Source organism: Microvirga massiliensis (assembly GCF_001006805.1).
GTDB lineage: Bacteria > Pseudomonadota > Alphaproteobacteria > Rhizobiales > Beijerinckiaceae > Microvirga > Microvirga massiliensis.
Genome location: NZ_LN811355.1, coordinates 376,685 through 432,647, shown reverse-complemented (window position 1 = coordinate 432,647; position 55,963 = coordinate 376,685). Strand labels below are relative to the sequence as shown.

The window sequence follows — 55,963 nt, the reverse complement described above, 5'->3', positions numbered from 1 at the left end:
GCACGATATGTCGGGAGATCCGGCCGACCAGGATCATGGCCATGCACGGTCTCCAGGCCAGTCTCGGTCGGCTCGAACTGAGGTGATCCGTTGGCGCAGGTGCGCCTGAAGGTATCCAGGCGCGGCCTCACGCGGTCGGCATCGTGAAGACCTTCCCCGGATTCATGATGTTCTGAGGATCCAGGGCCGCCTTGATCGCGCGCATCGTTTCAACGGTGTCGCCGAGCTCGCGGATCAGGAAGGCCTGCTTTCCCTCGCCGATGCCGTGCTCGCCCGTGCAGGTTCCGTCCATCCCGATAGCGCGGAGATTCAGCCTGTCGAGGAAGCCTTTGACGCGCGCCATCTCTTCCGGGTCCTCGGGTTCCGCCATGATCGAGACGTGGAAGTTGCCGTCGCCGACATGGCCGACGATGGCTGCCACGAGACCGGTCGCCTCGATATCGGCCTTGGTCTCGACCATGCACTCGGCGAGGCGCGAGATCGGAACGCAGACATCCGTCGCGAGGTATTTCGCTCCCGGGCGAAGCTCCAGGCAGGCCCAGTAGACGTCGTGGCGCGCCTGCCACAATCTCGTACGGTCCTCCGGCTGCGAGGCCCATTCGAACGGGCCGCCGCCCCAATCGTTTGCGATCTCGGCAACGGTGTCCGACTGTTCCTTCACCCCGACCTCGGTGCCGTGAAACTCCAAGAACAGCGTCGGGACCTCCGGCAATGTCAGCTTCGAGTGCAGGTTGCAGGCGCGCACCTGCGCCTCGTCGAGCAGCTCGATCCGGGCGATCGGGATGCCATAGCGGATCGTCGTGATCACGGCGTTGCAGGCCGCCTCCAAGTCCGGAAAGGGGCATACCGCGGCGGCGATGGATTGCGGGATGCCGTAGAGCTTCACGGTCAATTCCGTGATGACGCCGAGGGTGCCTTCGGCTCCGATGAACAGCCGCGTGATGTCGTAGCCGGCGGCCGATTTCCGAGCGCGAGTCCCCGTCTTGCGGATTGAGCCGTCTGGCATGACCACCGTCAGCGCGAGGACGTTGTCCTTCATCGTGCCGTAGCGGACCGCATTCGTGCCGGAGGCCCGCGTCGAGGCCATCCCGCCGATGCTGGCGTCGGCGCCGGGATCGATCGGGAAGAACAGGCCCTGCGAGCGCAGATGGGCGTTCAACTGCTTGCGGGTCACTCCGGCCTGAACCACGCAATCCATGTCGTCTTCATGGATGGCAAGAACGTTGGACATCCGGCCCATATCGATGGAGACGCCCCCGAAGGTGGCGTTCACGCCGGCCTCGAGTGAGCTTCCGACGCCGAATGGGATGATCGGGACGCGATGCTCCACGCAGATCCTGACGATCTCGCTGACCTCTTCGGTCGATTCCGGGAATACGACGCCGTCCGGCACCTTGACGGGATGCCAGCTCGTGATGTTCGCGTGCTGCTCGCGCACCGTCCTGTTCGCGCTGAAGCGTTCGCCGAAGCGGTGCGCCAGCTTCTCGAGGGCGGGCTGGTACGAGCTCCGATCGCGAGCGCTTGCTTGCGTCTGTTCCTGTGTCGTCATGGTCGTCGTCCAATCAATTCGGCTTTACGCCCGTCATGCGCTTCGTCGAGGAGGCCGCCTCCGCAGCACATGAAATGGATCGGCGGCCGAGGGCATCGGCCGCCGAAGAGAGCAGGCTCCGGGCCTTACGAGCGCTGCGAGTAGACGTAGTAGTCGAAAGGCAGCTCGGCGATGCGGAACCAAGTATATTCCTTGTCCCGGAAGGTGCTCCAGGCATCGAAGATCGTCTTGAACCGCGGATTCGTGGCTGCGATCTCCCGGTAGAGGGCGAAGCCCTCCCGATAGGCAGCGTCCATGATCTCCTTCGGGAACGCTTTCAACTGCGCACCGGACCCGACAAGGCGCCGGAGAGCGTCGGGATTCTCGGCGTCGTATTTCGAGACGCACCAGACATTGGCCTCGGCGCAGGCCGCCTCGAGAATGGCTTTGTAATCGGCCGGCAGAGCGTTCCACCGCTCCAGATTCACATAGAGCGAGGTCTGCGCGGAGCCCTCCCAGAAGCCCGGGTAGTAATAATACTGCGCCACCTTCTGGAAGCCGAGCTTCTCGTCGTCGTAGGGGCCGGCCCATTCCACCGCGTCGAGCGTGCCCCGCTCCAGCGCTGGATAGATGTCGCCGCCCGCGATCACCTGCGGGACGACGCCGAGGCGGGAAAGGATCTGGCCGCCCATGCCGGCGATGCGGAACTTGAGGCCCTTCAGATCATCGAGACCCTTAAGTTCCTTCCGGAACCACCCGCCCATCTGGGCGCCGGTATTGCCGGCCGGGAGATTGTAGACGTTGTAGGTCTTCAGGAAGTCGCGGATGAGCTGCATGCCGCCGCCGTGATACATCCATGCATTGTGGTGGCGGACGTTGAAACCGAACGGTACGGACGCCTCGAACATGAAGGTCGGGTCCTTGCCGATGAAGTAGCTCGAGAGCGTATAAGCGCATTCGACCGTATTGTTCTGGACCGCGTCGAGGACCTGGAGGCCGCCGACGATCTCGCCTGCCGCGAAGACCTGGATCTGAAACTTGTTGTTGGTCGCCTCGGCAACGCGCTTCGAGATCTCGACGCCGGCTCCGTAGAGAGTGTCGAGCGACTTCGGATAGCTCGACGCCAGCCGCCAGCGTACCTCCGGCTGCGATTGCGCGATCGCCGGCGCGGCGACCGCCCCGGCAGCCATCGTCGCGCCGGTCAGAAAAGTACGTCTCTTCATCATCCGTTCCCTTGCTCTGGAGGCTCGAATCCCAGACGGCCTTGTTAGACCTTCGGTGGGACCGGGGGAAGGCAGCCCGCCGGCGCGTGGACCGGCTCGCGGCCAGGAGTGGCGGCATCTTTCATCTGCCGAGAGCGGCAGAGCATGGGACTTGCGCCGCAACGGAAGGCCTGATACTGGTCGACTAGTCGACGAGGAGCTGCGCCATGCTTGCCGTGTCAGTCCAGTCGCCCACGATCTTCAGGTTCGCGACGTCGCCCCTCCCGGAGTCCCGGGTGCCGGGGAGGTGCTCGTCCGGGTCGAACGGGCGGGCATCTGTGGCTCCGATCTGCATATCTTTCAGGGGTCGAACCTGTTCGCCCGTTATCCGCGGATCATCGGCCACGAATTCGCCGGATCTGTAGAGGCGGTCGGTCCAGACGTGGAGGGGCTCTCGGCCGGCGATCGGGTCGTGGTCGATCCCGTCGTTTCCTGCGGCCATTGCTATGCCTGCCGGGCAGGCCGCCACAACGTCTGCAGTAATCTCGAAGTCCTCGGCGTCCATCGGGACGGTGGTTTTCGGGACAAGCTCATTGTTCCCGCAACGAATTGCGTGAAGGTGCCGGATTCGATGCCGTTCGAAATTGCGGCTCTCGCGGAGCCATTCTCGATCGCGGCAAATGTCCTGTCTCGAACCGGGATCGAGGCGTCCGATACCGTATTGATCTATGGGGCCGGCACGGTCGGCGTCACGGTGCTGCAGGTCGCCAAGCTGCATGGCGCACGCTGCATCGTGAGCGATGTCGATGCGGCGCGGCTCGACCGGGCGCGCCAGTTCGGGGCCGACGTGACCATCGACTCGCGCGCGGTCTCCGTGCCCGACGCCGTGCGGGAGGAGAACGACGGGCTCGGTCCGACAGTCATCCTCGACGGCGCGGGCGTTCCGGCCTTGCTCGAGGAGGCCTGCCGGGTGGCGAGCCCAGCCGGCCGGATCGGGTTGCTTGGCTTCTCGCCGGCACCCTGCAACATCAGCCAACAGGAGATCGTCAAGAAGGAGCTCACGATCGTCGGGTCGCGGCTCAACAGGCGGCTTCTGCCGCAGGTCGTCACCTGGTTATTCGAGGGCAAGCTCAGGCCAGAGGCAATGATCTCCCATACTTTCTCGTCCCGTGATGCGCGTGACGCTTTCGATCTCATCGAGACACGCCCGCAGGACACTCTCAAGGTCCAGCTCGCCTTCGGCGACTGAGGCTAGTACCCACCGTGGCCCTTCATGAGCGGGCGCGGTCATCTCTCCAGGAGGAAAGGCGATGCCCCTGAATCTAAAGCTCACCCGCCGTGCAATGGCTTGCGGCATCGGCGCCATCGTGGCGCTCTGCGTTGCCGGGCCGGCTCTCGCTCAGGCGAAGATCACCCTCAAGCTGGGCCACCTCGCCAACGAGGAAAACGTCTGGCACAAGGCCTCCCTGAAATTCGCCGAGGAGGTCGCCAAGCGCACGAACGGCGAGATCGAGGTCAAGGTCTTTCCGAACGAGCAGCTCGGCAAAGAAACCGATCTCATCAAGGGGATTCAGCTCGGCACCGTCGACTTCACGATCACCGGCGAGTCCTTGCAGAACTGGGCTCCCTCAGCGGCGCTTCTCGCTGTCCCGTATGCGATCCGCGACCTCGATCATCTCGACAAGGTCGTGGATGGCCCGGTCGGCCAGAAGATCCAGAAAGCGATCGAAGAGAAGACGCAACTCAAGCCTCTGGCCTACTTCGCTCGCGGTCCTCGCGAGCTGACCTCGAACCGTCCGATCAAGACGCCGGACGAGCTCGATGGCTTGAAGCTGCGCGTCCCCAACGTGCCGCTCTTCGTGAAGGTGTGGGAGGCGCTCGGTGCCAAGCCGATCCCGATGGCCTTCTCGGAGGTGTTCACCTCGCTGCAGAGCCATACAATCGACGCGCAGGAGAACCCGCTCGCGCTTATCAAATCGGCCAGCCTGTACGAGGTTCAGAAATACGTGAACCAGACGGACCACGTTCTGAGCTGGATCTATCTCGTCGGAGGCAGCAAGAAGCTCGGACGGCTGACGCCGGAGCAGCAGAAGGCCATCAGCGAATCCGCCAAGGCGGCCCAGGCCTATGAGCGCGAACTCTTCCTCGCGGACGAGAAGCAGCTCGAGGCTGACCTGAAGGCCAAGGGAATGGAGTTCGTGGCCAGCGACAAGGCAGCCTTTGCAGCGAAGGCGCAGCCGGCGGTGGCGGCCGCTCTTCCGGCGGATCTCAAGCCGCTCTACGACGAGATTGTTGCCACGAAATAAGCCGGCGACGAGCTAATAACTCTCTGGGCGTCCCGCTTTTCTCCATGTGGGACGTCCCAACATGCGCCAAGGCGTGGCGGGGCAACTCCAGACAACGGGATCGACAATGCGCAAAGCTTTTGCAGCTCTCCTGTCGGCTGCCCTCGCGATCTGCCGATACGGCACGCTCGCAGCTTTCGGTGTTCTCATCACAGTGGTGACGATCCAGGTCCTTGGGCGCATCCCGGGTTTTCCGTCTCCCGCATGGACTGAGGAGGTCGCACGCTTCGCCCTCGTCTATCTCGTTGCCTTTTCCTGCGGGATCGCCGTGCTGCGTAGCGAACTCGTTAATGTCGACATGTTCGTTGCGCCACTGCCCGATCGGGCCAGAATGATCGTCGATCGCATCGTCGACCTGATCGTCTTCGCGTTCGCCATTCTCATCATCAAGGGAGCCTACGATTACGTAGCAGGCAGCATCGGTGAGCGAGCGCGATCCATCGATATCCCGATGGTAGTCGTTTACGTGGTGACGCTCATCATTCCCATTTCGCTCGCCTTCTTCTCGCTGGCACGGTTCTTCGGATTCGGTCGAGCCGCTCCCGCAGCGCATGGGGAGCTTGTCTGATGCTCGTCGCCCTGCTCTTCGCGACCTTTGCGATTTGCCTGATCCTCGGCGTCCCAATCGGGATCTCGCTGGGACTTGCCGCCGCTGTCTATCTCATCGGCGCAGATATCGACCTGAGCGTCGTGCCACAGTTCATGTTTGCCGGCATGGACTCGTTCGTGCTGCTCTGCATTCCGGGCTTCGTACTGGCCGGCAATCTGATGAACGGGGGCGGCATCACGGACCAGATCGTTCGCTTCGGCAATGCCGTCGTGGGCCATATTCGCGGCGGCCTCGGCTTGGCGAACGTCCTGGGCTCCATGATCTTTGCCGGCATTTCCGGTACGGCCGTTGCGGAGACGGCGTCGATCGGCTCCGTCATGATCCCGGCCATGCGCAAGTCCGGATATGACGCGCCCTTTGCCGCCGCAGTCACGGCGGCCGCCTCGACGGTCGGGCCGATCATTCCGCCGAGCGTACCGATGATCATTGTCGGCACGCTGACAGGCCTGTCGGTCGGCAAGATGTTCCTTGCTGGAGCCGTCCCCGGGATTCTCCTCGGTCTCGGCATGATGTTGACCGTCTTCATTATATCGCGCCGGCGCGGCTACCCTAAGGGAACCTGGGGTGGCTTCCGCCATGTGCTCGCGACCAGCAAGGGAGCGTTCTGGGCGCTCCTGATGACCGCCGTCATTCTCTACGGTATCGTTGGCGGCTTCTTTACTCCGACCGAAGCCTCAATCGTCTCGGCGCTCTATGCCTTCGTGGTCGGTCTCTTCATCTACAAGGGCTTCAGGTTGAAGGAGGTTCCGAGCCTCTTGCTCGAAAGCGCAATCGGCTCGGGTGCCCTGATCCTGCTCGTCGGTCTTGCCAATGTCTTCGGCTGGATCCTGACGAGCGAGCAGATTCCGCAAGCCATCGCCGACGCGATGCTATCGGTGACGACGAACAAATACCTGATCATCATCCTGATCAACATTCTCCTCCTGATCGTCGGCACCTTCATGGAGACGATCGCCGCGCTGATCATCCTGTTTCCGCCATTGCTCGCTGTCGCCGTTAAAGTCGGGATCGATCCCATTCACTTCGCGACCTTCGCAGTGCTCAACCTGATGATCGGTCTCACGACCCCACCGGTCGGCGTATGCCTCTTCGTGGCCGCCAACATCGCGAAGATTTCACTGACCGAGATCTCGAAGGCAATATGGCCGTTCCTCGTTTGCAATATCGTAATCCTCTTCCTAGTCTCCTTCATTCCTGGGATTTCGCTCTGGTTGCCGAATCTCTTCTACCAATGAGCCTCCGATGGCGCGTTCGAACCTGAAGGAGAAGCAAGAGCCGGCTCGCGCGAAGGGCGGATCGGCGCCGCCGATGACGATGCGGAGCATCCATGCAGAAATCCGCGAAGACATCGTAACTCTTCGGCTGAAGCCGGGGGAGCGCTTGTCAGAGAACGAGCTTGCGCTCCGCTTCGGAACCAGCCGTGCTCCCGTGCGCGAGGCGCTGATCCGACTCGTCGAGGAGGGGTTGATCGAGGTACTCCCTCAACGCGGCAGCTTCGTGAGCCGGATCTCGCTCGGCGCCATGCAGCGGGCTCGCTTCGTCAGGGAGGCTCTCGAGGTTGCCATCGTCCGTCTTGCGGCGGAGCGCGGGCTTTCGGATGAGGCCATGAGGAAGATCCGCACGATTCTCGTTGAGCAGGAGCGGGCCTGCGACCATCCGGAGCGGTTTACCCTTGCCGATGACGCCTTTCACCGCACCATTGCCGATGATGTTGGCATCTCCCAGATCTGGTCCGTTCTGGAGCGCGAGAAGGCGCAGCTCGATCGCGTCCGCTTCCTGAGTCTGCCGCGTGTGACACCGGTGGCCGCGCTGATCGCGCAACATAAGGAGATCGTCGCCGCCATCGTGCAGCGGGATCCTGCGGCAGCCGAAGCTGCCATGCGGGCGCACTTGTCCGAGGTCCTCAAGATCGCGGAAACACTCGCGGCCAAGTATCCCGATTTCATCGTCAACGACACTTAGCTAAGTTTCGCCATGTCAGCCGAGCATCCCCGACTCTCCGCCGCGACTCTGGCGAGCACACACGCTGGAACCCAGCAGCCCGCCTATGATCGCCACCGGCTGCGCCCCGGCATCGTCCATCTCGGACTCGGGGCTTTCGTCCGCGCGCATCAAGCGCTCTATACGGAGGATCTCCTAGCGACCGAATTCGGCCCTTGGGGCATGATCGGCGTGAGCCTGCAGCGGCCCGACCAGCGCGACCACCTCGCCCCGCAGGATCATCTCTACACGGCGCTTCAGCGCGACAGCTCCGGCGTGACTGCGCGCATCGTCGGATGCGTGCAATCCGCTCTTGTCGCGACGGAGGATCCGGAGGCGGTCATTGATGCGATGGCCCAGCCCGATACCTGTATCGTCAGCCTGACCGTGACCGAAAAGGGTTACTGCCTTGATCCGGCGACCGGTCGGCTCCAAGAGCATCATCCGGATATCCGGCACGATCTCGAGCATCCGAGCGAACCCAGGACGGCCGTCGGCTTCATCCTGGCTGCCTTGGCGCGGCGGCGCGATGCCGGCATAGCGCCTTTCACGGTTCTTTGCTGCGACAATCTCCCGTCCAACGGCACTCTTCTCAAGAACCTCGTCAGCGATTTCGCTGCCCTGGGGGATTGCGGCCTCGCCACCTGGGTCGAAACCCATGCCTCCTTTCCGTCGACGATGGTCGACCGGATCGTGCCCGCCACGACACTGGACGACCTGGCCGAGGTCGCCCGGTTGACCGGCTTGGCCGATGCGGCTCCCGTGGTCCACGAGCCGTTTCGCCAATGGGTGATCGAGGACCGGTTCATCGGCGGCGTCCGCCCCTCCTGGGACCGCGTCGGGGCCGAGTTCGTCAGCGATGTCGCGCCTTACGAGCACATGAAGCTGCGGCTCCTCAACGGAGCGCATTCCGCCCTGGCCTATCTGGGTTACCTTGCGGGCCGTGAAACGATCGCCGACGCGGTTGCCGATCCAGCCTTGCGGACCTTCGTCAAGGCTCTCTGGCGCGACGAGATCATCCCGGTCGTTCCACCCCCGCCTGGAACCGATCTCACGGCCTACACGTATGCCCTGCTGAATCGCTTCTCCAATCCGGCCATTCGGCACCGCACTTGGCAGATTGCAATGGACGGCTCGCAGAAGCTTCCACAACGGCTGCTGTCATCGGTGCGCGAGCGTCTCCCGCGCGACCTGCCGATTCCGCATCTGGCACTCGCGATCGCAGCCTGGATCCGCTACGTCGGCGGCATTGACGAACGCGGTCGGGAGATCGACGTTCGCGATCCGCTCGGGCCGAAACTTCGCGAGATTCTCGATCGAGCCGGCGAAGATCCACGCGCCCGCGTGCGCGCCGTTCTTGGCATCGAGGCGATCTTCGGTTCTGATCTGCCGCGAGATGCACGCTTCGAGAAGGCCTTGGTCGCTGCCTATAGCAACCTGCTCGACCAAGGCGCTGTCGGTGCTGCAGCCGCGCTGGCGCGAGCCCACGCCTGATCCGAAATCTTCGAGAGGACCTCACGATGGAACAGACCTGGCGTTGGTTCGGCCCGGACGATGTCATTCAGCTGCTCCATATCCGCCAGACCGGGGCGACGGGCATCGTCACGGCCCTGCACCATATCCCCTACGGCGTGGTCTGGAGCATCGAGGAAATCGAGGCCCGCAAAGCGCTGATCGCAGCCGATGCGTCGCTTGGCCTGCGCTGGAGTGTCGTCGAGAGCCTGCCGGTCCACGAGGCTATCAAGATCGGGGAGGGTGATCTCGAGCCTCTATTCGACAATTACCGGCAGTCTTTGCGAAACCTCGCCCGGTGCGGGGTGACGACAATCTGCTACAACTTCATGCCGGTCCTCGACTGGACACGGACCGAACTCGCACATCCGCTCCCCGGCGGCGGAACTGCTTTGCGCTTCAATGCCCATGAATACGCAGCCTTCGACTGCTTCATGCTCGAACGCCCGGGTGCCGAGGCGGAGCTGTCTCCCGAGGTGCTGGCCCGGGCAAAGGACTGGTTCGACCGCTCATCCGAGTCGGATCGTCGGAAGCTCTTGGCCAACATCATGGCGGGACTGCCGGGTGCATTCGACCGCTACGACATCCCGGGTCTGCGCCGCATGCTGGACCGCTACCGCGAGGTCGATGCGCAGCGCCTGCGCGAAAACCTAGCCCGCTTCCTGTACGAGGTCATCCCGGTGGCGGAGGAGGTTGGGGTCAGGATGGCGATCCATCCGGACGATCCGCCGCGTCCGCTGATGGGGCTGCCGCGCATCGTCTCGAATGACGAGGATCTTGCCTATATCGTTGGAGCCGTCGACTCACCGTCGAACGGCATCACGCTCTGCACCGGCTCGCTCGGCGCCGGGCCCATGAATGATGTCCCGGCAATCGCGAAGCGCTTCGCCAGCAAGATTCATTTCGCCCATCTCAGGAACGTCGCGAAAGAACCGGATGGATCTTTCATGGAGGCGGATCATCTCGGTGGCGATACCGACATGGTCTCGGTCGTCACTACACTTCTGGAAGAGCAGCAGCGCCGGAAGAATGCCGGAAATCCGAACTGGCGCATTCCCATGCGCCCGGATCACGGACACGAACTCCTCGACGACGTTGGCAAGCCGACCCACCCCGGCTACCCGGCCATCGGCCGTCTGAAGGGCCTCGCCGAGTTGCGCGGCGTGATGACGGCGGTTTCGTCAATGCGGGGATTACCGCTTTAATAATTGCGCTCGAGCTGGGAAATTTCTCCAGCCGTTGGCGCCGCCACCCTCACCCGCCCCTTCGGGGCGACCTCTCCCGTCAGGGGAGAGGTGATGTGCAGGCCGCCACCGCTTCGCCTCTCCCCTGGAGGGAGAGGCCGACGCCCGAAGGGCGGCGGGTGAGGGGGGAAACACTGCGCTCTCCAAGAGTGCGCATATACGCTAAGCGCATTCCCAGCACCCCAATCGACCGCATCATTCCTTAACCGCTCCGGTCATCGCCGCCACGTAGTGCTCGACGAAGAACGAGTAGAGCACCACGAGCGGTAGCGAGCCGACGAGCGCGCCGGCCATGAGCGAGCCCCAGCGATAGATATCGCCGTCCACGAACTCGTTCACGATCGCCACCGGGACCGTCTTGTTGACCGAGGACGAGATGAAGGTCAGCGCGTAGATGAACTCGTTCCAGCAGAGCGTCAGCGAGAAGATCGAGGCCGAGATGATGCCGGGAATGGCGAGCGGCAGGATGATCTTGGTGAGGATCTGCCAGCGACTCGCTCCATCGATGAGAGCGCATTCCTCGAGCTCGTAGGGGATTGTCTTGAAATACCCCATTAGGAGCCAGGTCGAGAACGGGATCAGGATCGTCGGATAGACGAGGATCAGCGCGAAGACCGAATCGAACAGCCCATATTGGTGGATCACTGTCGAGAGCGGGATGAACAGGATCGACGGCGGGACCAGATAGGCCAGGAAGATGGCTGCGCCGACATAGTTAGCGCCGCGATACCGGATGCGCGTGATCGCATAGGCGGCCAGCACGCTCGCGATGAGTGACAGTACGGTCGAGACAACCGAGATGAACATCGTGTTCCAGAGCCAGCGCGGATAGGCGGTCTCGAACAGAAGCTTGTAGATGTGCTTGAAGGTCGGCGACGTGACGAAGAACGGATTGAACGTGTCGAGGTCGAGGAGCTGCTCGTCCGGTTTGATGGCGGTGAGCACCATCCAATAGAAGGGGAAGAGCAGCACGATCATGATCAGGACGAGGGGGATGTAGACCGTCACGATGCGCTTCGGCAGCGTATCGAGATAGGCCATCCCTTCCGAGAAGTCCTCCATGGCAGGCGATTGCGTGCCCGGAGCAATGAGTCCTCGCGCAACGTCGGTGCCAGGGTCCGGGCCGCGCTCGTCGATGGCTGCGGCCTTAGTCATTGCCCTCTCCATGCTGCCACTTGCGCCGCTGCAGCCCGAACCAGGAGATCATGATCGCCGCCAGGAGGAACGGCACCATCGCCGTGGCGATGGCGGCGCCTTCTCCCAGGCGCCCGCCCAGGATGCCGCGCTGGTAGGACAGGGTCGCCATGAGGTGCGTGGCATTGACCGGGCCTCCACGCGTCATGGCCCAGATGAGTTGGAAATCCGTGAAGGTGAAGAGCACCGAAAAGGTCATCACCACCGCGATGATGGGCGTGAGGAGCGGGTAGGTGATATGGCGGAACATCTGCCACGGTGTGGCGCCGTCGAGAGTGGCCGCCTCGTAGAGCGAGGGCGGGACCGTCTGCAGGCCGGCGAGCAGCGTAATGGCAATGAAGGGCACGCCGCGCCAGATATTGGCGAAGATCACGCTCGCCTGTGCGTTCAGAGGCACGCCGAGGAAATCGATGTTGCCGGAAATGAGCCCGATCTTTCTCAAGGACCACGAGATGATCGAGAATTGCGGGTCGAAGATCCACCAGAAGGCGATCGCCGAAAGCACTGTCGGTACGATGAACGGGATCAGGATCACGGCCCGGACGATCGCCCGAAAGGGAATGTATTTGTTGAGCAGAAGCGCCAAATAGAGGCCTATGGCGAACTTGAAGGCGCTTGCGATCACCGTGTAGCTGATCGTGAAGAGCGTCGCGTTGATGAAGCTGTCATCGTCGAGCAGCCATTCGTAGTTCTCGAGGCCGATGAAGTTTCCGCTGCGTCCGATGCGGGCATCCGTGAAGCTCATCCAGATGCCGAGCCCGAGCGGGTAGGCGAGGAACAGGATGAGAAAGCCCGCTGCCGGAATCATAAAACAGGCGCCGAGCACATCGCGATTGGCCTTGATCCGATCCCAGGTGGAGACCTCGCGGATCGGGGCCTTCGCGACGGCTCTGATGGCGGCTTCGGCCATGTTGACCTCCCCGTCCAAACTCGAAAAGGCGCCGCGCCCACATGGTGCGGCGCCTGGGGATGTGGATCAGGCCCGGTAAATGCGCTGAACCTGGCGCTCGGCCATCTTGATGGCGCTCTTCGGATCCTCGCGACCCGTGCAGACATTGGCGAACATGTCGACCACCACGAAGTCGGCGATCGCCGTCGCTGCCTTCTCGCCGACCGAGCCGAGTCCGCCCGCAGTCAGCGAACGCTTGGCGACATCGCGGTAGGGGGTACGCTTTGGATCTTCGGTCCAGACCGGGTTGGCGTCATAGGCATTGAGGCAGTGGGTAAGATAGCCCCGCGCGGCCGAGATCCATTTGTTGAACTGGTCGGCCTCGAGCATGTAGGCGATCAGCGCCTTACAGGCCTGCGGATACTTCGTGTAGTTCATCGCCAGGATCGGATACATCAGGTGCAACTCGGTCGGCTTGCCGATCGGGCCCACCGGGAAGTAGGCGTGATTCATGTCATCGGCGATCTCCTTCTTCGTGGGATCGTTGCGTGCGGCCACGTAGATCGAGATGCCGTTGTTGGTCCAATGGATTTCGTTCGCGAGGAACGCCTTGTTGTTGAAGGCGTCGTTCCAGGACGCGACGCCCGGGATCATGTATTCGTAGAGCTGCTTGGCGTAGAGGAGCGCCTTCTCGGTCTCCGGTGAGTTGAGGATCACCTTGTCGTTTGCATCGACGACGTTGCCGCCGAACGACCACAGGCACCAATGAACCCAGGTGTTCGCATCGCCTGATGCATGGCCGAGCGCAAAGCCGCCCGGCGTGCCGTTGGCCTTCATGGCCTTGGCGTATTCCAGGAAAGCATCGGTCGTCTTCGGGAATTCGGAGAAGCCCACCTTTTGAGAGGCAGCTATCCGGTAGTTGATCAGGGCGCCGGAGTAGCAGATCGGGATCGCGATCCACTTGTCGCCGCTCTTGCCGTATTTCTGTGCGCTCTCGACCCAGCCCCCGTATTTTTGGCCGAGATAGGTCGCGACGTCCGTCATGTCGACGCATTTCTGGGGGAAGAGGTGCGGGAGCGAATAAAGCCCCCAGAACAGATCCGGGCCGGCGCCGGTATTGGCCGCGACCGATGCCTTCGGCTGCACGTCCTCGTAGGATTCACGGGTGATCTCGACCTTGACGCCGGTCGCCTGCGTGAATGCGTTGATCAGCGCCACGAAGGCATCGTCTTCGGACTGCACGAAGTATTTCCAGCGCAGCATCGAGAGCTGGGCACCCGGCTCGGGCTTCCACTGGCTCTGCTGTGCCCAGGCTTTTGCGAAATCGAGGATGCTCGTGCTCCCGGCCAGCCCGAGCGCTGCACCGCCCTTGAGCAGCGATCTGCGGTCGATGTTCATCATGATCTTCCTCCAATCTGGGCGGGCTCTTGATGGATGTCCGGTGCCGCCCCGCCTGGGCCCGTGACTCTGCTATCGCTGTCGGGAGCAGGTCTCCCGGGCTGCAGTGACCAAGCCATCATTCGGCCACGTGCCAGCCGAAGGGGCCGGTGCCTGTAGTCCAATGGCCAGAGCCGAGCGGCCCCGTCGACAATGGGTCATGCGTTTTCCTCCCACCGTCCCGGTGGCGGCTCGCCGGCCAGCTCTTTTAGATGTGCGGCCCTGTGTTGATCGATCATCCGCCTGTGACTTCGGAAGATCAAGCGGGTCTATGGAAGGCAGTGTATTGGCGGATGACCGAACGGAAGGCGCCTCAGGGGCGGCTTGTTTTTGCGGACTCGACGCGCGAAGGACTGGGACCATCCGTAGGGATAGCCCCATAACCCTAAAGCAGGCTGATGTGATTACGTCGCTGGCGCGGCGCCGGCCGGGGTAGAAGCAACGCCGCGGTTAACTCACCTTGTCGAGCCCGTGCAGCAGCTTTTCCGCCCCCGCTTTCAGCGGTGCGAAAGGAAGCCTACCCTTCACGATGGCCGCAGCGAATGCCGCCCGGCCGACCCGGCCGTTTCCGTCGGTGAACCCATGGCTCCGGATGACCGCGCCCAGCAAGAAGCAGGCGAGATCGAACCACTTGGCATCGCCATTGGGGGGCAGTGCAATGCCCCGTGCGAATTTGAACGTCGCCTCGAGCAGAAACCCGGCTCCGCCTGTTGAGGGATAAGCAACCTGGAGATCCGTCGCCCGCGTAGGTCTGAGCTGCGCCTGGTCTACACATCGGCGATGAAGGTCGCGAAGCGTCAGCTCCGAGCGGACGTCGTACATCGCTGCGTTCTGAATCACTGCCTTGATCGCCGCAGCCGTGATCGGCGCGCCCGGTGTGTCGGCCGTGTTCTTGAGCGAGTTCGACGTATGGATCAGGTATCTCGTCGCCCTTTCGAGATTGCCGTCGGTCGACCTGGCGCCGTAGTCAGCGGGAGCCATCGTTTCGCCTGAGAGGTCGGATCGAAACTTGCCTGCCCTCGCCTGGATTGCGAGGTTGCCGATATAGTAATGTGCCTGAAGGACACAGCTCTGCTCGTGCCGAAGCAGAGCGCCCAGCATCTGCTTGGTGCCCGCCTCGTTGTCCGACCTGTACTGAAACTTGCCCGAGAAGCCGCCGAACTTGTTCCAGAGAGCAAGGGTGGTGCCCTGTGCATGCGGGACGCCGATCGTGCTCACGAGGCTCCGATACTCGGGCAGTTTCGCGATAAGCTTGCCGAAATCCTTGGCGTTCAGTTTGACCCAGTCGCTCTTCTTGAAGAAATGCATCACGTGCCCCGCCGCCGAGGCGGGCGCACCGCCGACACCTCGGCGGGTAAGCTAGACAATTTGAGATTTACTGGGAAGCCAAAGGTATTCAACACGTTCACGGCCCTGGCCGCAGTCTTCGAGAGCCGTTAATGAAACTTTTTCAGAGAGTGACTGCGGGAACGTTGGCATCTGTAACGCCATTCGCAGGCCGCTCCTGCAGTCGAGACTCGTTGCAGACCCGTGCTGCATCTGGATCCGTTGGCTTGCGGCTCCTCTTCAATTGGAATGGTGCGGACGGCGGGGATCGAACCCGCATGGGCAAGCCCGAGGGATTTTAAGTCCCTTGCGTCTACCAGTTTCGCCACGTCCGCGGGCGTGCGGCAGCGTTAGCGGGGCGGAGCGGAGCGCGCAAGCGCGGGAGACGTGTAGCCGTAGAGCCAATCGTAGCGGCTCGTCATGCGTTGCGGTCCGAGGGTGCGCATGACGAGGTCACGGGCGAACGCGGCAGGGCCGCCGAGATGGTAGACGCGCCCGTTCCGCCGAGCCTCGTCCTGGACGCGTCTGATGCGTGGCACGCGATCGCGTTCGAATCGGGCCAAGGCCGGCTCCAGATCGGCTTTGTCGTCGGGCAGGAGTGACGCGAGCGTCGCGGCGTCCTCGATCGCCAGCGCTGCGCCCTGCGCAAGGAAAGGCAGCACGGGATGGCCGGCGTCGCCCACCAGAACCAGGTTTCCGGCGGTCAGACGGTGGGCAGGGCGGTCGAAGAGGGACCAGAGCAACCACGGACCGGCCGCTTCCATCAGCATCCGCAGCGGTGGCGCACTCTGCGAGAAGCGCGCGACGAGACCCGCGCCGTCGCCCGGCGTCGCCCAGCCCTCGACGGGATCGTATCTTTGCTCGATCGCGACGAGGTTGATGAGCTCGCCGCGGCGAATCGGGTAATGCACGACATGGCCGACCGACCCGAGCCAGAGGCCCGTCTCGTTGCCTTGCAGAAGCGCCGGCGCCCGTTCACGGGGAAGCGTGGTTCGCCAGGCGACATAGCCTCGATAGACCGGTGATCCGGCGGCACCGACCTTCCCCTCGAGCGTGGACCAGAGCCCGTCGGCCGCGACGACCAGATCGACCTGCGCCTCGCTGGTTCCGCCTGACTCGTCGGCCATGGTCACGGTCACGCCGTCGCGGCTCGAAACCGCATCCACCACGCTTCGGCCTAGGGTCAGTGGGACACCTGCCTGCTCGATCGCGTCCCGGAGAATGCCCTGCAGATCGGCCCGGTGCGCGACGAGATAGGGTGCGCCGTATCGCTCCCTCGCAAAGGCGCCGAGCGCAACGGACGCGACCGGCCGCTCCGAGCGGAGCCCTCGCACGACGACCCGGTCCGGCTCTCCGGCGATTCGCGCGAGTGGCTCACGAAGTCCCGCATCCAGGAGGATGCGGCTCGCATTCGGCGAGAGCTGGAGACCCGCGCCGACTTCGGACAGGAAGGCGCGTCGCTCGACGACCGAGACCCTATGGCCGCGGCAGGCAAGGAGGAGGGCGCTCGTCAGTCCGGCGATGCCGCCGCCGGCGACGAGGATCGAAAGCCCGCTCAACGGAGCCGAGTGCCGGTTCGACAATCAGCGCGAGGCAGGATCCGTCGCGAAGCTGTTGTGCCAGAGGCACTCGGCCGGACGGGCCTCATTGGCCTTCAGGCTCGGATCATATTTGAACAGGGTGGAGCAGTAGGAACAGACGACTTCGGTCTCGTAGCCCATATCGATGAACACGTGCGGATGGTCGAGTGGCGGGGTGGCCCCGATGCACATGAACTCCTTCGACCCGACATGGATCACGGGCACGCCCGGGTCGTTGTGGATGTGGGGAACACCTTGATCTGCCATTGCTCTTGCTTCCAGGAGGGTTCGTTGGGGCGGCACCATAGTCGGGGAAGGGGCGCCCGCCTAGACCGGGAGCACTCTCGATCTGACCACTCCCATCCTCAGCTACTCGGGGCGTGATTCTGTCGGAAATCCGGTTCCCACTTTTCCGGATCGTGCTCTGGCTCGCGGTCCGACCGAGAGCCGCCCTTGGCGTATGATCAAGCTCTGGCTTCGATCGCCACAATTGCCTCGATCTCGACCGTAATATTGTTCGGCAGTGAGCCGAAGCCGACGGCCGAGCGGGCATGCCGGCCGGCCTCGCCGAACACCTCAACCATCAGGTCCGAGCAGCCGTTGATCACTTTCGGGTGCTCGCCGAAGGTCGGCACGGCGTTGACCATGCCGAGGATTTTGACCACGCGCCGCACGCGTGCGAGATCGCCCAGAGCGTCGTGCATGATCGCCAGCAGGTTGAGACCGGTCAGCCGGGCATGGGCATAGGCTTCCTTGACGCTGACATCCTGGCCGACCTTGCCGCTGTGATGCCGACCATCGGCCTCCACCGGCCCTTGCCCGGACAGATACAGCATGGCGCCTTCGATGATGGATGGCACATAGGTCGCGACGGGTTTGGGCGGTGGCGGCAGCGTCAGGCCGAGCTGGGCGAGGCGATCGTAGGGCGTCATGCGGGGGCTCCCACCAATCAGGGTCGAGCTGGGGTCGGCGTCAGCAGAAGGCCTTTCGCCGCGAGTTCAGCCTGCCGGATGCAGGCGACGCTGTGACCGGGAGAAACCTCCTCGGTCGGCGGGACGCCCTTGCCGCATGCCTCGATGGCATAGGGGCAGCGGGTGCGGAACACGCAGCCCGACGGCGGATCGAGCGGGCTCGGAATGTCGCCCTTGAGGATGATACGCTCGCGCCTGGCGCGTGGGTCGGGCACCGGCACCGCCGACAGCAGCACCTGGGTGTAGGGATGGTGCGGATTGGCATAGACCTCCCGCGCAGGCCCCTTTTCCATGATGCGCCCGAGGTATAGCACCACGATGTCGTCGCACAGGTATTCGACCACCGACAGATCGTGCGAGATGAACAGCATGGTCAGGCCGAGCTGCTGCTGCAGCTCCTGGATCAGGTTGAGCACCTGAGCCTGCACCGACACGTCGAGCGCTGAGACCGGCTCGTCGGCGATGATCAGCTCGGGCTCGACCGCCAGTGCCCGGGCGATGCCGATGCGCTGGCGCTGGCCGCCCGAAAACTCGTGCGGGTAGCGGCGCGCATGTTCCGGCCTCAAGCCCACGCGGTCGAGCAGCTTCGCGATGCGCTCCTGGCGCGCGGCGCCCTTGGCGAGGCGGTGCGTGTCGATAGCCTCGCCAATGATGTCGCCGACGCGCATGCGCGGGTTCAGGCTGGAATAGGGGTCCTGGAAGATGATCTGCAGACGCCGGCGGTAGGGGCGCAGCGCCTTTTCCGACAGCCGGAACAGGTCGACGCCGTCGAAGAAAGCCTCGCCACCGGATGGATCAATGAGCCGCAGGATGCAGCGACCAGCCGTCGTCTTGCCCGAGCCGGACTCGCCGACGATGCCAAGAATGCTGCCGCGGCGCACGTCGAATGAGACGTCCGTCAGGGCGCGCACGATGCCGCTGGACGTGGCGAAGCGCTTGTCGAGGTTGCGCACCGACAGCAGGGTGTCGCCATTTAGCGGGCTCGCGCGGGTCACAGCTCGTCGTACCTCCAGCATCGTGACCGGTGGTCTTCGGACACGGGGATGAGCGGTGGCATTTCACGACAGCGCTCCACCACCAGAGGGCAGCGCGGCTGGAAGGGGCAGCCCTCGGGCAGGTCACTCGGGCTCGGGACATTGCCCGGGATGGAATTGAGCAGGCGCCGGCCGCCTTCCGCGGTGCGGTCGCGCCGCACGTCGGGGATGCAGGCGAGCAGGCCACGCGTATAGGGATGGCGCGGACGCTCGAACACGTCGAGCACCGGGCCCTGCTCGACCACTCGGCCCGCATACATCACGGCCACCTCGTGGGCGATCTCGGCCACGACGCCGAGATTGTGGGTGATGAACAGGATGCTCATGCCGATCTCATGCTGCAGGCGGCGCAGGAGATCGAGGATCTGGGCCTGGATGGTGACGTCGAGCGCGGTCGTCGGCTCGTCGGCGATGAGCAGCGACGGGTTGCACGAGAGCGCAAGCGCAATCATGACGCGCTGCCGCATGCCGCCGGACATTTCATGCGGATATTGATCGAGCCGCCGTTCCGGCGCCGGAATCTCCACGAGTTCGAGCATGCGCTTGGCCCGGGCCCGCGCGTCGGCCCGGGACAACGGCTCGTGCAGCAGGATCATTTCCATGATCTGGTCGCCGACCGTGAAGAGCGGATTGAGGCTCGTCATCGGCTCCTGAAAGATCATCGCGATCTCGCGGCCGCGGATGGCGCGCATGCGCTTCTCCGGCAGTGTGGCGAGGTCGACGACGTCGCCGTCGCGCAGGCGGTAGAGAATGCGTCCGCCGACGATGCGGCCGGGATGCGAAAGTAGCCGCATGATGCTGAGGCTCGTCACCGACTTACCGGATCCGGACTCGCCGACCACCGCCAGCGTCTGTCCGCGCCGGAGTGAAAAGCTGACGCCGTCGACGGATTTGACGGCGCGCGTGCCCTGGATGAAATGCGTCTGCAGGTCTTCGACCGTGAGCAGCCTGTCGGAAGCGGGCGCCGGCCGGGTCTGCGCCTGTTTGGCCGCTTCGCGGGCCGCCTCCTGAGCTGCGGTCAGAGCCGTCGCCATCGCTCAGAGATCCTTTCTCAGGCGCGGGTCGAGCAAGTCGCGCAGGCCGTCGCCGACGAGCTGCAGCGAGAGCACGGCGAGCACGATGGCGATGCCGGGAAACAGCGTCATCCAGTCCGCCTGACCGACATATTGCCGGCCGGCGGCGATCATGGTGCCCCAGGTTGGGATCTCCGGGCTCACGCCGACACCGAGGAAGGACAGGCCTGCTTCCGCCAGCATCGCATAGGCGAAGATGAAGGTGGCCTGGACCAGGATCGGTGAGACGAGATTGCGCAGGACGTGCCGGATCATGATGCGCCACGTCGGCACCCCGAGTGCCCGGGCCGCCTCGACGTAAGGCAACTCGCGGATGATCAGCGTCGAGGCGCGCACGATACGGGCGAGCCGAGGCGCGTAGACGATGCCGAGCGCCACGATGACGGTGGCGAGCGACGGCCCGAGAGCCGCGACCAGCGAGATCGCTAGCAGGATGTCGGGGAAGGCCATCATGGCGTCGACGATCCGCGCGATCACCGGATCCGCCCGGCGAAAGAAGCCGGCGATCAGGCCGAGCGCGATGCCGATGGCGGCCGCCAGAAGGGTCGCGACCGCGCCGACAAGCAGGGACAGCTGGCCCGCATAGATCGTGCGGCTGAAGATGTCGCGGCCGAACTCGTCGGTGCCGAACCACCAGCGCTCGCCCGGCGGCTTCAGCCGGTTGACCACCGACAACCTGGTTGGCGAATAGGGCGCAATGAGCGGGGCGAAGATCGCAAGCAGGGCGATCAGAGTGAGCACGATCAGGCCGATCAGCAGCGTCTTGCGCTGGACGATGAGGCTCGCGAGCTTCGGGGAGCCCGCGACAACCGGGGAGGCGACGGCAGCCATCAGTAACGCACCCGCGGATCGATCAGCAGATAGAGCATGTCGATCGCAAAGTTGATCAGCACATAGAGGGCCGCGATCACGAGCAGCGCGCCCTGGATCACGGGATAGTCGCGGCGCAGCACGGCCGAGACGACGAGATTGCCGACACCAGGCAGGCCGAACACCGTCTCGGTCACGACGGCGCCGGAGATGAGCAGCGCCGCAGTCAGGCCGATCACCGTCAGCACGGGAATCAGCGCGTTCTTGAAGGCGTGCTTCATCACAACACGGAACTCGCCCATGCCCTTCGAGCGCGCGGTGCGGACATAGTCGTCATTGAGCACGTCGAGCATGGAGGCGCGCGTGAAGCGGATGATCAGGGCCGAGCTCACGATGCCCAGTGCCAGCGCCGGCAGCACCAGATGCGATAGCCGCGTCAGGAATGAAGCGTCGGGCCCGCCATAGCCCGATACCGGGAGCCAGCCGAGCCGCACGGCGAAGACCTGGATCAAGATCAGGCCGAGCCAGAAGCTCGGGATGCTCGCCGCCAGCATGGCGAGCGTCGTCGCGAGCTGGTCGAACAGCGAGCCGCGCCTGTAGGCGGACAGGATGCCGACCGGCAGCGCGATGACGCTCGCGATCAGGATTGAGAACACGGTCAGGAAGAAGGTCGGCTCGGCCCGCTCGCCGAGCGCGCTGAGCACCGGCATGTTGAGGAAGATGCTTTGGCCGAGATCGCCTCTGAGCAGCTGCCCGAGGAAGTAGACGTATTGAACGACGAGCGGCTGGTCGAGCCCAAGCCGCTCCCGCAAGGCCGCGATGTCGGCCGGCGTGGCGTCGGGCCCCAGCATCACCGCCGCCGGATCGCCCGGAGCCACCCGCACGATGACGAACACGATCGTCACTACCGTGAACATCACCGCCAACATGCCGACGATGCGCTGGATGACGTAGCGAGTCATGGCGGGTCAGCTCCGAGGGTGCTGAAGGGCGGGCAGCGGATCTTGGCGTGCCGTCCGCCATCGGGTGGGTGATCGGTATCATTCCCGGCAAAACTTTCCGGATGAAGTCCGGGGCGGGAGGGGAAAGGAACTCAGGAACGCCGACCTCTATGGATCCGGTTCTCCCTCCCTTGACCAGAGCCTGCCGTCGCGTCGACCTAGGCTGAGCCTGTTGGGCGCGCCTGAGGATGACACCCTCTCCTGTCACGCCGGGCCCGCGCGGCCGGGAGAGGGACCAAGCAAGGATCAGAACACGGCACCGCCCCCCATCACTGCTTCAGGTACGCATTCCAAAAGTAAGGCCAGGGCGATGCCGTAAATCCCTGCAGGCGCGGGGCCTTGGCATTGAGCGCGTTGAAGTCACCGACTTTGTAGAACGGGACCTCCTCGTAGATCAGCTTCTGTAGGTCGGCCCAGATGGCAACCCGCTTCTTCTGGTCCATCTCGGTGTTGAACGCCGTCAGCAGCTTGTTCTTGGCCTCGCTCGCCCACCAGCCTGGGTAAGTGTCGGGGAGGGGCGCGATGAGGGCCGGCTCGGGCAGGAACGGGCTGTGCGTGATGAAGATATCCCACAAGGCCGGCTCGGCCCGGCGCTGGACGAGCGTCGCCCAATCTACGACCTGCAAGTCTACCTTGAGGCCCGCGGCCTTCAGGTATTCGGCCGCGACCTGCGCCATCTTGTAGTGGAACTCGTACTGGCGGCTCGTCAGGATGCGGATCGGCGTCCCGTCATAGCCGGCCTTCTTGGCGAGCGCTGCCGCCTTGTCGGCATCGCCCTGGTTGTAGGCCTCGGTGCCGACGTCAGTGTGCCAGATATAGCCCTTCGGGTACATGGCGCCGTCGAGGGCGTAGAATTCCGGCTTGCCGAAGGCCGCCGCCAGCATGTCCTCCGCATTGAGGGCCGCCTGCACGGCCTTGCGCAGGTCTGGCTTGGTCATCATGCCTTGCTTGTTGTTCATGATGAACATTGGCCAGCCGAAGGCTTCGAGCATCAGCGGCTCGGTCTTGGACTGGCCTTTGAGACGATCGAAGGCTTCGACCGGCAGCAGGTCAGCATAGTCGAACTGGCCGGCCAGCGCTCCCTCGACGCGAGTGTTGGCGTCCGGTACAGGCACGAAGCGGATCTCGTCGAGATACTGCTTGCGGGCGCCGCCGAAGCCATCGGGCTCACCCGGCCGCGCCTTGTAGCCGTCGAAACGCACGAGCTGGATGTACGCGTCGGCCTTGCGTTCCTTCAGCTGGTAGGGGCCCGTGCCGATGACCTCCTTGATCGGGTTCTCCATGTGGTCAGCCGGCATGATCACCGCGGCCGAATTGTTGAAGGCCAGGAGTGCCGTTAGCGGCGCGTAGGGCTCCTTCAGCGTCAGGCGCACGGTATGGTCGTCGACGGCGTCGATCGCCTGGATGTTGCCGGCGACGAGCCTTCCGCGCGAGGCAAGCTCCATCCAGCGCTTGAGCGAAGCGACCACGTCCTTGGCGGTCATCGGCTGACCATTGTGAAAGGTGACGCCCTGGCGCAGGGCGATGGTGTAGACCTTGCCGTCGGCCGAGATCTCCGGGAGTTTTTCGGCCAGGAGCGGCGTCAGCTCCCAGTCCTGGCCGAACGTGAATAACGTTTCGTAGAAGTGCTGGGTGATCATGCCGAGCAGATCGCCAGCAGAAATCATCGGATCGAGGGTGTTGGGCTCGCCGATGGTCGCGACCGTGACGGTGCCGCCGCGCTGCTGCGCTACTCCCGGCTGCGGATCGGCGCATATCAGCGTGACGAGGGCCGCGCCGGCGTAAGCCAATGACCTCAACATATGTGCGTCTCTCCGTATCTGCGCCTAAGTTGCGCGCGCCAAGGTCTCGATGACATGCGCCAGCTGGTCGACCACGGCCGCGGTGATGCGCTCGCCCTTGGCAGCGCTGGCGCTCGATGGGTCGCCGACCACGCCTGTCCCGCCGGACATGTCTTTCATGCTGCGGAACAGGGCACCGCGGGCTGGCAGGATCATGTCGGCATTGGCCCAGTCGTAGGTCTCGACATAGCTCATGCCGGATACGAGCTCGCGCCGCACGCTGTCGGGCGCGGCCAGCAGCATGAGCGAGGTCTCGAATTCGCAGGCGTGGTTGATTCCGGCGAAGCCGGATTCGCGGATGGCACTCAGTTCCGGGGCGGCGAGCCGCCACCAGGTCAGCATGGCGATGCGGCAGTCGCGGTGCTTCGCGCCAAAAGTTTCCAGCAGGACTTGGCCAATGGCCTGGTTGCCGCCGTGGCTGTTGAACAGGACGATGTTGCGGAACCCGTGCCGGGCCACGGATTCGAGGATCTCACCGACATAAGCCAGGAAGGTCTCGTGCCGGATCGATAAGGTGCCGGCGAAATCCATGTGGTGCTCGGAGCAGCAGACTTTGACCTGCGGCAGGATGAGCACCCGCTGACCGAGTCGATCCTCGAGCCGGCTGAGAAAATGGTCGCCGATGCGGGCATCCGTTTCGAGCGGCAGGTGCGGCCCATGCTGCTCGATGGCCGCGACGTTGAGCACCACGGGAATGGCGCGGTCGAGAGCCGCGATCTCGTTGGTCGTGAACTGTTCCCAACGCATGGTCGCGCTGGCTCCATTCGGGTGGCGGCGGTTACGAAATCACACGCTCAGCGACGCGGAAACGCGTGATCGCTTCTTCGTCGGGGCGCACGCCGAGCCCCGGCCCGTCCGCGGGGATGCGCACATGGGGCGGCTCGAAGGTGAGCGGCGTCGCCAGGAGATCATGGCTGCGGATCATGCGCCCGAAGATATCGCCTGGCCATACGCAACTGCGTGCCGCAGCCGACTGGTGGACGTACATCGCCTCCAGGATGCCGAGATCGACCTCCGAGCCGTGCCAGCAATAGAGGCCGGCCGTCGTTGCGATATGGTCGAGTGCCTGGAACTTGGCGAGGCCACCGTTGAAATTGAAGCCGTCTGCCGCGTGATGGGCGATAGCGTTGATGGCATCGTACGGGCGCTGGCCCTGGTAGACATAGGGCAGGGAGACATGCAGCACGATGGGGATCGAGGAAAAGCGCCTGAGCTCGGCGAAGTCGAGCAGCATCCAGCGTGGCAGCGGATCCTCGAGCAGCAGGACATTGCCGATCTTCTCGAGTTCCCGGATGATCGGCCGAGCATTCCCAGAATTCTCCCAACGCTGGTTCGGATCAAAAATCACCTTCATGCCGGGTGCATGTTCCCTAATATGCGCGCACCAGCCGGCGACATCGTCCTCGAGATCGCATTTGAACTTGATGACGGCGTAGCCTTGGTCGGCGTAGCGCCGCACCCATGGGCCGACTTCGTCCTGGGTGCGGTGGCTGGACCAGGCGCTGACATGCACCCGGTCGCGAATGACGCCGCCGAGCAGGCGGTGCAGTGGAACGCCGAGCGACTTGGCATAGGCGTCCCAGATGGCGCATTCGAATCCGTCGTACTCGCGACAAAGCGGCAGTGGCAGGTCCTGCAGGGGCAGGTCAAGGATAGATTGGCCAAGCAGGTTAGCGCAGATTGCCTCGATACGCGGCCATTCGTGGTCGCGATAGAACTCGCCGAGCCCGACCGTTCCATCCGCGAGCGTCATGCGGAGGATCAGCTTGGGCAGTTCGTCGAACTGCACGCTCCAGCTCGCCTTGCCGCCGACCGGCAGCATGTGCAGTGGTTTGGCTAGGCTGGGTGAATTGATCACGCCCGGGTGGGCGGGAACGATGACCTCATCGAACCGGAAGGAAGCAATAGCCTTGTCGGACGGATGCATGGCGGGCGCTCCCCGCGGATCCAATCGCCGCGGCAAATAGAGTCTGGTCCACAGCCGTCAACGGCGTCCTGCATTCATTTGTCCTGGAGAGATCCGATGCCAGGGGCAGCGCGCAGGCGCATCTACAGCTCGGCTCGCCGTGCCTCGGCCTTGCAACTTACACCATGCTCATTGCGGAGGAGACGTTCTGGCACTCCTTCTGAACTTGCGCGAATTGGGCCAGCTGGCCCACCTTTCCAACACGCCGGAAGGCTGCCATAGGCAGTCTGCTTTCAGACACGAGCCGCGATGCAGTTCTTCTCCTCCCAAGGCGTTCGCCTCGCCTATATCGACGTGCCGCCCGAAAGCGGGTCCGGCGATCCTGTCCTGCTCGTCCACGGCTTTGCCTCGAACCATGCCGTGAACTGGGTGAACACGCTCTGGGTTACGACCCTGACCCGCGCGGGCTACCGCGTGATCGCCCTCGACAACCGGGGGCATGGCCAGAGCCAGAAGCTCTACCGTCCGGAAGACTACGATTCCTCCGTCATGGCAGGCGACCTTCGCCGTCTCCTCGACCATCTCGACCTCGAGCGGGCGGATCTCATCGGCTACTCGATGGGAGCGCGCATCGTTGCGCATCTGGCCCTGCTCTCGCCGGCGCGGGCGCGATCCATCGTTCTCGGCGGCCTCGGCATCCGCCTCGTCCACGGCGTCGGCCTGCCGATCGGGATCGCGGACGCCATGGAAGCGCCATCCCTTGATGACCTAACCGATCCGATGCAGCGCATGTTTCGGGCTTTCGCGGAGCAGACCCGCAGTGATCTGAAGGCGCTGGCTGCCTGCATCCGAGGCTCCCGCCAGACGCTTACGGAGGAGGAGGTCGTCTCCATCCGGGTGCCGACCCTCGTCGCCGTCGGGACGAAGGACGACGTGGCGGGGTCCGGGCCGGCCCTGGCGCAGCTCATGCCGAATGCCCGGAGCCTCGAGATCCCCGGGCGCGATCACAACCTCGCGGTCGGCGACAAGGTGCACAAGCAGGGCGTGCTCGCCTTCCTGGCCGAGAGGCCTTGAGCCGGTGAGCCGCAGCTTCACTGGCGCCGCCGGCAACCGGCTCGTGGCAACCGAGATGGGCCCGCCTGGGGCCCCGGTGCTCCTCATGCATGGCGGCGGGCAGACGCGCCATGCCTGGTCGCGCACGGCGCGCCGGCTCGCCGAGGCCGGGTGGCATGCGGTCGCCGTCGACCAGCGAGGCCACGGCGACAGCGACTGGATTCCAGACGGCGCCTATAGCTTTCGCGACTTTGCGGATGATGCCCTTGCGGTGGCGGCGCAACTCACCCATGAGCAGGGGCGCCGACCGGTGGCGGTGGGTGCGTCGCTTGGAGGAATCGCCTCGCTCCATGCTCTGGGCCGTACCGGCACGCCCTGCTTCGCGGGTCTGGTGCTCGTGGACATAGTGCCGAAGATGGATCCGGCCGGCGTCTCGCACATCCAGAGCTTCATGCGTGCGCGGGCGCGCGAAGGCTTCGCTTCGATCGAGGAAGCGGCCGATGCGGTCGCAAGATATCTTCCGCACCGCCCGCGGCCTTCCTCCAACGAAGGGCTTCGCAAGAACCTGCGCGAGCATCCGGATGGACGCTGGCGCTGGCACTGGGATCCGCGCTTCCTCGACGGGCCGCGCGCCGCCGGCGCGGAGCGAGACGGTGTGGAACACGAACTCGTCGAGGCCGCACGGTCTTTGAGCGTTCCGACGCTTCTGGTTCGAGGAGCGTCGAGCGAACTCGTGACCCAGGCCGCGGTGGATCAGTTTCTGGCGCTCGTCCCCGGGGCCGAGTTCCGGGAGGTCTCCGGCGCGCGTCACATGGTGGCCGGAGATCGGAACGACATCTTCGCGGATGCGATTCTCGATTTCCTGGCGCGCCTGCCGCACGAGGCGAATGTGCAGCACCGGGCCGAGGTCGTGCCGTGACTCGGCTCGAAAGCGCGATCCGCCGTCTCTCGGCGCAGCGGGATCTCCTCGACTGGGCGGCCCGTGACGTCGAATCGCGCAAAGGGATCGTGGTCGAACTCGGCCTCGGCAATGGCCGCACCTACGACCATCTCCGGAATCGGCTTCCCGGCCACCGCATCATGGTGTTCGAGCGAAGCGTGGCCGCGCATCCCGACTGCATCCCTTCGTCCGATTGCCTCCTGCTGGGCGATATCGGGGAGACGCTGCCGGCTTTCGTGGCCGATGGACACGCGGGAACTGCCATTCTGATTCATGCCGATATCGGAACGGGAGATACAGCGACGAGCGATGCGCTCGCGGCTGCAATCTCTCCGGCGGCCGAAGCTCTTCTCGCGCCCGGTGGGCTGCTCGTTGCGGACCGGGCCTACCGATTGCCGGACTGCGAGGATATCTCGGGCGAGACGGGTGTGCCGCAGGGTCGCTATTTCGTATACCGCCGCAGGTGAGGATTCGGGCAGGTCTAATGGAGGAGACCCGGGGGAGACGGACCGCCGGTGCATGCCTATATTGGGTCTGGTCGACAGGACAGGATGACGAGCATGAGCCGAGCATTGAGTCGAGTCGAAAGCGGTGATCCCGCGACAGCCGTCGTTGATCCGATCTGGGCCCGACTCCGGCAGGAGGCCGACACGGCGCTTCGGCGCGAGTCGGCTCTGTCGGGATTTCTGCTCGCGAGCATTCTGAACCAGCCGAGCCTCGAGGCCGCGATCATTCATCGCATCGCATGCCGGCTCGGGCATGTCGCACTTCCTGCGGATCTCATCGAGCAGGCCTATCTCGAGGCGGTAGAGCATGATGCCTCGATCGGGCAGGCGTTCCGCCTCGATGCCCTGGCCGTCGTCGACCGGGATCCCGCCTGCACGCGCCTTCTCGAGCCGATCCTCTATTTCAAGGGCTTCCACGCGATCCAGACGCACCGCCTGGCTCATTGGCTGTGGGAGCAGGGACGGCAGGACTTTGCGCTCTACCTGCAGAGCCGGTCCTCGGAAGTGTTCCAGACAGATATCCACCCGGCCGCCCGGATCGGGCGCGGGATCTTTCTCGATCATGCGACGGGCCTCGTCGTCGGCTCGACCGCGCTGATCGAGGACAATGTTTCGATGTTGCAGGACGTAACGCTTGGCGGGACCGGCAAGGACCGCGGCGACCGTCACCCCAAGATCCGTCACGGCGTGCTGATTGGTGCGGGCGCCAAAATTCTCGGCAACATCGAGGTCGGCCAATGCGCGCGCGTGGCGGCCGGGTCCGTCGTCCTCCAGCCCGTTCCGCGCAACACGACCGTCGCAGGCGTGCCCGCGCGGGTGGTGGGAACGGCCGGATGCGCCGAGCCCGCCCGATCGATGGATCAGATCCTGCGGGAACTCGACCCCGCCTGACGCAGGCGGCTTGTCGCCCTTGCTCCGACTTCGTCGACGTGGCAAGGGCACGCCTCCTCAGAACGGAAAGGCATCTGCGTGGACAAGACCGAACTCGCCAAGGTGGAAAAGTATATGCGGCGCACCTTTTCGAACGCCTCGATCCGGGTCGTCGCGCGCGCCAAGAAGACCGACTCGGCGGAAGTCTATATCGGCGAGGAATTCGTAGGCGTGATCTTCGTCGACGACGAGGATGGCGACCGCTCCTTCAATTTTTCCATGGCGATCCTCGATACCGATCTGGAAGACTGATCGCGTTAACCATAGCGGCGGAACGTCCTTAACGCTTCATTAAGACTTGGGCAGAGTGCACGGGCTTCCGGAGCACTCGTGATGATCGATCCGTCCGCACTCGAATCAATCCTGACCCTGGTGCTCGGCTTCGCGTTCGCCGGCGTCCTTGCCAGCGGGTTCGAGCTGATGACGGAGCGTCGGGCGAGCTTTCACCTACTGCAGGGCGGAGATTTCTTGGCGCTCGCTAGCGTGCCGGTCGTGGTGTTCTCGGCTCCCGTGATCATCATCCGGAACATGGTGAAGGGGCGCCGGATCGAAGGACGCCCCATCCCGTTCGTGATGATGGCAACCATCATCGCGTGTTTCTGGAGCATGCTCTGCGGAACGCTCGTGCTCGATTTGGCGCGCCTTATCTCCGGTGCCTGAGCACTGGGGCGTGCAGTGCTGCGCTGCGTGCGCCTGGGCGTTTCCCGCTCACGCCTTGACCTTCGCGCCAGGGGCCGTCATCTGCGCTGATCCCATTGTCTTTTGCGGATCAGCTGATGCCTCTCTACAAGCTCGACGACTTCCGTCCGGAACTCCCGCCTTCGGGGCGTGTCTGGATTGCACCTGATGCACAGGTCATCGGGAATGTGCGCCTCGGCGAAGACGTGAGCATCTGGTTCGGCGTCGTGATCCGTGGCGACAACGAGCTGATCGATATCGGGGCCGGCTCAAATATCCAGGACGGGACGGTCATTCACACCGATCCGGGCGCTCCGCTCGTGATGGGGAGGGGGTGCACCATCGGGCACAAGGCTATGCTCCACGGCTGCATCCTGGGAGAGAACGTGCTGATCGGGATGGGTGCGACCGTGCTGAACCACGCGCGAATCGGCGCGAACTCGCTCGTCGGGGCCGGCGCCCTGGTCACCGAGGGAAAGGAATTTCCCGAGAACTCGCTGATCCTGGGAGCTCCTGCCAGAGTCGTGCGAACCCTGGACGACGCGGCCATCGAGAGCCTGCGCGGGACGGCGAGACATTACGTTCAGAATTCGCAGCGCTTCGCCCGGGGGCTGCAGCGCATCGACTGAAGGCGCTTGGCGGCGGAGGAGTCCGGCCGCGCTACGTCCAAATCAACCAAGACCCTGCCGTCGCCGGCAGGGAGCGAGACTTCCTCAAAGCCATATCCGGGGCGGCAAGGCGCCCCGGGAGAAGAGTTATCGGTTGGCCGTGGTCGTCGGCGACACGCGCCCGCCGAGCGAGACCCATGAGGTCGAGTCCTGGCTCTCCCGCTTCACGTAGGTGTAGCCGGTCTCCTCCCAGGGCAGGACCGTCGAGGTCTTGTTGTCGAGAATGATGTCTCCGCGATCGGTGCGGAGCATGAGCACCGCGTGGCCCTCACCGAGCTCGTCGATCACGACCGTCATCCGCATCGCACGGCGGGGGAGCCCGCGCTCCGCGAGGATGCGACGCTTCAGAAGCTGGTAGTCCTCGCAATCGCCCATGCCGTCGTCCGGAAACTCCCAACGGTCGACGAGGCCCCAATGGTCACGGTCGGTGATCGGGCGGATCTTGGCATTCACCTGCCGGTTCACGGAGACGATCGTGCTCCAGACCTGCGGTGTCAGCGAGATGACCGGAGCTTCGTTCGTATCGACGGCGCACTCGGACGGGAAGTCCTGGCAGAATTTGGTCCAGGCGAGAATCGGCTTGGCCGGCCCAACTCTCTCCGCCAGTGGCGTGCCGTTTGGCATGGGCGCGAGTGTCTGGGCCTGGGTGTTCGCACCCGCAATCGTGAGGGGCAATCCGATGAGGATCGCGCCCAGGCACTTTTCCCAGGAGGCGATTCTGCCTCCGGACACGAAACGAAAGATTGGCTCGAGAAGAGCGTGCCGCATTGCCCCCGCAGCCCCGGTTAAGGTTTCTTTAACCAAAGCTGCCACGGTCGGGCAGGGGGCTCAAGCCAAAAGTAAAGGGTGGGTTAACGCGCCGCGGAAGCTCGCGTTCCGGTATGCTCAATTTGCCGCAGGAAGCCTGAAAAAGGAGCGGGGCCAGCCGATGGCTGGCCCCGCGAACGCGAATCGGCCCGGGATGGGATGGGTGGGGAACTGGCCGGCTCGCGGTTTCCTGTTCAGCGGTTGGCGGTGGTCGTGGGAGCGGACGACTCGCCGAAGGACGTCCAGCCGCGCCCGTGCTGCCCCTCCCGCTTGACGAAGACGTAGCCGGTGCGGTCCCAGGGCAGGACCTTCTGGGTCTTGTTGTCGAGGACGAAATCCCCGCGATCGGTACGGACCATCAGGACCGCATGCCCCTCGCCCTTCTCATCGATTACGACCGTCATCAGCAGGGCGCGCCTCGGAAAGCCGGCCTCGACGAGGAGGCGACGCTTCAGGAGCTGGTAATCTTCGCAATCACCGAAGCCATCCGTCGGGTAATTCCAGCGATCCGGCACACCCCAATGGTCGTCGTCGGCGAGCGGCCGCACGGTGGCATTCACCCGGTTGTTGACCGAAACGATTTTCTGCCAGATCTGCCGCGTGAGAGGGATCTCGGTGGGTTCACCGAGATCGATGGAGCATTCCAAGGGATTTTCGGAACAGAAGGCATCCCAGGCAGGAATGGGGCGTGCCTCGCCCTCCGTCGAGGCTGCGCTGGTCGCCCGGGGCAGGCTGGCATAGGCCTGTGCATCGGCCGGATGCGCGGCGAACAGCAGGCAAGCCGCGAATGTGGCCGCGCTGATGATCTGCCTCGCCTTTGGCTGCATGGTTCTGCTCCCTTCGTTGGGAGCAGGTTTGGCTCACGCGGCTTCCACGGGCCTGAAAGAGCCGTGTGCAATTTTATCGAACGAGGGCTTCCCTTCGGCTTTGCCTGCGCAGGGCGAACGGGGTGTTGCGACGATCCGGCAGGAGATCGGGTTTCGGGCGACGTTCCGTTTACGATGCGGCATGATCCGTGCGGGACACCGGCTGCCGAACAGGGTCATGCCGCGGTTCGGCTCTCGGTTCGCGCAACGGCCCGGCGTGTCAGAGGACGATATTCTCGTCGAACCGGTCGGGCGACAGCGGCAACATGAACTCGACCGCGACTCCGCCCTCGAAGTACCGGACGACCCGGCCCGGCGTTTTCCCGATCACCACGGGCGTTCCGATTGCAGGCTGCTCGATCAGGCTGAGAGCCGCGCCCGAGAGAGAGACGTCTATGAGGCGAGCCGCGAGAGGGCCGGCATCCCCGATAGCCAGGGATACTACGGTCTGTCGCGGAACGATGCGCTCGTGCCGGCGGTCTTCCGGGAGGCCGAGCGCATGCCGGTTGGCGAGCCAGGTCAGCTGCGAGGCGAGCTTGTCGCGCTTTCTGGCCGTCGCGGCGACCGTCAGGGCGAGCCCGAGGTCGGTATGGCGGACAACCTGCCCCTCGATCCGTCCCACATGCTCGAGATAGACCACGATACGCTCGCCGATGAGACCCTTGACCGGGGCAACGAGCCGAAGGCCGCCCGGCGACATGTCGACGCTCTGGCACGGGAATTCCTGCCGGCTCGTCAGCATGTAGCGGCCGAGCAACGCCACAGCGACCCGCTGGTGGCGGCGGCGATCGACAGGCCGCGATGCTCGCGGGAGGAGGGCAGCGGTTTGGGCTGACATGCTCTGGGAGCGGCTGACGGGTCTGAATCCGGGAGGCCAGATTGGAGACCCCGCCGTTAACATGCCGTTAGCGCGCGCAGCTTGCACATCGCCTTCGGCGTCCGACATGGTGGACCATGGCATGGCAAACGGATCCTCGGCACGAGCCGATCTTCAACATCCCCCGATCGGTCGTCCTTCTGATCGCGGCATTCATCCTCATCCATGCGGTCCGTACGCTCCTGTTGTCGGATGATACCGCCGTCGAGGTTCTGTTCGACTGGGCCGTGATCCCGCTCCGATGGTCCTTGGCTCTGGGCTTTGTAACACCCGAGCAAGCGCTGGAGAGCGCGAGGCAATTTGCTCCCACGGATAACGGGCTTCGCTTGGCCCTCACCGAGTTCGTCCTAGACTCCGGCAGTGGGCGCTTCTGGACGGGGCTGAGCTACGCCGTCCTGCACGGCTCCTGGGCCCACATTCTCGTCAATAGTCTCTGGCTCGTGGCTTTCGGCTCCCCGGTGGCGCGCCGTTGCGGGACCGCGCGGTTTCTGATCCTGGCCGCGGCCTCCGCGATCGGCGGGGCGGTTGCCCACGTCCTGCTTCACCCTCTGCAACCGCTGCCGCTCGTCGGCGCCTCGGCTTCGGTCTCCGGCATGATGGCTGCGGCTGCGTGGTTCATGTTTTCACCGCTCGTCTTCGGTCGCGACGGTCGTCCGCTCGAGCCACATGACCGCCCGAGAGAGCGGATCGGTGGCCTGTTGCGCAACCGGCCGGTCGTGATCTTCCTAGTGGTCTGGTTCGGCCTCAATTACCTCTCCGCCCAACTGGCGGGGCCGCTCGGCATGACGGATGCAAGCATCGCATGGGAGGCGCATGTCGGCGGTTTCGTCGTCGGCCTCTTGCTGTTCCCGCTTCTCGACCCGCTCGGAGCAAGAGCACGGCCCTCGCACTGAAGCGGCATGCGTTCGGTCTAAATGACCGGTGCAGCTTGCATATAGCTCCGAATGGCGGGATCATTCCGTTTTGAGACTGCGCCAGTCGTGTTCGTATTGTGAACAGGGCGGCGTCGAAAGGAGGAGCTGATGACTGTCGAGCGCATTCTTTCGGACAAGGGCAGGGCCGTCGTGACTGTCGAGCCCGATCGTACGCTCGCCGAGGCGGCGCGTCTCCTGACCGAGAAGCGGATCGGCGCGGTTGTCGTGAGTGACAAATCACGACCGGTCATCGGCATTCTGTCCGAGCGCGATATCGTCAGGGGAATTGCAAGCCACGGCGCGCAAATCCTGGAAGAGCCCGTTTCGCGGTGCATGACCACGAAGGTCGTGACCTGCGTAGGGCATACCGGGGTCTTGGAAGTGCTCGAGCTGATGACCAACGGGAAGTTTCGGCACGTGCCCGTCGTCGAAGATCATCAGCTCGTCGGCATCGTGTCGATCGGCGACATCGTGAAATATCGTCTCGCTCAGGCAGAGGCCGAAACGCGCGCGATGCGCGATTACATCGCCACCGCGTGAGCCTTCGGGCGAAGGACGACGATCGCCGCAGAGAAAGGGATCGCCGCTGTATCGTCAGGCGATCGCCCTGGTCTCCTGGAGAAGTTCGAGGATATCCGGGAGCACCCGCTCGGCGGCTTGGCGGCCAAGTTCGATGCACTCCGCGGCGCGATGAAAATCGAACAATCCGACACGCGCCAGCTTCGGGGCGATCATGACGTCCGGTGGATCGCCGGCGAGACGTGAGCGCGCAATCCGATCCTGCGTAATGTTGAAGGCGTCGATCATGACGGTCGCGATGCCTGGAGCATTCGGCCGGCGTGGGCGGTTGACGCGCGCCGGAGCGAAGATACCCCAGCGCCTGGGCTCGTTCATCGCTTCCGTGATCCCGTCTTCCTCCGGATCGGTCGGATCATGCGACTGAATCACGGTTCCGCGCGTTCGGACTTCGTTGTTGAGGTTCACGCAGATTACGAGGTCTGCCCCTAATGCCCGTGCAACCGTGATCGGGATCGGATTCACGAGGGCGCCGTCCATGAGCCAGCGCCCGCCCAGGAAGATCGGGTCGAAAATCCCGGGCAGGGAATAGGATGCCCGCATGGCCGGCACGAGCGGACCCCGCGTGAGCCAGATCTCATGGCCAGTCACGAGTTCCGTTGCGACCATCCCGAAGCGCATCGGCAGATCTTCGATGCGCAGATCGGCCAAATCCCGTTCGAGGAGGCGCTGGAGGCGGCTGCCGGCGATCAGGCCCGAGCCGCTGATGTGAAAATCGAGAAGGCCCATGACGCGCCGCTTCGTGAGCGAAGTCGCGAAGGCCTCGAGTTCGTCGAGCTTACTCGCCGCATAGCAGCCGCCGACAACGGCTCCGATCGAGCAGCCTGCGATCACATCGGGAAGGATACCGGCCCCTGTGAGAACCCGCAGGACGCCGATATGGGACCAGCCACGCGCCGCGCCGCCGCCGAGCGCGAGCCCGATCCGCACCTTCGGCTTCGAATCCGGGAGGGACGTGTCCGGCACCTGTGGCTCTCCTCCGCCACCGAGCCCGGAATTACGCCGGGCGACCACGTCCCAAAGCATGGCGCAACCCTACAAAGCGAATATGACTTTCAATCACGAACTGTGAAGGTCGTATGAACAACGCCCAACTCTGCAATTCGGCTGAGGTCGAATGGCGGAATCATCGCCGCGCTCGGATTCAACTGTGGACAAGTGATGGTTCGCTGTCGCCGGTGACCACACGATAAAAGCAGGAACGCCGCCCCGTGTGGCAGCATCCGCCGTCTCCCGCGACACGCACCTTGAGCCACAAGGCATCCTGATCGCAGTCGACCCGCATTTCGACGACGGTCTGGATCTGACCGCTGGTCGCGCCCTTGTGCCAGAGTTCGCACCGGGAGCGAGACCAGTACCAGGCCTCTCCCGTCTCGATCGTGCGTCGCAGCGCATCCTGGTTCATATGTGCGACCATCAGGACTTCACCCGTCGAGGCGTCGGTCGCCACGCAGGTCATGAGCCCGTCGGGCCCGAACCGCGGAGCAAGAACCGATCCTTCCTCGATCTCTTCCTTCGATCCGGGCGATGAGAATAACGACGTCTGGGGCATGTCTGGCAGAGTCAGGGAACGCGCGCGGCAAGCACACACCGTCCCCGTTCAAACGTTGCGGGATTTCGATCCGTCAGGCGACGCCGTGGCGCACCAGAGTGAGAAACCGGACCTGTTCGGCTGGATCTTCCTTGAAGACGCCAGTGAACTGGGTCGTCAGGGTGAGGGCTCCAGGCTTCTGGACACCGCGCATCGACATGCACAGGTGCTCGGCCTCAAGCATCACGGCGACACCCCGCGGCTTGAGCTCCTCGTCGAGAGTGTCGGCGATCTGAGCCGTGAAGGCCTCTTGGGTCTGCAGGCGCTTCGCGTAGACGTCCACGAGGCGCGCGAGCTTCGAGAGGCCGACAACACCCTCGGAGGGGTAATAGGCGATATGCGCCTTTCCGAAGAACGGCACCATGTGGTGCTCGCAATGGGAGTGGAACGGAATGTCGCGCACGAGCACGATATCGCCGTAGCCCTGGACCTCGGAGAAGACCTTGTCGAGAACCTCGCCGGGATCCTGGCCGTAGCCGGAAAAGAGTTCCTCGAACGCTTTCACGACCCGTCGCGGCGTCTCGACGAGCCCCTCCCGCCGCGGGTCATCTCCCGCCCAGCCAAGAAGGGTGCGAACGGCCTCTTCCGCCTGCTCGCGGGTCGGGCGGCTCACCGGGGCTGCCTGATCCTGGTTCGAATTCGATCTCAAGGACTTAACCACACCGTCCATGTGGTGCCTCTCCTTTCACATATGTGCCGGGGCGCCTCCGGCCCGTGGGGCGGACCTGCCCGGCTCGACTGCGCGAGATTGACGGAATTGCCCGTCCTCGCGTCCGGGTCGCAGCGAGGCCCGGAACACCTTATATGGTGCTTCATGCTCGCGAAGCGACCAACCTGATGCTCGACGACATCTATAACCGCCGAATTCTCGAACTTGCCGCAGATATTCCACGCCTGGGCCGCCTTGCGGATCCGGATGCGAGTGCGACCGCTCACTCGAAGCTCTGTGGCTCGACCGTGACCGTCGATCTCAAGATGGAGGGGAACCGGGTCACGGACTTCGCCCACGAGGTCAAGGCATGTGCTCTTGGCCAAGCTTCGTCCTCGATCATGGGCCGCCTGGTGGTCGGTTCCTCGGCGGATGAGCTGCGCGCCATCCGCGAGGCGATGCGGCAGATGCTGAAGCAGGGAGGCGAGCCGCCGGACGGGCGCTGGTCCGAACTCGCGGTTCTGCAGCCCGTGCGGGACTTCAAGGCCCGGCATGCCTCCACGCTGCTGACGTTCGATGCAGTCGTAGATGCCGTCGATCAAATCGCGGCGCGGCAGTCCGTGCCGAGCGCCGTCTGATCATGCAGGCCGTCGCCCGCGCTGCGCATCTGGCGATCCGAGGCTACCAGCTGACTCTCTCGGGGCTCGTGGGCCGCCAGTGTCGGCACTGGCCGAGCTGCTCGGAATATACGGACGAGGCCATCCAGCGTCATGGCCTCTGGGCGGGAGGCTGGATGGGAGTCGCGAGAATCTGCCGCTGCGGGCCCCTCGGCACCGCGGGGATCGATCTGGTTCCGGATGCGTTGCCGCCCCATTCCGCGTGGTATATGCCGTGGCGCTATGGCCGCTGGCGGGGCGTGAATGTCCCTCCACCGACCTGTGAGGCGATCGAGCCGGACGGCGATCCCGCCTCTCACTAATCCTCGACACCGTCGGCCCCGCTTACCTGCTTTGTGGGCAGGAGTGAGCCAGGAGACTTTTGATGATCACCCTGACATTCCCGGATGGCGCACAGCGCCAGTATCAGCCTTCCGTCACGGGCCGCGAGGTCGTGGAAGGCATTGCGAAGTCGCTCGCCAAACGCACCGTCGCGATGGTGCTCGATGGCGTCGTTTCGGATCTCTCGGATCCGATCACGAAAGACACCAGGATCGAGTTCATCGGCCGCGACGACCCTCGTGCGCTGGAGCTCATCCGGCACGACTGCGCGCATGTCCTCGCGGAGGCGGTCCAGACCCTGTTTCCGGGCACGCAGGTCACGATCGGGCCGGTGATCGAGAACGGGTTCTATTACGATTTCGCGCGGCCCGAGCCGTTCACTCCGGACGATTTCTCGGCCATCGAAGCGAAGATGCGGGAGATCATCACGCGCGACGCGCCGTTCACGAAGACGGTGCTGAGCCGGGACGAGGCGCGCCGCGTGTTCGGGGACAAGGGCGAAACCTTCAAGCTCGAGTTGATCGACGCCATCCCCGCCGGCGAGGATCTGAAGATCTATGCCCAGGGCGACTGGTTCGACCTTTGCCGCGGTCCGCACATGACGTCGACCGGCAAGATCGGCAACGCCTTCAAGCTCATGAAGGTGGCGGGAGCTTATTGGCGCGGGGATTCCAGGAACCCGATGCTGACGCGGATCTACGGGACGGCCTGGGCGAACCAGGAGGATCTCGAAACCTACCTCCACCAGCTCGAGGAGGCCGAGAAGCGCGACCACCGGCGTCTTGGTCGCGAGATGGATCTCTTCCACTTCCAGGAGGAGGGACCAGGGGTCGTGTTCTGGCACCCGAAAGGCTGGACGCTGTTCCAGGAGATCGTCTCCTACATGCGCCGCCGCCTGAAGGGCGACTACGCCGAGGTGAACGCGCCGCAGATCCTCGACAAGTCCCTCTGGGAGACCTCGGGGCACTGGGGCTGGTACCGCGAGAACATGTTCGTCACGAAAACCGAGGACGACAGGGTTTTCGCGATCAAGCCCATGAACTGCCCGGGCCATGTGCAGATCTTCAAGCATGGCTTGAAGTCCTATCGCGATCTGCCCCTCCGGCTTGCTGAGTTCGGAGCCGTCTCGCGCTACGAGCCGAGCGGCGCCCTGCACGGCCTCATGCGCGTCAGGGCCTTCACGCAGGATGATGCGCATATCTTCTGCACCGAGGATCAACTCGCGGCCGAATGCCTGAAGATCAATGATCTGATCCTCTCGACCTACGCCGACTTCGGCTTCGAGGAGATCACCGTGAAGCTGTCCACGCGCCCCGAGAAGCGCGTCGGCACCGACGCGATGTGGGACCATGCCGAAGAGGTCATGGAGCGCGTGCTGAAGCAGATCTCCGACCAGTCGGGTGGGCGCATCAAGACCGGGATCAACCCGGGCGAGGGTGCCTTCTACGGTCCGAAGTTCGAGTATGTCCTTCGGGATGCGATCGGCCGGGATTGGCAGTGCGGGACGACGCAGGTCGACTTCAACATGCCGGAACGCTACGGGGCCTTCTACGTCGATCAGGATGGCCAGAAGAAGACGCCCGTCATGGTGCATCGGGCGATCTGCGGATCGATGGAGCGGTTCGCCGGCATCCTGATCGAGAACTATGCGGGTCATTTCCCGCTCTGGCTGGCCCCGGTCCAGGCCGTGGTGTGCACGATCGTGGCCGATGCGGATGACTTCGCCCACGAGGTCACCCGGCAGGCTCTCGCGCGCGGATTGCGGGTCGAGTCGGATCTTCGCAACGAGAAGATCACCTACAAGGTGCGGGAGCACTCGCTCGCCAAGGTCCCGGCTCTGCTCGTCGTCGGCAAGAAGGAGGCCGCGGAGCGCACGGTATCGATCCGCCGGCTCGGAAGCCCCGACCAGAAGACCATGTCGCTCGAGGCGGCGCTCGATGCGCTTGCCGCCGAGGCGGTGCCTCCGGATCTGCGTCGCGCGGCGGCGTCGCGTCGCGCCGACGTGCCGGAAGCAGCCGAGTAGCCTCGACAGCCGAGCTTTCCGGCCCCGACCGATGCGGGGCCGATGAGCCCAGCGAGTTAGCCAGCCCACGAAGGGGATGTCCCCTTCGTGGGCTTTCGATTACCGGCCCGTGACGATCTCGATGTCGCGGTTGAGCCCGCTCTCAACCTTGAACTCGCGGGTATAGACCTGCCCGTCGTGGCGGGCGATGAACACGTATTCGCCTTCCGCGAGCGTGACGGACGGGAATGCGCCGATTGCCTCCCGGATTACGTCTCCGCCCGGCGTCAGGACGCTGAACGCGGTGCCTGCGAAAGCCTCGCCTCCGGGCGCGGCGACGAGCTTCAGCGTCACTGTCGCCGCGCGATGATGCAGGGTTGCTTCCGTCACGCGACCGGTCTCGACCTTGAGATCCGCCCTCATGATGGAGTTCGCGTCCCCATAGGTCGACACCACGTGGTAGGTGCCTTCGGGCAGGCGGATGAGTTCCCCGGATCGGGCATCGGATAGCACGAGCCTGCCTTCCGAGTTCGAGCCGATCGGGACATAGACCGAGAAGCTGATCTGGCCGGGCGGGATCGGCTGCTCGGAGACCACCCCGGCGAGGCGCAGAGCCCCTGCGCTGATCGGCAGGCGCTCGATGATGTTTCCTGCCTGGACGGTGACGCGCTTCGATGCGCCTGCGAAACCGAAGGCAGCGTGAATGATGTAATTGCCGGGCGGCAGATTGAAGCTGGGCGCGGGTTCGGTCGAGCGTGCAGCGAGGACCGGCTCGCTGGTCCCACCGCGGTCCTCGTACACGCGCCATTGCAGCCCGGAACGGATCGGCTTGCCGTCGGTCGCATAGGAGGCGCTCGCATGGATCGTGATGTCGCCGGCGGGGGGGAGCGGAACCGATGGCGCGGTAAGGGATGGAATCGTGGACGGAGGCGCTGCGTCCTGGGCTTGTCCAGGCGCCAGCGGGGCCACGATCATGAGGGCGGCCAATACGGCTAGCGGGATTCGGGTCGGTCTCGGCATCTCGCAACAGGCAGCGCTTCTTCGGGATCGATCCACCAGGGTGGACATGTGGGTCGTGCGGATTACTGCGCCCGCCCGGCTAGCGCACCTGGGATTCCGTTGGCGCGTCGCCGTTTCTCACGAGATCGGTTGCCGCAGCAACCAGGTTATCGAGCGAAAGCGGTCGAAACTCGAATTCGACCCGATGATGCCCCGCGGCAATTTCAACCCCGCGGAACAGGAGGTTCGCCTGGAGAATGGGCCGACGTTGGCCGTCCACCATCACCTCCCATCCGGGATAGTGGATGTCATGGAGAACGAGCACGCCGGGCTGTTCCGCCTCGACCTCGAGCGTGACGGAGTTCGGCTCGTAATTCACGATCCGCACCCGATTGTTCGCCGGAATGGGCCCGACCTCTGAGAGAGCGCCTGAATAGTCCCTCTCGAGAAGAGGCATGCTCTCGAGATCGATCAGGGCTTCGTCCGTCTTGTCGAACTCGGGGAGTTCCTCCTGATCCAGGATCTCGCGGGAGTTAACGGGGGTGACCCTGCTCGCGATATAGGCCCGTGGGCTCGAGTCGTTGAGACGGTAGATCCACATCTGCCCGGAACCGTAGAGCAGGCTGGCGCCCGTGATTCTCGGAAAGTGGCGAGGAAGTTTTTCGAGCGGCCGGTCGAGAACGAGGTATTCGAGGCCGAGCAGGCTGGCGAGCTCACACTTGTAGCCCCGGAAGGTTGACGGGAACTGACGGAGATTGGGATCGACCGCATTCTCGCCGGGGCCAACGGCCCGCTCGTAATCCGCGAGCCGCAAGGGATTGTAGCCTATCGTGTCTTCCAGCCCGAGCACCATGGAGGCGTTCTGCCATGCGCCACCGAGCCCGAGGATCTCGACGCGCGGCCGGTCGCCCTTGGCATGACGGTCGGCCAGTTCCTGCCTCAGCACTTTGAGGCCCTGGAGCTGTTCCGGCGGGAGCGTCTCGAACACAGCGTAGCGTTCCGCCGGCTCGGCATTGAGCGCCGATGCGCTGTGCCGGCCGACGAGTTCCCCGGATGTCGCGGCAACGAGGAGGATGGCCGCCCAGCTGCGCCACGCCTGCCGGAGATTGGCGCGCATCGCGACGGCAACGACCAGAGCTGCGCCCGCGAGGCCAAGCCCGATTTCCGTAAAGGCCTCCGGGAGGTGGCCGCCTCGACGGGCGAAGACATAGGCCGCCCCGACGGCCGTGATCAGAAGGCTCACAGCGAGCAGGGGCAGGAACGAGCCGCGGCCACGGAATTCGAGGCGCGGCAGCCCCTCCATTACGTAGCAGTGGACGAGATAGCCGGCGGCGAATGCGAGCACGATGTTGATGATGAAGGTGGCATCCGCGGGACGGCGATAGAGATCGACCCCGGGGAAATGATCGAAGATGAACTCGAAGCCCGGAGTATACCGACCGAGGGCGTAGAGGACCGCGAGCAACCCCACGATCAGGAAAAACCGGAACTCTCGGGCGAAGAGACGCCCGCCGGCGATGCCGTGCCACAACAAAAGGAGCGCCGGAATCGTGCCGGCGAAGAGATAGTTCGTCGCCCGGTCGGTCCAGGTGCCTTCCGCCAGGCTGTGCCAGTCCGGCCCCCAGTAATCGTAGGTCCAGCGCAGGGAGCCAAAGACGTTGCCGAACAGGAGGGTTACGAGACTCTCCGGCGGGAGCGATCCCATGGCGGCTACGCCAAAGCCGAATGACGGTCGCGTGGACGTCGAGAGGAGTTGGAGCGTGAGAATGCTCGGGACTGCCAGCAGGGCTCCCCCGACCATAGCCATCGTGACGAGAAGGCCAAGGCGGCGGCGGAGGTAATCGAGTGGCTGCCGATCCCGCAGGGCTTCGTAGGCGACAACGCCGATCAGGACGAGGGCCGCAAGAAAGGCTACCTGATCCCGCCCAACCGTCATCAGCGCGGCGGCAAATGCGAACAGGATCCCGTAAGTGTAGGAGCGGCGGGCAAGCGCTTCCTCGAGAAGCCAGAAGGCCAGCGGAAAGAGCCCGTAGCTGAAGATCATGCCGGTGTGCTGAAGCCGGGCGGTCGCCGAACCGCCCAGCATGAAAACAACCGCGGCGATCACAGCCCCGGCCGGATGCCAGTTCCGGCGTCGGAACAGGGGCACGAAGGCAATGGCTCCCGGAAGCAGATGGGCAAACACCACCACATCGAAAAGCTGCATCGTCGGCTCGGAAACCAGCCAGCCGAAGAGCAGCATCGTGGGCGTGAAGATCAGAGATTGCGGATCCGCAACGGCGGGATGGCCGCTGAAGTGATAGGGGTTCCAGAGCGGAAGCTCGCCATGCGCCAGGGCCGCTCCGAGATACCTCAGCATCGGGTAGAAGTGGTTCTTCGAGTCCCAGGGAACGACGGATCCGGTCAGCGGCCAGGCGGATGCAGCAGCCGCCCACACGATCAGGATTGCGATGATCGCCCATCGCGCTTGCGAAGGAGACCAGGCGTGAGAGGGAACTCTGGACATTGTCGGTGATGCCGGAAGGCAGGATTTTCAGGATGCGATCGGCGGATCCGCGGTGGTTCGGCCAGACCTGGAGCTCTGAGGCGGGCGAATCGAGCTTGACCTCCGGAGCGCTTCGGCCGACCTCTGCGCTCGATATTTTCCGGGTCCGGGGTCTGCCTCGCTGACCACGCTATTCCCCCTTTGCCACCACCGTACCGGAACGCCCGACTCCGGTTGCAGCAATTCTGAACGAGTCCCTATGCCCGTCACGTCCCATGGCATCTCAGAACATAGAGGCCGGATAGGGGCAGGATCTTTAAAGGACGTGATTTCACAATGCGGATGAAGCTACGATGAATGCGAATCTCTCTCACCTCTTGGAGCGACGGTCCGTTGCAGCCCGGCTGCTCGAGCCCCCCGGACCGAGCGAACAGGAACTCGAGCGGCTCCTGACGATCGCTGCGCGCGTGCCGGATCACGGGAAGCTCGTGCCCTGGCGTTTTCTCGTCATCGAGGGTGATGCCCGGTTTCGGATCGGGAAGGTCATCGCAGAGGCGTTCCGGGCCGATCAGCCGGATGCGCGAGCCGATCAATTCAGCGTCGAAGAGACGCGGCTCGCTCGCGCGCCGCTCGTGGTGGGAGTGGTCTCGCGCGCGCGACCTCATCCGAAGATCCCCGAGTGGGAGCAGATTCTCTCGGCCGGTGCCGTCTGCATGAACCTTCTCAATGCCGCGACGGCCATGGGTTTCGGAGCCAACTGGATCACGGAGTGGTACGCCTATGACCGACGCGTGCTCGATGCCCTCGGCCTCGAGCCGTTCGAGCGGATCGCCGGCTTCGTCCATATCGGAAGCTTCAGCGAGCCGCGTACTGACCGACCAAGACCTGCGCTTTCGGAGGTCGTGACGAGGCTCTGACACGAGTCGAGGCTGCCCATGGCCGATGACACGCCGGGCCGGGCGATGATCCCCGCATTCGGTAGTATTTGCTACCGAATGCTGGTGCAATGCGGGGTGCACCTGGAGTTAGCGACCCGCCGTCGTCAGAGCGGCGCCGATAGCGACGAAGGTTGCGCCAGCGGCGCGGTTGAACGATCGGCCATAACGGGCAAGCGAGGGCGCAATGCGCTGGGCCATGACGGCGAGGACAAGTTCGTAGACGATCTCAACCACGACGAACGTACCGCCAAATATTGCGAGTTGGACCGCATAGGGAACGCCGGGTGCCATGAATTGCGGCAGGAAGGCCGCAAAGAAGATCAACGCCTTCGGATTCGACACCGCCACCAGGAAGCCCTGGTTGAACATTCGCAGTGGCCTCGCTTCGCGTGACTGCACTGTCTGCGAGGTCAGAGCCACGACTGGAGCCGGTGCCCGCCATACGCGCACTCCGAGGTAGACGAGATAGGCCGCGCCGATCCACTTGGCGACCGTGAAAGCCCGCTCGGAAGCTGCCAGCAGCGTACCCATGCCAGCCAGCGAGATGGCAATGAGGAGGAAGAACCCGAGCGCTCCGCCAAGCACGGTGTAGACGGTGGGCCGGAAGCCGAAACAGGCCCCATGCGTCAACGACAGCAGCCCGTTCGGCCCGGGTGTGAGCGACAGGCCGATGGCGGCAACGCAATAGATCAGCCAAAGCTCAAGGCTCATGTCTCACCGTAGGCAGATGATCAGGGCCGCGGAATCTCGCACGGCGCGACGATAGCGCGGGGAATGAGCCGGAGACAACTGCACCGGCAGAGCGACGGGAAAGACGCTTGCAACCGACAGCGCGGATCGCGGATTCGCGAGACCAAGCGTGGCGTGGGCTCTACGCCGAGCCGGGCTTGATCCGCGCGAGAAGGCGCTCGGCGCGCGTCAGGTGCGGACGGTCGAGCATCTCTCCATCGATCGCGACGACGCCGGCTCCGGGGTTTTCGGCGAATGCCGCCACGACCGCACGGGCCTGCGCCACCGCCTCGGAGGACGGCGTGAAGGCTTCGTTGATGATCGGCACCTGGCCGGGGTGGATGGCCATCTTGGAGACGAACCCGTCGCGCCGTGCCTTACGGCATTCCGCGGCCAGTCCCTCCGGATCCCGGAAATTCGTGAAGACGGAATCGATTGCGTCGACTTCTGCAGCGCTGGCCCCGAGGAGCGTCAGGGCCCGGGCCACACGATAGGGCTCCGTGTACGAACCGTCCGCGCTGCGGTTCGTCTCCGCGCCCAGATCGGCAGAAAGGTCCTCGCCGCCCCAGGCGATGCCCGCGAGCCGGTGGCTCGATCCTGCGAAGGTGCTCAGCGCGAAAACACCACGCGCATTTTCGGTCGCGATGACGATCACGCGTGTGGCGCCGTCGGGGAGCCCGTACTCCGCTTCTCGGACCGCGAGCTTCGCGCCGAGATGCGCAGCATCGGGACCGCCAACCGCTTTGGGAAGGACGATCCCATCCGGAGCCGCCGGCATGATCCCGTCGAGATCGGCATTGATCAGCCCGGTCGTGAGGCCGTTCACGCGCACGAACAGGCTCGGACGGGTCCCGAAAGGCGCAGACGAGGCCTCTTTGAGAAAGCCGGCGGTCACGCGCCTAGCCTCTTCCTTTCCGGCCAGGGCGACGGAGTCCTCGAGATCGATGATCAACGCGTCGGCGCCGCTGCCGAGCGCCTTCTCGAGCTTGCGTGGGCTGTCGCCCGGAACGAACAGAAGTGATCGCATCAGGCCGGTCTCTTGCGCATGAAGGCCTGCCGCCGGCATTCGGCCACGAGCGTGCCATCCTGCTTGTAGGCGCGGTGAATGAACTCGACGATGCCTGCGCCGGGGCGAGACTTCGACTCGCGCTTCCCGGCGATCTCCGTCGTCGCGCTCACCGTATCACCCTCGAAGAGCGGCGCCGGGAACTTCACGTCGGTCATTCCAAGATTGGCGATGGTCGTTCCAACGGTGGTGTCGTTCACCGAAATTCCGATCATCAATCCGAGCGTGAAAAGCGAGTTCATGAGTGGTCGGCCCCACTCCGTCTCGGTCGCACAGAAATGGGCATCGATGTGCAGCGGCTGCGGGTTCAGCGTCATGTTCGAGAACAGCATATTGTCCATCTGCGTGACCGTGCGCGTCAGACGGTGGCGAATGAGATCGCCTTCGACAAAGTCCTCGAAATAGAGACCACCCCGAGGGTGTCGGCGCTCGTCTGGGGGCATCGTGCAGCTCTCTCCTTCAGGATTCCTTTACCATAGTCGCAGAAAGCTGGCGCGCCTCCGAGGCTGCGCCGGACCGATGTTCCTGTTCACCACACCAAATACCCGCGAAGCGGCATCCTCGACTCTAGGTGTATCGCCGACTCCGGTCGTTGAGGCGATCCGGACCGGCGCGGCGCGCAGCGGTGTCGGTTTCGATTATCTCCTTGCGACTGCGCAGCGCGAATCCGCGCTTCGGCCGGGTGCGAAGGCGCAGGGCTCATCGGCGGCCGGCCTGTTCCAGTTCATCGAGCAGACCTGGCTCGGCCTCATCAAGAGCGACGGCGCAAGGATGGGCCTCCGCGACCACGCGAGCCGGATCTCGACGCGCAGCGACGGGATGCATGTCGTCGAGGATGTGCGCGCGCGTCAGGACATCCTCGCGCTTCGCGAGGACCCGGAGATCTCCGCGCTTATGGCGGGTGCGTTCACGCAGAAGAACCGGGAGTTGCTCTCGAGCGAGCTTGGGCGCGAGCCGAGCAGCGCCGAGCTCTACATGGCGCATTTCCTCGGCGGGCGCGGCGCCAGTGAACTCATCAACGCCGCGCAGCGGACGCCCGACCGGTCAGCCACCAGCGTCTTCCCTGATGCCTCCGCCGCGAACAGGTCGATCTTCTATGATCGGGAGGGGCGGGCCCGCACTGCGCGGGAGCTCTATGTATTTCTGGAGCAGAGCCAGACCGCTACTTCTGCAGCCCCGGCCTTCGGGCCGGACAAGCCGCTCGCCTTCGCTCGCGCCGACGGCCCGGCTTTTCATGGACTGTTTCAGAGCGACCATCGCAGCGGACCGGTTTCAGATGCCGTTTCGCGCCTGTGGCGGAGAGGCGCGACCGACCCGTCTATTGCAGCGCCGGCCTTCTTTCCGTCGAGCAGCGGTGATCGGTCTCCATCTCGTGAACTGACCGGCAGCCTCGCGCTGGAAGAGACTCAGAGCGGACAAGCCACTCCAGGCCCAGTCCCCCTGCCGCCTCCAAGACCGCTCACCGGGGCGAGAAAGGCCCCGAATCCGCTGGATCTCACGCAGTTCACGCGCCCCGGTGCGAGATAGCCGTCTCGCGCTCCGACGCGGCGCGCCGCAATCACTCAGGGTCCGAATTGCTCCCGCAGGATCCGCTCATCGAGATTGTGGCCGGGGTCGTGCAGCATGACCAGGTCGACACTGCGATCCATGGACACTTGAATCTGTGAGATCGAACGAAACTCCGTATGGTCCGCGACGGCGCTGACGGGCCGGATCTCCGGTTCGATCACGTCGATCTGGATCTTGGCATGATCCGGGAGGAGGGCGCCACGCCAGCGGCGCGGCCGGAAGGCGGAGATGGGCGTCAGGGCCAGGAGCGGCGCATTGAGGGGCAGAATCGGGCCGTTCACCGAAAGATTGTAGGCGGTCGAGCCGGCCGGAGTGGCGACGAGCACCCCGTCGGCGATGAGTTCAGGCAGCCGGACATGCGAGTCGATGTTGATCGTCAGTTTCGCAGCCTGGTAGGTCTGTCGGAGCATCGACACCTCGTTGATCGCCCTGGCCGTGTGGGCGATCCCGTCGATGTCGCGCGCAACCATGAGCAGCGGATGGACCACGCTCCGCTCGGCTTGCTCGAGCCGCTCGAGCAAGCCATCCTCGCGGAACTCGTTCATCAGGAATCCCACGGTTCCCTTGTTCATGCCGTAGATCGGCATGGCGGATCCGAGGAATCGGTGGAGCGTCTGGAGCATCAGGCCGTCGCCTCCGAGAGCGACGATCACGTCCGCCTCTTCCGGAGCGGCGGAAGGATAGGTCTCGGTCAGTGAAGCGAGCGCCTCTTGGGCCTCAGGTGTAACGCTCGCCACGAAAGCGACTCTGTTGAACCGCCGAGCCATGCTCCAGTTACCCTCGCTCCGGCATCGCCTTCGTCGACGAAGGCGATGCCATTCCTTGCCGCTTCTCTACGGTGAACCGCACTTTGTCGCCGAGAAATACTCTCAGCCCTTTCCGGAGGCATAGCATGGACCGACCGCTTCTCATCTATACGACGTTACCCGATGCCGAGACCGCGCTTTCGATCGGCGAAGCGCTCGTTTCGGAGGGACTTATCGCCTGCATCAACGTGCTGCCCGGGATGCGCTCGGTCTACCGCTGGAAGGGCACCATCGAGCGTGGGGAGGAGGTCGTAGCGATTCTGAAGTCCCGGACCGGCTTGCGGGAACAGCTTCACGCTGCCCTGAAGGCGAGACATCCCTACGAGACGCCGTCCATTTTCTTCATCGAGCCCGCCAGCGCCGACGAAGACACCCTTTCGTGGATTACGGCCGAGACAGCTTCCTGACCGGCTGATTGAACTGACCGGCGGGGAGCCGACAGGAGTGGTGTCAGATCGTCGACAGGTGATGGAGTGCGATGCCCGTGGCAGTGGAGACGTTGAGGGAGTCGAATCCCGGCGCCATCGGGATCGCCACGCTCCGGGCCCATGACATGAGGCTTGCGGGAAGTCCCGGCCCCTCGGCACCCACCAGAAGCGCGGTGCGCGGGGCTCGCCGGGTCTGCGCAAGGCTCTCCCGTCCGCCCGAACTGAGTGCCAGGATCTCGAAACCAGCGGCGGATAGGGTGTCGAGCATCCCCTCCGGGCGTTCGACCCTCGCAAAGGGAACTATCAGTGCCGCTCCGACCGACACGCGGATGGCTTTCCGGTAGAGGGGATCACACGTGGTTCCGTCCAAGATGACTGCGCCCGCCCCGAACGCCGCCGCGTTTCGGAAAATTCCACCCACATTGTCGTGATTGCTCAGGCCGACGAGCCCCAGGACGAGGGAGCGCGCAGGCAGGTCGTGAAGGATGTCGTTCGCCTGCGGAGCCGCGCCGGTACGCCCAAGCGCGAGCACACCGCGATGAACCGGGAACCCGGCAATCCTGTCCATAACGGCGCGCGTCACGACGTAGATCGGGATGTCGGCGCAACGGGCGTTCAGTAGCGTGCCGAGCGCATGGGTGCGGCTCTCGAGCAGGAGGACGGATGCGACGTCAAACCGGGAACGTGTCAGGAGGATGCGCAGGACGACCTCGCCCTCCGCGATGAACATCCCCTCTCGCCCCACCAGATCCCGCTCTCGCACATCCCGGTAAGGTTCGAGCCTTGGGTCATCCGGGTCATCGATTTCGATCAGCATGGCCCGGTGGTGGGTGCCGGAAGCGAAGACGTCAACCTCTCGTCTGCCGGTCAGGACAGAAGGCGGAGCATCTCTTCGGCGGCGATGAGCGGTTCGGCCGCATCTTGTATCTTGAGGAGCAGGCGCCCCTCTCGCCAGGAGAGACGGCCGCCCGCTGCAGCAAGCGCCGCATCGGCTCGCGTCCGGGCGTCCGAGCTCGCTCGGAAGGTTACGGCAACGGCTTGCGGTCCTGCATCGATCCGGTCGATGCCGAGCGCCCGGGCGATAGCCCTGAGACGCGCGAGCTCGACCCACCGCTCGGCCGGCTCCGGGAGAGGTCCGAAGCGGTCGACGAGTTCTTCGCGAAACGCCTCGACCTCCTCCTCGCGGGTGGAGCCCGCGATCTTCGCGTGCAGATTGATGCGCAGTTCCGGCTCGGGGACGTACGTGTCCGGCAGCCAGCCGCGCATTCCGATATTGAGGTGAGGAGGATCGCTCTCGTCCATGGGCTCTCCGCGGGCCTTGGAGATCGCGATCCCGAGGAGGTGCTGGTAAAGCCCTGTGCCGATCACCTTCAGGTGACCTGCCTGTTCGTCACCCAGAATGTCGCCAGCGCCGCGCTGATCGAGATCGCGGGCGGCGATCGCGAAGCCGGCGCCCAGCCGATCAAGGCTTTCGAGCGTTTCCAGGCGCTTCCTCGTCGCGTCGCGAATGGGGTGGGCCGGGTCGATCAGAAGATGGACGATGCCCTGCCGATTGCCGCGACCCACGCGGCCGCGCAATTGGTGAAGCTGCGAGAGACCGAACCGGTCGGGGCGCCAGACGAGCATCGTATTGGCCCGCGGCACGTCGAGGCCGCTCTCGATGATGTTCGTCGTCAGAAGCACGCCGCCTTCGCCCTCCGCAAAGGCGACCATCACTTCGTCGATCTCTCCGGTCGGCATGTCACCGTGCGCAACGACGAGATCGAGATCCGGAACGATCGCCTCGAGCCGTTCGCGCAGAGAGGCGATGTCCTCGATCCGGGAAGACACCACGAAGCTCTGGCCGCCCCGCCGGTGCTCTCGAAGGAGCGCCTCGCGGACGCTGGCCTCGTCGAACGGGGTCAGGGCCGTTCGGATCGGCTGTCGACGGGCGGGCGGCGTCGCAATGATGCTCAGGTCGGCGAGTCCTGCCAGCGCCCCTTGAAGGGTTCGCGGGATCGGCGTTGCTGTCAAAGCGAGGCTACGCGCCCCCTCGGCGAGTGCACGGATCTTGTCCTTCTGCGCAGCTCCGAAGCGCTGCTCCTCGTCGATCACTATTAAGCCGAGATCCGTGAAGTGCACATTGCGGCCCGCCAAGGCGTGCGTGCCGATCACGATCCGGAGGTCCCCCTCCTTCAGCCGGCGCCGGGTCGTCCGTGCCTCGGCTGCAGGCACAAGGCGTGAGAGATGACCGACCTCGAGCCCGAGCGGCTTGAACCGTCGCTCGAACGTGCGGACATGCTGCCGGACGAGCACCGTCGTCGGCGCCAGGATGGCGACCTGTCGGCCCGAGAGTGCCACGGCCGCAGCCGCACGCAAGGCGACCTCCGTCTTGCCGTATCCGACATCACCGCAGACGAGGCGGTTCATGGGGCGAGTTGAAGCGAGATCCGCAAGGACGTCCCGTATTGCCGCGGACTGATCCTGCGTCTCCGGAAATGGGAAACCGGCCACGAAGCGTTCGTAAGCCTGCCTCGGCGGCACGATCGGATCGACCGTCTTCGCATCGCGCGCCTTGACTCGCGCGATGAGCCCCGCAGCCGTCTCCGCGATCTGCGCCTCGACCTGCTTGCGTCGCTTTTCCCAAGCATCGGAGTTCAATCGATGGAGGCGCACGTGTTCAGGGGAGGCGCCGTAACGCCAGACGCGCCCCATCTCGTCGGCCGGCACGAGAAGGGATTGATCCCCGTCGAATTCCAAACGAATGAATTCCGACACGCCGCCGTCCGTCTCGACCGTCTCGAGGCCACGCAGGATCGAGACCCCGTGGTCGAGATGGATCACGACGTCTCCGATTTTCAAGTCGAGTTCGGTCCATTCGGCCGCTGCCCGCGAAGGGCTCGCCGAACCTGTCGTCCTCGCGCGGGATCCCAGAATGTCTGCGGTGCCGACGAGAGCGATCTTCCGATGGGGGTCGATGATTCCTCGGCTCAGCTCTCCGGCGAGAACTGCAACGGTTCCAGGCTCTGCATCCTCGGCCTCGCGCCAGTTCGACACCGTCCGGATGGTGTTGGACGGAACGTCCAGAGCCCGTCGTAGCCGCTCCAGGTCCTGAGGCCGGGACAGTGCGACGACGACCCGGTAGCCGTCTGAGATCCGCTCCTCCGTCCAGTCCGCGAGTTTTACGAAGGGGCGGCGTTCGCGAGAGAAGGCCGGAACGGGGCCTTGAGATGCGCGATTTTCGTCGAGTTCCAGGCTGAGTGTCGGCTGCCGAGCCAGGATTGCGCGTGTTTCGTCTTCATCGAGATAGAGCCGCTCGGGGGAAAGGGGGCGAGATTCCTCGTACTTGCTGCGCATCGAGAGTCGTGTCTCGTAGGCGTTGAGCGTGCGGTCTGCGATTGCTCCCATCCGCTCCTGCGCCTCCGGGCCGAGCAGGACTGCCTGGAATTCCGAATAGTCGAACAGGGTTTCGAGAGCCGGATAGATCTCGGGAAGCCGGTGCTCGCGGCCCGGCACTTCCATGTCTCGGCCCGGCTCCGTCTCCTCGATCCGCTCGGAGGCGGGGCGGATCAGAAGCCTCTCGATCTCTCCGGTCCCGCGTTGTGACACCGGGTCGTAGCGCCGGAACGACTGAATGATCCCGTCCTGGTGCTCGATGCGAACCGGTTCCGCAAAGCCGGGCGGGAAGATATCGACGACGTGGCCGCGCAGAGCCGCTTCGCCAGGCTCGTCCACCCGGTCATCGAGGCGATAACCGAAGGCGCGGAGGCGCAACGCCAAGTCATCCAGATCCACGGATTGGTTTGGAGACAGGTCGAAGGACAGCGTAACCTTCGAGCGTGGCGGAACCCGCTGCATGATCGAGCTGAATGTCGTCAGGACGACGTTTGGGGGCCCCTCGGTGTCGAGCAAGGAGGCGAGGGTAGCTACGCGCTCACCCATAGCGGCCCGAGTGGGAGAGTAACGGTCATAGGGCAGGCAGTCCCATGGCGGGAAAAGCGCAATGCGCATCGCCGGAGCCAGCGTTGCGAGGTCACGTCGGATTGCCTGAATCTCGGCTTCGCTTCTGCCCACGTAGAGAAGCGGCTTTTTGCTGCGCTCGTCCCAGGTGGTGACGAGGTGCAGGGAGATCTCGCAGGACGCGTCCGGGTCGCTAAGGTAGAGTTCTGATGGCGCGGATGCCGGCTTAAGCTTGGTCGATGGCACGCTGAACCTCCAGGACCTGATCGAGGTCCGGGGCCTCAACACCTCCAACTCGTCCGAGGATCCAATAAAATGCCCCTTGCGAAATATTGCAGGGGCGAGCCGGCTCGTTTCAGTGATCACGCAATCTCTGGCGTGCCGCGTTCGCATTGACGGGATCCGCGGTGCCCGTCAGTCCTGCAATCTCGATGATAGACAAGGGAGGACGCGGATTCCGTGAGTCCCTTTGATTCGGCGACTCGTGGCGTTTGCCCGGGCGGAGCTCACTTGATCAGCAATGGGAGGTACAGGACAGCAAAAGCGCCGGCTACGGCCAGCACCGCCACGATGCCGGCTCTTGTGGTGGCTGTTCGCTGCTGGTTCATGGCTCTCTTACGGTGACGATTCGATGAGTACGAGCGTGTCAGGGCTATGTTGCCGTAGCGTTACGCGCTTCGAATATTGTTTTACGATCACGCAACATCAGCCACGCGAGCCTTGCGATAATCGTTGGAAGCATGCCGCCGGAATCTGGCATCTCTCAATGTGTCGCAGGTGACCTCGGCGGATACTGAGGTCTCCCATTGGTTGGGCTTTCCGGAGGGAATAACCCTGGCATTTCTCCCTATGCAGAAGGCTGCCTCTCGGACGAGGTAACACGCCTCTCATTTTCGGGACTTGCGGAGTCATGGCAGTATCCGCACCTTTAGAGCCCGCGCCTGCCTTTGCCCCCCGGGACGCGGGCTTTCCCCGGTCTCGTGCCGGGGTTCTTTTTGACGATCAAATGAACGAAAGTTCTATCCTTTACCGCTTGTGGATCGTCTGTGTGCCGATGCCATAGCGCCCGGCCAGCGCACCGGTGGGCTCACGAAATTGTGCGATCTCGTAGAGGACCGCCGGGGTGATTCGGCTATTGAGGTGGATAGCGAGCATCGGGATCTTCCTCGGCGAGAAAATGAGCAGATAGGCCGCTCGAAGCGCCAAGCATACTCCTCGATCGCCCACCACCCCCGGTCTCAACAGCGCTCTGCTTCCAAATACCAGTTCACGGGAAAATGTTCTTTGGTGATGGTGCGGCTGGAACAGCGCGGTAGACGTCCCTTCGCGATTGCGCTGTAAATCTTTGCAACCCGTGCTGGCGGGAGTATTCTGTTTGAGACTGAGTAGCTTGAGCGGAAAGCTTGGCGTTTAGGCGATATTACTGGCCAGCCAATCTTAGACCGCAAGTTCACATCTCGCCTTGCTCGAATCGAGGTCCGTGCAACCGGCCGCTTCAGCAGGAGGCGCCCATGACCGATCGGAAGCACGAGGGCATGGACCGTCGGGCCTTCATGGTCTCGATCGGAGGCGTCGCGTCGGCTGCTGCTTTCGTCTCTCCGGAGACGGATGCGAAATCCGGGTTCGGCAACACGCAGCACGAGCGCAGCGCTGGCGTCTACCAGCCGGGCTCCGATCACGTGAAGGGATTCTACCTGACGAACGGCTACAAGACCCTGAAGAAGTGAGCGTGCCATGCTGATCAAGCGCAAGAGCGGCACCGCAAACCGCAGCAAGCTGCAGGCCCTGACGGCCGGCCTCGCCTCCGAAACCCTCGACCGCCGGACCTTCCTGAGACGCTCGGGCCTCGCGGTCGGCGGGCTCGCAGCCGTGGGCACGATTCCGCTCGGATCGGTGCGCAAGGCCGCCGCTGCCGGTACGATGGTGGCCAATGCCGAGATCCGCAAGAACGTCTGCACCCATTGCTCGGTGGGCTGCACGGTGACCGCGGAAGTGCAGAACGGCGTCTGGGTCGGGCAGGAGCCGTCCTGGACGAGCCCGATCAACCGCGGCACGCATTGTGCCAAGGGTGCATCGGTGCGTGAGATCGTTCACGGCGAGCGCCGCCTGAAATACCCTGTAAAACTCGTAGGAGGGCAATGGCAGCGCATCTCGTGGGATCAGGCGATCGAGGAGATCGGCAATAAGATGATGGAGATCCGGGGCCAATCCGGCGCCGACTCCGTCTACTGGCTGGGCTCCGCGAAATTCACGAACGAGGCCGCCTACCTGATGCGCAAGTTCGGCGCCTACTGGGGCACGAACAATGTCGACCACCAGGCGCGCATTTGCCATTCGACGACAGTGGCCGGTGTCGCCAATACCTGGGGCTACGGCGCCCAGACGAACTCCTACAACGACATCCGCAATGCCAAGACCATGATCATCATGGGCGGCAACCCCGCGGAGGCGCATCCAATCGCGGTGCAACACATTCTGGCCGGCAAGGAAATCAATCGCGCCAACCTGATCGTCATCGATCCGCGCTTCACCCGCACGGCTGCGCACGGCACGGAATACGTGCGCATCCGACCCGGCACCGACATCGCGGCCCTGATGGGAATGATGTGGCACATCGTGAAGAACGGCTGGGCGGACCAGGACTTCATCCGGCAGCGTGTCTACGGCATGGAGGAGGTCTACAAGGAAATCGAGAAATACCCGCCCGAGGAAGTGGAGCGCATCACCGGTATTCCGGGTGAACAACTCAAGCGCGTCGCCGAGATGTTCGCGACCCAGAAGCCGTCCACGCTGATCTGGTGCATGGGGCAGACGCAGCACACGGTCGGCACCGCGAATGTCCGGGCCTCCTGCATCGCACTCCTCCTGACCGGCAATGTCGGGGCGCCGGGAACCGGGGCGAACATTTTCCGCGGCCACACCAATGTGCAGGGCGCGACCGATCTCGGGCTCGATGTCACCTCGCTGCCGCTCTACTACGGCCTCACCGAAGGGGCCTGGAAGCATTGGGCCCGTGTCTGGGAAACCGACTACGAGTGGTTCCAGAACCAGTTCGACGAGGTGCCGGCCCAATACGGCCGCAAGCCGCGCTCCCGCAAGGAGAACATGGAGACGCCCGGCATCACCTCGACGCGCTGGTTCGATGCCGCCACCATGCCGGCGGATCAGGTCGATCAGCGCGATCTCATCCGGGCGTTTTTCGTGATGGGCCATAACGGGAATACCGTTCCGCGCATTCCGGATGCCGTCAGGGGTGTCGAAAAACTCGAACTCCTGGTCGTCGTCGATCCTCATCCGACATCCTTCGCCTCCATGTCGGATCGCAAGGAGAACTTCTATTTGCTTCCGGCCTGCACCTCATTCGAGATGGAGGGCTCGCGCACGGCGTCGAACCGCTCGCTGCAATGGGGCGAGAAGATCGTCGAGCCGATCTTCGAGTCGAAGAACGACTACGAGGTCATGTATC

At 64.1% G+C, this 55,963-nt stretch carries 55 protein-coding genes and 1 tRNA gene; 24 read left to right on the top strand and 32 right to left on the bottom strand.

Features of this window, described 5'->3' with window-relative positions:
* Positions 1–127: 127 nt before the first annotated feature.
* Together BN1233_RS20490 and BN1233_RS20485 are read right to left on the bottom strand one after the other, a co-directional pair.
* The gene (locus BN1233_RS20490) at positions 128–1,549 is read right to left on the bottom strand and encodes an FAD-binding oxidoreductase (protein ID WP_074078324.1); all 1,422 of its coding nucleotides are present in this window, start codon (positions 1,547–1,549) and stop codon (positions 128–130) included.
* Between the two features lie 125 nt (positions 1,550–1,674).
* Complete coding sequence (locus BN1233_RS20485) at positions 1,675–2,751, bottom strand: TRAP transporter substrate-binding protein (RefSeq protein ID WP_046865510.1); 1,077 nt, start codon at positions 2,749–2,751, stop codon at positions 1,675–1,677.
* Between the two features lie 55 nt (positions 2,752–2,806).
* Between BN1233_RS20485 and BN1233_RS20480 the strand changes: the two genes are divergently transcribed.
* The 7 genes from BN1233_RS20480 to uxuA all read left to right on the top strand — a co-directional run bounded on the left by BN1233_RS20480 (position 2,807) and on the right by uxuA (position 10,382).
* A complete protein-coding gene (locus tag BN1233_RS20480; protein WP_342341658.1) occupies positions 2,807–3,979 on the top strand; it encodes a Zn-dependent oxidoreductase in 1,173 nt (390 codons plus the stop codon).
* A gap of 61 nt (positions 3,980–4,040) precedes the next feature.
* Positions 4,041–5,036: a TRAP transporter substrate-binding protein gene (locus tag BN1233_RS20475; protein WP_052763860.1), complete on the top strand. Its 996-nt coding sequence runs from the start codon at positions 4,041–4,043 to the stop codon at positions 5,034–5,036.
* Between the two features lie 106 nt (positions 5,037–5,142).
* On the top strand, positions 5,143–5,643 hold the full coding sequence (locus BN1233_RS20470) for a TRAP transporter small permease (RefSeq protein WP_046865415.1): 501 nt from the start codon (positions 5,143–5,145) through the stop codon (positions 5,641–5,643).
* Positions 5,643–6,920, top strand: coding sequence for a TRAP transporter large permease (locus BN1233_RS20465; protein WP_046865414.1), 1,278 nt, complete (start codon positions 5,643–5,645; stop codon positions 6,918–6,920). Before BN1233_RS20470 ends, BN1233_RS20465 begins: the two co-directional genes overlap by 1 nt.
* Positions 6,921–6,927: 7 nt before the next feature.
* Positions 6,928–7,647 carry a GntR family transcriptional regulator gene (locus tag BN1233_RS20460; RefSeq protein ID WP_147707396.1) on the top strand — a complete coding sequence of 240 codons (720 nt, stop codon included), beginning with the start codon at positions 6,928–6,930 and terminating at the stop codon, positions 7,645–7,647.
* Between the two features lie 12 nt (positions 7,648–7,659).
* Positions 7,660–9,159 (top strand): mannitol dehydrogenase family protein, encoded by a 1,500-nt coding sequence (locus BN1233_RS20455; protein ID WP_046865413.1) that lies wholly within the window; start codon positions 7,660–7,662, stop codon positions 9,157–9,159.
* Between the two features lie 26 nt (positions 9,160–9,185).
* A complete protein-coding gene (gene uxuA / locus BN1233_RS20450; protein WP_046865412.1) occupies positions 9,186–10,382 on the top strand; it encodes a mannonate dehydratase in 1,197 nt (398 codons plus the stop codon).
* A gap of 234 nt (positions 10,383–10,616) precedes the next feature.
* Here uxuA and BN1233_RS20445 read toward each other — a convergent pair whose 3' ends face one another.
* From BN1233_RS20445 to BN1233_RS20375, 15 genes are all read right to left on the bottom strand, one after another.
* The gene (locus BN1233_RS20445) at positions 10,617–11,483 is read right to left on the bottom strand and encodes a carbohydrate ABC transporter permease (protein WP_046865506.1); all 867 of its coding nucleotides are present in this window, start codon (positions 11,481–11,483) and stop codon (positions 10,617–10,619) included.
* Positions 11,484–11,568: 85 nt separating this feature from the next.
* Positions 11,569–12,525, bottom strand: a complete 957-nt coding sequence (locus BN1233_RS20440; RefSeq protein WP_046865411.1) for a carbohydrate ABC transporter permease — start codon at positions 12,523–12,525, stop codon at positions 11,569–11,571.
* Positions 12,526–12,591: 66 nt separating this feature from the next.
* Positions 12,592–13,905, bottom strand: coding sequence for an ABC transporter substrate-binding protein (locus tag BN1233_RS20435; protein ID WP_046865410.1), 1,314 nt, complete (start codon positions 13,903–13,905; stop codon positions 12,592–12,594).
* A gap of 486 nt (positions 13,906–14,391) precedes the next feature.
* Positions 14,392–15,249 carry a Fic family protein gene (locus tag BN1233_RS20430; RefSeq protein WP_187144327.1) on the bottom strand — a complete coding sequence of 286 codons (858 nt, stop codon included), beginning with the start codon at positions 15,247–15,249 and terminating at the stop codon, positions 14,392–14,394.
* A gap of 268 nt (positions 15,250–15,517) precedes the next feature.
* A tRNA-Leu gene (locus BN1233_RS20425) sits at positions 15,518–15,602 on the bottom strand.
* A 15-nt stretch (positions 15,603–15,617) separates the two neighbouring features.
* On the bottom strand, positions 15,618–16,826 hold the full coding sequence (locus tag BN1233_RS20420; protein ID WP_046865505.1) for an FAD-dependent monooxygenase: 1,209 nt from the start codon (positions 16,824–16,826) through the stop codon (positions 15,618–15,620).
* 24 nt (positions 16,827–16,850) lie between these two features.
* On the bottom strand, positions 16,851–17,114 hold the full coding sequence (locus BN1233_RS20415; protein ID WP_046865408.1) for a zinc-finger domain-containing protein: 264 nt from the start codon (positions 17,112–17,114) through the stop codon (positions 16,851–16,853).
* A 197-nt stretch (positions 17,115–17,311) separates the two neighbouring features.
* Positions 17,312–17,779 carry a RidA family protein gene (locus BN1233_RS20410; protein ID WP_046865407.1) on the bottom strand — a complete coding sequence of 156 codons (468 nt, stop codon included), beginning with the start codon at positions 17,777–17,779 and terminating at the stop codon, positions 17,312–17,314.
* Positions 17,780–17,796: 17 nt separating this feature from the next.
* Positions 17,797–18,834 carry an ABC transporter ATP-binding protein gene (locus BN1233_RS20405; protein ID WP_046865406.1) on the bottom strand — a complete coding sequence of 346 codons (1,038 nt, stop codon included), beginning with the start codon at positions 18,832–18,834 and terminating at the stop codon, positions 17,797–17,799.
* A complete protein-coding gene (locus BN1233_RS20400; RefSeq protein ID WP_082145551.1) occupies positions 18,810–19,886 on the bottom strand; it encodes an ABC transporter ATP-binding protein in 1,077 nt (358 codons plus the stop codon). Before BN1233_RS20400 ends, BN1233_RS20405 begins: the two co-directional genes overlap by 25 nt.
* A gap of 3 nt (positions 19,887–19,889) precedes the next feature.
* Positions 19,890–20,756: an ABC transporter permease gene (locus BN1233_RS20395; RefSeq protein ID WP_046865405.1), complete on the bottom strand. Its 867-nt coding sequence runs from the start codon at positions 20,754–20,756 to the stop codon at positions 19,890–19,892.
* Complete coding sequence (locus BN1233_RS20390) at positions 20,756–21,697, bottom strand: ABC transporter permease (protein ID WP_046865404.1); 942 nt, start codon at positions 21,695–21,697, stop codon at positions 20,756–20,758. Before BN1233_RS20390 ends, BN1233_RS20395 begins: the two co-directional genes overlap by 1 nt.
* A 308-nt stretch (positions 21,698–22,005) precedes the next feature.
* Positions 22,006–23,538, bottom strand: coding sequence for an ABC transporter substrate-binding protein (locus BN1233_RS20385; protein ID WP_046865403.1), 1,533 nt, complete (start codon positions 23,536–23,538; stop codon positions 22,006–22,008).
* Between the two features lie 24 nt (positions 23,539–23,562).
* Positions 23,563–24,324: a creatininase family protein gene (locus BN1233_RS20380; protein WP_046865402.1), complete on the bottom strand. Its 762-nt coding sequence runs from the start codon at positions 24,322–24,324 to the stop codon at positions 23,563–23,565.
* 31 nt (positions 24,325–24,355) lie between these two features.
* A complete protein-coding gene (locus BN1233_RS20375) occupies positions 24,356–25,504 on the bottom strand; it encodes a mandelate racemase/muconate lactonizing enzyme family protein (RefSeq protein WP_046865401.1) in 1,149 nt (382 codons plus the stop codon).
* Between the two features lie 288 nt (positions 25,505–25,792).
* Between BN1233_RS20375 and BN1233_RS20370 the strand changes: the two genes are divergently transcribed.
* From BN1233_RS20370 to BN1233_RS20340, 7 genes are all read left to right on the top strand, one after another.
* Positions 25,793–26,557: an alpha/beta fold hydrolase gene (locus BN1233_RS20370; RefSeq protein WP_046865400.1), complete on the top strand. Its 765-nt coding sequence runs from the start codon at positions 25,793–25,795 to the stop codon at positions 26,555–26,557.
* Between the two features lie 4 nt (positions 26,558–26,561).
* Entirely contained in the window at positions 26,562–27,455 is an 894-nt protein-coding gene (locus BN1233_RS20365) for an alpha/beta fold hydrolase (RefSeq protein WP_244470612.1), read from the top strand.
* Positions 27,452–27,943: a class I SAM-dependent methyltransferase gene (locus BN1233_RS20360; RefSeq protein ID WP_046865399.1), complete on the top strand. Its 492-nt coding sequence runs from the start codon at positions 27,452–27,454 to the stop codon at positions 27,941–27,943. Before BN1233_RS20365 ends, BN1233_RS20360 begins: the two co-directional genes overlap by 4 nt.
* 93 nt (positions 27,944–28,036) lie before the next feature.
* Positions 28,037–28,873: a serine O-acetyltransferase gene (gene cysE / locus BN1233_RS20355; RefSeq protein WP_046865398.1), complete on the top strand. Its 837-nt coding sequence runs from the start codon at positions 28,037–28,039 to the stop codon at positions 28,871–28,873.
* A 78-nt stretch (positions 28,874–28,951) separates the two neighbouring features.
* Entirely contained in the window at positions 28,952–29,164 is a 213-nt protein-coding gene (locus BN1233_RS20350) for a DUF3126 family protein (RefSeq protein ID WP_046865397.1), read from the top strand.
* A gap of 81 nt (positions 29,165–29,245) precedes the next feature.
* Entirely contained in the window at positions 29,246–29,572 is a 327-nt protein-coding gene (locus BN1233_RS20345) for a DUF6949 family protein (RefSeq protein ID WP_425311730.1), read from the top strand.
* Positions 29,573–29,688: 116 nt separating this feature from the next.
* Positions 29,689–30,219 carry a gamma carbonic anhydrase family protein gene (locus BN1233_RS20340; protein ID WP_046865395.1) on the top strand — a complete coding sequence of 177 codons (531 nt, stop codon included), beginning with the start codon at positions 29,689–29,691 and terminating at the stop codon, positions 30,217–30,219.
* Positions 30,220–30,345: 126 nt separating this feature from the next.
* Here the strand turns inward: BN1233_RS20340 and BN1233_RS20335 are convergent, their stop codons facing one another.
* The 3 genes from BN1233_RS20335 to BN1233_RS20325 all read right to left on the bottom strand — a co-directional run bounded on the left by BN1233_RS20335 (position 30,346) and on the right by BN1233_RS20325 (position 32,769).
* On the bottom strand, positions 30,346–30,990 hold the full coding sequence (locus BN1233_RS20335; protein ID WP_425311729.1) for a transglutaminase-like cysteine peptidase: 645 nt from the start codon (positions 30,988–30,990) through the stop codon (positions 30,346–30,348).
* Positions 30,991–31,259: 269 nt separating this feature from the next.
* The gene (locus tag BN1233_RS20330; protein ID WP_046865393.1) at positions 31,260–31,892 is read right to left on the bottom strand and encodes a transglutaminase-like cysteine peptidase; all 633 of its coding nucleotides are present in this window, start codon (positions 31,890–31,892) and stop codon (positions 31,260–31,262) included.
* Between the two features lie 259 nt (positions 31,893–32,151).
* Positions 32,152–32,769 (bottom strand): PilZ domain-containing protein, encoded by a 618-nt coding sequence (locus BN1233_RS20325; RefSeq protein ID WP_046865502.1) that lies wholly within the window; start codon positions 32,767–32,769, stop codon positions 32,152–32,154.
* A gap of 116 nt (positions 32,770–32,885) precedes the next feature.
* Between BN1233_RS20325 and BN1233_RS20320 the strand changes: the two genes are divergently transcribed.
* Together BN1233_RS20320 and BN1233_RS20315 are read left to right on the top strand one after the other, a co-directional pair.
* Positions 32,886–33,701: a rhomboid family intramembrane serine protease gene (locus BN1233_RS20320; protein WP_046865392.1), complete on the top strand. Its 816-nt coding sequence runs from the start codon at positions 32,886–32,888 to the stop codon at positions 33,699–33,701.
* Between the two features lie 129 nt (positions 33,702–33,830).
* The gene (locus BN1233_RS20315; protein ID WP_046865391.1) at positions 33,831–34,262 is read left to right on the top strand and encodes a CBS domain-containing protein; all 432 of its coding nucleotides are present in this window, start codon (positions 33,831–33,833) and stop codon (positions 34,260–34,262) included.
* A 54-nt stretch (positions 34,263–34,316) separates the two neighbouring features.
* Here BN1233_RS20315 and BN1233_RS20310 read toward each other — a convergent pair whose 3' ends face one another.
* From BN1233_RS20310 to folE, 3 genes are all read right to left on the bottom strand, one after another.
* Positions 34,317–35,324 (bottom strand): patatin-like phospholipase family protein, encoded by a 1,008-nt coding sequence (locus BN1233_RS20310; RefSeq protein WP_046865390.1) that lies wholly within the window; start codon positions 35,322–35,324, stop codon positions 34,317–34,319.
* Between the two features lie 118 nt (positions 35,325–35,442).
* The gene (hisI, locus tag BN1233_RS20305; protein WP_046865389.1) at positions 35,443–35,850 is read right to left on the bottom strand and encodes a phosphoribosyl-AMP cyclohydrolase; all 408 of its coding nucleotides are present in this window, start codon (positions 35,848–35,850) and stop codon (positions 35,443–35,445) included.
* 73 nt (positions 35,851–35,923) lie between these two features.
* Positions 35,924–36,559, bottom strand: a complete 636-nt coding sequence (gene folE, locus BN1233_RS20300) for a GTP cyclohydrolase I FolE (RefSeq protein ID WP_046865388.1) — start codon at positions 36,557–36,559, stop codon at positions 35,924–35,926.
* Between the two features lie 167 nt (positions 36,560–36,726).
* Here folE and BN1233_RS20295 point away from each other — a divergent pair, with 167 nt between their 5' ends.
* From BN1233_RS20295 to thrS, 3 genes are all read left to right on the top strand, one after another.
* Entirely contained in the window at positions 36,727–37,176 is a 450-nt protein-coding gene (locus tag BN1233_RS20295) for an iron-sulfur cluster assembly scaffold protein (protein ID WP_046865501.1), read from the top strand.
* A gap of 2 nt (positions 37,177–37,178) precedes the next feature.
* On the top strand, positions 37,179–37,517 hold the full coding sequence (yidD, locus tag BN1233_RS20290; protein WP_046865387.1) for a membrane protein insertion efficiency factor YidD: 339 nt from the start codon (positions 37,179–37,181) through the stop codon (positions 37,515–37,517).
* A 62-nt stretch (positions 37,518–37,579) separates the two neighbouring features.
* Positions 37,580–39,559: a threonine--tRNA ligase gene (gene thrS / locus BN1233_RS20285; RefSeq protein WP_046865386.1), complete on the top strand. Its 1,980-nt coding sequence runs from the start codon at positions 37,580–37,582 to the stop codon at positions 39,557–39,559.
* A 99-nt stretch (positions 39,560–39,658) separates the two neighbouring features.
* Here the strand turns inward: thrS and BN1233_RS20280 are convergent, their stop codons facing one another.
* Both BN1233_RS20280 and BN1233_RS20275 read right to left on the bottom strand, forming a co-directional pair.
* A complete protein-coding gene (locus BN1233_RS20280) occupies positions 39,659–40,513 on the bottom strand; it encodes a hypothetical protein (RefSeq protein WP_244470614.1) in 855 nt (284 codons plus the stop codon).
* 124 nt (positions 40,514–40,637) lie between these two features.
* A complete protein-coding gene (locus BN1233_RS20275; protein ID WP_046865384.1) occupies positions 40,638–43,043 on the bottom strand; it encodes a YfhO family protein in 2,406 nt (801 codons plus the stop codon).
* Between the two features lie 332 nt (positions 43,044–43,375).
* Here BN1233_RS20275 and BN1233_RS20270 point away from each other — a divergent pair, with 332 nt between their 5' ends.
* Positions 43,376–43,939 (top strand): nitroreductase family protein, encoded by a 564-nt coding sequence (locus BN1233_RS20270; protein WP_046865383.1) that lies wholly within the window; start codon positions 43,376–43,378, stop codon positions 43,937–43,939.
* 108 nt (positions 43,940–44,047) lie between these two features.
* On the opposite strand, the gene BN1233_RS20265 is transcribed toward BN1233_RS20270, so the two are convergent.
* From BN1233_RS20265 to BN1233_RS20255, 3 genes are all read right to left on the bottom strand, one after another.
* Positions 44,048–44,671: a LysE family translocator gene (locus BN1233_RS20265; RefSeq protein ID WP_046865382.1), complete on the bottom strand. Its 624-nt coding sequence runs from the start codon at positions 44,669–44,671 to the stop codon at positions 44,048–44,050.
* Between the two features lie 160 nt (positions 44,672–44,831).
* Positions 44,832–45,716 (bottom strand): HpcH/HpaI aldolase/citrate lyase family protein, encoded by an 885-nt coding sequence (locus BN1233_RS20260; RefSeq protein ID WP_046865500.1) that lies wholly within the window; start codon positions 45,714–45,716, stop codon positions 44,832–44,834.
* The gene (locus BN1233_RS20255) at positions 45,716–46,198 is read right to left on the bottom strand and encodes a MaoC family dehydratase (protein WP_046865381.1); all 483 of its coding nucleotides are present in this window, start codon (positions 46,196–46,198) and stop codon (positions 45,716–45,718) included. The genes BN1233_RS20260 and BN1233_RS20255 overlap by 1 nt, the downstream gene beginning before the upstream one ends.
* 76 nt (positions 46,199–46,274) lie before the next feature.
* On the opposite strand from BN1233_RS20255, the gene BN1233_RS20250 reads away from it, so the two are divergent.
* Entirely contained in the window at positions 46,275–47,282 is a 1,008-nt protein-coding gene (locus BN1233_RS20250) for a lysozyme family protein (protein ID WP_052763859.1), read from the top strand.
* Positions 47,283–47,317: 35 nt separating this feature from the next.
* Here the strand turns inward: BN1233_RS20250 and BN1233_RS20245 are convergent, their stop codons facing one another.
* Positions 47,318–48,091, bottom strand: a complete 774-nt coding sequence (locus BN1233_RS20245) for an NAD kinase (RefSeq protein WP_046865380.1) — start codon at positions 48,089–48,091, stop codon at positions 47,318–47,320.
* Between the two features lie 125 nt (positions 48,092–48,216).
* On the opposite strand from BN1233_RS20245, the gene cutA reads away from it, so the two are divergent.
* Positions 48,217–48,537: a divalent-cation tolerance protein CutA gene (gene cutA, locus BN1233_RS20240; protein WP_046865379.1), complete on the top strand. Its 321-nt coding sequence runs from the start codon at positions 48,217–48,219 to the stop codon at positions 48,535–48,537.
* A 43-nt stretch (positions 48,538–48,580) separates the two neighbouring features.
* On the opposite strand, the gene BN1233_RS20235 is transcribed toward cutA, so the two are convergent.
* From BN1233_RS20235 to BN1233_RS20225, 3 genes are all read right to left on the bottom strand, one after another.
* Positions 48,581–49,375, bottom strand: coding sequence for a TrmH family RNA methyltransferase (locus BN1233_RS20235; RefSeq protein WP_046865378.1), 795 nt, complete (start codon positions 49,373–49,375; stop codon positions 48,581–48,583).
* A gap of 50 nt (positions 49,376–49,425) precedes the next feature.
* A complete protein-coding gene (locus BN1233_RS20230; protein WP_052763858.1) occupies positions 49,426–52,743 on the bottom strand; it encodes a DEAD/DEAH box helicase in 3,318 nt (1,105 codons plus the stop codon).
* A gap of 780 nt (positions 52,744–53,523) precedes the next feature.
* Positions 53,524–53,703, bottom strand: a complete 180-nt coding sequence (locus tag BN1233_RS20225; RefSeq protein ID WP_046865377.1) for a hypothetical protein — start codon at positions 53,701–53,703, stop codon at positions 53,524–53,526.
* Between the two features lie 305 nt (positions 53,704–54,008).
* Here BN1233_RS20225 and BN1233_RS20220 point away from each other — a divergent pair, with 305 nt between their 5' ends.
* The gene (locus BN1233_RS20220; RefSeq protein WP_046865376.1) at positions 54,009–54,224 is read left to right on the top strand and encodes a hypothetical protein; all 216 of its coding nucleotides are present in this window, start codon (positions 54,009–54,011) and stop codon (positions 54,222–54,224) included.
* A gap of 7 nt (positions 54,225–54,231) precedes the next feature.
* Positions 54,232–55,963: molybdopterin-dependent oxidoreductase (locus BN1233_RS20215; RefSeq protein WP_046865375.1), on the top strand; the 1,732-nt coding region annotated here is incomplete at its 3' end.

Excerpts from the sequence above, each read along its gene's own strand:
- BN1233_RS20490 (WP_074078324.1), bottom strand. The coding sequence starts at position 1,549 with ATGACGACACAGGAACAGACGCAAGCAAGCGCTCGCGATCGGAGCTCG.
- BN1233_RS20485 (WP_046865510.1), bottom strand. The coding sequence starts at position 2,751 with ATGAAGAGACGTACTTTTCTGACCGGCGCGACGATGGCTGCCGGGGCG.
- BN1233_RS20475 (WP_052763860.1), top strand. The coding sequence starts at position 4,041 with ATGCCCCTGAATCTAAAGCTCACCCGCCGTGCAATGGCTTGCGGCATC.
- BN1233_RS20470 (WP_046865415.1), top strand. The coding sequence starts at position 5,143 with ATGCGCAAAGCTTTTGCAGCTCTCCTGTCGGCTGCCCTCGCGATCTGC.
- BN1233_RS20465 (WP_046865414.1), top strand. The coding sequence starts at position 5,643 with ATGCTCGTCGCCCTGCTCTTCGCGACCTTTGCGATTTGCCTGATCCTC.
- BN1233_RS20460 (WP_147707396.1), top strand. The coding sequence starts at position 6,928 with ATGGCGCGTTCGAACCTGAAGGAGAAGCAAGAGCCGGCTCGCGCGAAG.
- BN1233_RS20455 (WP_046865413.1), top strand. The coding sequence starts at position 7,660 with ATGTCAGCCGAGCATCCCCGACTCTCCGCCGCGACTCTGGCGAGCACA.
- uxuA (WP_046865412.1), top strand. The coding sequence starts at position 9,186 with ATGGAACAGACCTGGCGTTGGTTCGGCCCGGACGATGTCATTCAGCTG.
- BN1233_RS20445 (WP_046865506.1), bottom strand. The coding sequence starts at position 11,483 with ATGGAGGACTTCTCGGAAGGGATGGCCTATCTCGATACGCTGCCGAAG.
- BN1233_RS20440 (WP_046865411.1), bottom strand. The coding sequence starts at position 12,525 with ATGGCCGAAGCCGCCATCAGAGCCGTCGCGAAGGCCCCGATCCGCGAG.
- BN1233_RS20435 (WP_046865410.1), bottom strand. The coding sequence starts at position 13,905 with ATGATGAACATCGACCGCAGATCGCTGCTCAAGGGCGGTGCAGCGCTC.
- BN1233_RS20430 (WP_187144327.1), bottom strand. The coding sequence starts at position 15,249 with ATGCATTTCTTCAAGAAGAGCGACTGGGTCAAACTGAACGCCAAGGAT.
- BN1233_RS20415 (WP_046865408.1), bottom strand. The coding sequence starts at position 17,114 with ATGGCAGATCAAGGTGTTCCCCACATCCACAACGACCCGGGCGTGCCC.
- BN1233_RS20410 (WP_046865407.1), bottom strand. The coding sequence starts at position 17,779 with ATGACGCCCTACGATCGCCTCGCCCAGCTCGGCCTGACGCTGCCGCCA.
- BN1233_RS20405 (WP_046865406.1), bottom strand. The coding sequence starts at position 18,834 with ATGCTGGAGGTACGACGAGCTGTGACCCGCGCGAGCCCGCTAAATGGC.
- BN1233_RS20400 (WP_082145551.1), bottom strand. The coding sequence starts at position 19,886 with ATGGCGACGGCTCTGACCGCAGCTCAGGAGGCGGCCCGCGAAGCGGCC.
- BN1233_RS20395 (WP_046865405.1), bottom strand. The coding sequence starts at position 20,756 with ATGGCTGCCGTCGCCTCCCCGGTTGTCGCGGGCTCCCCGAAGCTCGCG.
- BN1233_RS20390 (WP_046865404.1), bottom strand. The coding sequence starts at position 21,697 with ATGACTCGCTACGTCATCCAGCGCATCGTCGGCATGTTGGCGGTGATG.
- BN1233_RS20385 (WP_046865403.1), bottom strand. The coding sequence starts at position 23,538 with ATGTTGAGGTCATTGGCTTACGCCGGCGCGGCCCTCGTCACGCTGATA.
- BN1233_RS20380 (WP_046865402.1), bottom strand. The coding sequence starts at position 24,324 with ATGCGTTGGGAACAGTTCACGACCAACGAGATCGCGGCTCTCGACCGC.
- BN1233_RS20375 (WP_046865401.1), bottom strand. The coding sequence starts at position 25,504 with ATGCATCCGTCCGACAAGGCTATTGCTTCCTTCCGGTTCGATGAGGTC.
- BN1233_RS20370 (WP_046865400.1), top strand. The coding sequence starts at position 25,793 with ATGCAGTTCTTCTCCTCCCAAGGCGTTCGCCTCGCCTATATCGACGTG.
- cysE (WP_046865398.1), top strand. The coding sequence starts at position 28,037 with ATGAGCCGAGCATTGAGTCGAGTCGAAAGCGGTGATCCCGCGACAGCC.
- BN1233_RS20345 (WP_425311730.1), top strand. The coding sequence starts at position 29,246 with ATGATCGATCCGTCCGCACTCGAATCAATCCTGACCCTGGTGCTCGGC.
- BN1233_RS20340 (WP_046865395.1), top strand. The coding sequence starts at position 29,689 with ATGCCTCTCTACAAGCTCGACGACTTCCGTCCGGAACTCCCGCCTTCG.
- BN1233_RS20330 (WP_046865393.1), bottom strand. The coding sequence starts at position 31,892 with ATGCAGCCAAAGGCGAGGCAGATCATCAGCGCGGCCACATTCGCGGCT.
- BN1233_RS20325 (WP_046865502.1), bottom strand. The coding sequence starts at position 32,769 with ATGTCAGCCCAAACCGCTGCCCTCCTCCCGCGAGCATCGCGGCCTGTC.
- BN1233_RS20320 (WP_046865392.1), top strand. The coding sequence starts at position 32,886 with ATGGCATGGCAAACGGATCCTCGGCACGAGCCGATCTTCAACATCCCC.
- BN1233_RS20315 (WP_046865391.1), top strand. The coding sequence starts at position 33,831 with ATGACTGTCGAGCGCATTCTTTCGGACAAGGGCAGGGCCGTCGTGACT.
- BN1233_RS20310 (WP_046865390.1), bottom strand. The coding sequence starts at position 35,324 with ATGCTTTGGGACGTGGTCGCCCGGCGTAATTCCGGGCTCGGTGGCGGA.
- hisI (WP_046865389.1), bottom strand. The coding sequence starts at position 35,850 with ATGCCCCAGACGTCGTTATTCTCATCGCCCGGATCGAAGGAAGAGATC.
- folE (WP_046865388.1), bottom strand. The coding sequence starts at position 36,559 with ATGGACGGTGTGGTTAAGTCCTTGAGATCGAATTCGAACCAGGATCAG.
- BN1233_RS20295 (WP_046865501.1), top strand. The coding sequence starts at position 36,727 with ATGCTCGACGACATCTATAACCGCCGAATTCTCGAACTTGCCGCAGAT.
- yidD (WP_046865387.1), top strand. The coding sequence starts at position 37,179 with ATGCAGGCCGTCGCCCGCGCTGCGCATCTGGCGATCCGAGGCTACCAG.
- thrS (WP_046865386.1), top strand. The coding sequence starts at position 37,580 with ATGATCACCCTGACATTCCCGGATGGCGCACAGCGCCAGTATCAGCCT.
- BN1233_RS20280 (WP_244470614.1), bottom strand. The coding sequence starts at position 40,513 with ATGATCGTGGCCCCGCTGGCGCCTGGACAAGCCCAGGACGCAGCGCCT.
- BN1233_RS20275 (WP_046865384.1), bottom strand. The coding sequence starts at position 43,043 with ATGTCCAGAGTTCCCTCTCACGCCTGGTCTCCTTCGCAAGCGCGATGG.
- BN1233_RS20270 (WP_046865383.1), top strand. The coding sequence starts at position 43,376 with ATGAATGCGAATCTCTCTCACCTCTTGGAGCGACGGTCCGTTGCAGCC.
- BN1233_RS20265 (WP_046865382.1), bottom strand. The coding sequence starts at position 44,671 with ATGAGCCTTGAGCTTTGGCTGATCTATTGCGTTGCCGCCATCGGCCTG.
- BN1233_RS20260 (WP_046865500.1), bottom strand. The coding sequence starts at position 45,716 with ATGCGATCACTTCTGTTCGTTCCGGGCGACAGCCCACGCAAGCTCGAG.
- BN1233_RS20255 (WP_046865381.1), bottom strand. The coding sequence starts at position 46,198 with ATGCCCCCAGACGAGCGCCGACACCCTCGGGGTGGTCTCTATTTCGAG.
- BN1233_RS20250 (WP_052763859.1), top strand. The coding sequence starts at position 46,275 with ATGTTCCTGTTCACCACACCAAATACCCGCGAAGCGGCATCCTCGACT.
- BN1233_RS20245 (WP_046865380.1), bottom strand. The coding sequence starts at position 48,091 with ATGGCTCGGCGGTTCAACAGAGTCGCTTTCGTGGCGAGCGTTACACCT.
- cutA (WP_046865379.1), top strand. The coding sequence starts at position 48,217 with ATGGACCGACCGCTTCTCATCTATACGACGTTACCCGATGCCGAGACC.
- BN1233_RS20235 (WP_046865378.1), bottom strand. The coding sequence starts at position 49,375 with ATGCTGATCGAAATCGATGACCCGGATGACCCAAGGCTCGAACCTTAC.
- BN1233_RS20220 (WP_046865376.1), top strand. The coding sequence starts at position 54,009 with ATGACCGATCGGAAGCACGAGGGCATGGACCGTCGGGCCTTCATGGTC.